General features: G+C 65.4%; 56 protein-coding genes and 1 tRNA gene (1 of these 57 cut by a window edge). 18 read left to right on the forward strand and 39 right to left on the reverse strand.

Features of this window, described 5'->3' with window-relative positions; genetic code table 11:
* Window positions 1-256: 256 nt before the first annotated feature.
* On the reverse strand, window positions 257-940 hold the full coding sequence (locus HQ354_RS20565; RefSeq protein WP_371828815.1) for a pyridoxamine 5'-phosphate oxidase family protein: 684 nt from the start codon (window positions 938-940) through the stop codon (window positions 257-259).
* Between the two features lie 96 nt (window positions 941-1,036).
* Here HQ354_RS20565 and HQ354_RS20570 point away from each other — a divergent pair, with 96 nt between their 5' ends.
* Entirely contained in the window at window positions 1,037-2,443 is a 1,407-nt protein-coding gene (locus HQ354_RS20570; protein WP_068429349.1) for a PLP-dependent aminotransferase family protein, read from the forward strand.
* Window positions 2,444-2,497: 54 nt separating this feature from the next.
* Here HQ354_RS20570 and murA read toward each other — a convergent pair whose 3' ends face one another.
* On the reverse strand, window positions 2,498-3,751 hold the full coding sequence (gene murA, locus HQ354_RS20575) for a UDP-N-acetylglucosamine 1-carboxyvinyltransferase (protein ID WP_068429353.1): 1,254 nt from the start codon (window positions 3,749-3,751) through the stop codon (window positions 2,498-2,500).
* A gap of 55 nt (window positions 3,752-3,806) precedes the next feature.
* Here murA and HQ354_RS20580 point away from each other — a divergent pair, with 55 nt between their 5' ends.
* Window positions 3,807-4,388 (forward strand): cob(I)yrinic acid a,c-diamide adenosyltransferase, encoded by a 582-nt coding sequence (locus HQ354_RS20580; protein WP_068429357.1) that lies wholly within the window; start codon window positions 3,807-3,809, stop codon window positions 4,386-4,388.
* Between the two features lie 136 nt (window positions 4,389-4,524).
* On the opposite strand, the gene HQ354_RS20585 is transcribed toward HQ354_RS20580, so the two are convergent.
* The 22 genes from HQ354_RS20585 to argS all read right to left on the reverse strand — a co-directional run bounded on the left by HQ354_RS20585 (window position 4,525) and on the right by argS (window position 27,413).
* A complete protein-coding gene (locus HQ354_RS20585; RefSeq protein ID WP_114332323.1) occupies window positions 4,525-4,962 on the reverse strand; it encodes a DUF2550 domain-containing protein in 438 nt (145 codons plus the stop codon).
* Between the two features lie 32 nt (window positions 4,963-4,994).
* On the reverse strand, window positions 4,995-5,354 hold the full coding sequence (locus tag HQ354_RS20590; RefSeq protein ID WP_068429363.1) for a F0F1 ATP synthase subunit epsilon: 360 nt from the start codon (window positions 5,352-5,354) through the stop codon (window positions 4,995-4,997).
* 30 nt (window positions 5,355-5,384) lie between these two features.
* On the reverse strand, window positions 5,385-6,833 hold the full coding sequence (gene atpD / locus HQ354_RS20595) for a F0F1 ATP synthase subunit beta (protein ID WP_068429366.1): 1,449 nt from the start codon (window positions 6,831-6,833) through the stop codon (window positions 5,385-5,387).
* Between the two features lie 3 nt (window positions 6,834-6,836).
* Window positions 6,837-7,811, reverse strand: a complete 975-nt coding sequence (locus tag HQ354_RS20600) for a F0F1 ATP synthase subunit gamma (RefSeq protein WP_068429369.1) — start codon at window positions 7,809-7,811, stop codon at window positions 6,837-6,839.
* A gap of 55 nt (window positions 7,812-7,866) precedes the next feature.
* The gene (gene atpA / locus HQ354_RS20605) at window positions 7,867-9,510 is read right to left on the reverse strand and encodes a F0F1 ATP synthase subunit alpha (protein ID WP_068429372.1); all 1,644 of its coding nucleotides are present in this window, start codon (window positions 9,508-9,510) and stop codon (window positions 7,867-7,869) included.
* 91 nt (window positions 9,511-9,601) lie between these two features.
* Window positions 9,602-10,429 carry a F0F1 ATP synthase subunit delta gene (locus tag HQ354_RS20610; RefSeq protein WP_068429447.1) on the reverse strand — a complete coding sequence of 276 codons (828 nt, stop codon included), beginning with the start codon at window positions 10,427-10,429 and terminating at the stop codon, window positions 9,602-9,604.
* Between the two features lie 7 nt (window positions 10,430-10,436).
* On the reverse strand, window positions 10,437-11,000 hold the full coding sequence (locus HQ354_RS20615; protein WP_068429375.1) for a F0F1 ATP synthase subunit B: 564 nt from the start codon (window positions 10,998-11,000) through the stop codon (window positions 10,437-10,439).
* A gap of 6 nt (window positions 11,001-11,006) precedes the next feature.
* Entirely contained in the window at window positions 11,007-11,258 is a 252-nt protein-coding gene (locus HQ354_RS20620; protein ID WP_019667280.1) for an ATP synthase F0 subunit C, read from the reverse strand.
* A 73-nt stretch (window positions 11,259-11,331) separates the two neighbouring features.
* Window positions 11,332-12,153 carry a F0F1 ATP synthase subunit A gene (gene atpB / locus HQ354_RS20625; RefSeq protein WP_174551474.1) on the reverse strand — a complete coding sequence of 274 codons (822 nt, stop codon included), beginning with the start codon at window positions 12,151-12,153 and terminating at the stop codon, window positions 11,332-11,334.
* Between the two features lie 279 nt (window positions 12,154-12,432).
* Window positions 12,433-12,885, reverse strand: coding sequence for a hypothetical protein (locus tag HQ354_RS20630; RefSeq protein WP_068429381.1), 453 nt, complete (start codon window positions 12,883-12,885; stop codon window positions 12,433-12,435).
* A 31-nt stretch (window positions 12,886-12,916) separates the two neighbouring features.
* The gene (locus tag HQ354_RS20635) at window positions 12,917-14,125 is read right to left on the reverse strand and encodes a glycosyltransferase family 4 protein (RefSeq protein ID WP_068429384.1); all 1,209 of its coding nucleotides are present in this window, start codon (window positions 14,123-14,125) and stop codon (window positions 12,917-12,919) included.
* Window positions 14,122-15,405, reverse strand: coding sequence for a serine hydroxymethyltransferase (gene glyA / locus HQ354_RS20640; protein WP_068429387.1), 1,284 nt, complete (start codon window positions 15,403-15,405; stop codon window positions 14,122-14,124). Before glyA ends, HQ354_RS20635 begins: the two co-directional genes overlap by 4 nt.
* Window positions 15,402-16,070: an L-threonylcarbamoyladenylate synthase gene (locus tag HQ354_RS20645; RefSeq protein ID WP_068429390.1), complete on the reverse strand. Its 669-nt coding sequence runs from the start codon at window positions 16,068-16,070 to the stop codon at window positions 15,402-15,404. The genes glyA and HQ354_RS20645 overlap by 4 nt, the downstream gene beginning before the upstream one ends.
* Before the next feature lie 55 nt (window positions 16,071-16,125).
* Window positions 16,126-17,025: a peptide chain release factor N(5)-glutamine methyltransferase gene (gene prmC, locus HQ354_RS20650; protein WP_068429393.1), complete on the reverse strand. Its 900-nt coding sequence runs from the start codon at window positions 17,023-17,025 to the stop codon at window positions 16,126-16,128.
* Between the two features lie 22 nt (window positions 17,026-17,047).
* Window positions 17,048-18,127: a peptide chain release factor 1 gene (prfA, locus tag HQ354_RS20655; protein ID WP_068429396.1), complete on the reverse strand. Its 1,080-nt coding sequence runs from the start codon at window positions 18,125-18,127 to the stop codon at window positions 17,048-17,050.
* 91 nt (window positions 18,128-18,218) lie between these two features.
* The gene (gene rpmE, locus HQ354_RS20660; RefSeq protein WP_068429399.1) at window positions 18,219-18,452 is read right to left on the reverse strand and encodes a 50S ribosomal protein L31; all 234 of its coding nucleotides are present in this window, start codon (window positions 18,450-18,452) and stop codon (window positions 18,219-18,221) included.
* Between the two features lie 203 nt (window positions 18,453-18,655).
* Window positions 18,656-20,722, reverse strand: a complete 2,067-nt coding sequence (gene rho / locus HQ354_RS20665) for a transcription termination factor Rho (protein ID WP_157105385.1) — start codon at window positions 20,720-20,722, stop codon at window positions 18,656-18,658.
* 308 nt (window positions 20,723-21,030) lie between these two features.
* Complete coding sequence (thrB, locus tag HQ354_RS20670; protein ID WP_068429452.1) at window positions 21,031-21,963, reverse strand: homoserine kinase; 933 nt, start codon at window positions 21,961-21,963, stop codon at window positions 21,031-21,033.
* Between the two features lie 17 nt (window positions 21,964-21,980).
* Complete coding sequence (gene thrC / locus HQ354_RS20675; protein ID WP_068429402.1) at window positions 21,981-23,048, reverse strand: threonine synthase; 1,068 nt, start codon at window positions 23,046-23,048, stop codon at window positions 21,981-21,983.
* On the reverse strand, window positions 23,045-24,346 hold the full coding sequence (locus HQ354_RS20680; RefSeq protein WP_068429404.1) for a homoserine dehydrogenase: 1,302 nt from the start codon (window positions 24,344-24,346) through the stop codon (window positions 23,045-23,047). Before HQ354_RS20680 ends, thrC begins: the two co-directional genes overlap by 4 nt.
* Window positions 24,343-25,764, reverse strand: a complete 1,422-nt coding sequence (gene lysA / locus HQ354_RS20685) for a diaminopimelate decarboxylase (RefSeq protein ID WP_068429407.1) — start codon at window positions 25,762-25,764, stop codon at window positions 24,343-24,345. Before lysA ends, HQ354_RS20680 begins: the two co-directional genes overlap by 4 nt.
* Entirely contained in the window at window positions 25,761-27,413 is a 1,653-nt protein-coding gene (gene argS, locus HQ354_RS20690; protein ID WP_068429410.1) for an arginine--tRNA ligase, read from the reverse strand. The genes lysA and argS overlap by 4 nt, the downstream gene beginning before the upstream one ends.
* A 187-nt stretch (window positions 27,414-27,600) precedes the next feature.
* On the opposite strand from argS, the gene HQ354_RS20695 reads away from it, so the two are divergent.
* Both HQ354_RS20695 and HQ354_RS20700 read left to right on the forward strand, forming a co-directional pair.
* Window positions 27,601-28,506, forward strand: coding sequence for a DUF3105 domain-containing protein (locus tag HQ354_RS20695; RefSeq protein ID WP_068429413.1), 906 nt, complete (start codon window positions 27,601-27,603; stop codon window positions 28,504-28,506).
* Window positions 28,506-29,189, forward strand: a complete 684-nt coding sequence (locus HQ354_RS20700; protein WP_068429416.1) for a DUF305 domain-containing protein — start codon at window positions 28,506-28,508, stop codon at window positions 29,187-29,189. Before HQ354_RS20695 ends, HQ354_RS20700 begins: the two co-directional genes overlap by 1 nt.
* Here the strand turns inward: HQ354_RS20700 and HQ354_RS20705 are convergent.
* A complete protein-coding gene (locus tag HQ354_RS20705; protein WP_222635491.1) occupies window positions 29,182-31,572 on the reverse strand; it encodes a phosphoketolase in 2,391 nt (796 codons plus the stop codon). The genes HQ354_RS20700 and HQ354_RS20705 overlap by 8 nt on opposite strands.
* A 98-nt stretch (window positions 31,573-31,670) precedes the next feature.
* Here HQ354_RS20705 and HQ354_RS20710 point away from each other — a divergent pair.
* Both HQ354_RS20710 and HQ354_RS20715 read left to right on the forward strand, forming a co-directional pair.
* Window positions 31,671-31,743, forward strand: a tRNA-Arg gene (locus HQ354_RS20710).
* 35 nt (window positions 31,744-31,778) lie between these two features.
* Window positions 31,779-32,672, forward strand: a complete 894-nt coding sequence (locus HQ354_RS20715) for a hypothetical protein (RefSeq protein ID WP_222635490.1) — start codon at window positions 31,779-31,781, stop codon at window positions 32,670-32,672.
* A 6-nt stretch (window positions 32,673-32,678) separates the two neighbouring features.
* Here the strand turns inward: HQ354_RS20715 and HQ354_RS20720 are convergent, their stop codons facing one another.
* The 3 genes from HQ354_RS20720 to cysD are packed head-to-tail and all read right to left on the reverse strand — an operon-like array spanning window position 32,679 to window position 36,561.
* A complete protein-coding gene (locus tag HQ354_RS20720) occupies window positions 32,679-33,761 on the reverse strand; it encodes a 3'(2'),5'-bisphosphate nucleotidase CysQ (protein WP_222635493.1) in 1,083 nt (360 codons plus the stop codon).
* 8 nt (window positions 33,762-33,769) lie between these two features.
* Complete coding sequence (gene cysC / locus HQ354_RS20725; RefSeq protein WP_222635489.1) at window positions 33,770-35,608, reverse strand: adenylyl-sulfate kinase; 1,839 nt, start codon at window positions 35,606-35,608, stop codon at window positions 33,770-33,772.
* Window positions 35,608-36,561: a sulfate adenylyltransferase subunit CysD gene (cysD, locus tag HQ354_RS20730; protein WP_222635488.1), complete on the reverse strand. Its 954-nt coding sequence runs from the start codon at window positions 36,559-36,561 to the stop codon at window positions 35,608-35,610. Before cysD ends, cysC begins: the two co-directional genes overlap by 1 nt.
* Before the next feature lie 84 nt (window positions 36,562-36,645).
* On the opposite strand from cysD, the gene HQ354_RS20735 reads away from it, so the two are divergent.
* From HQ354_RS20735 to HQ354_RS25725, 6 genes are all read left to right on the forward strand, one after another.
* A complete protein-coding gene (locus HQ354_RS20735) occupies window positions 36,646-37,806 on the forward strand; it encodes a hypothetical protein (RefSeq protein WP_167676267.1) in 1,161 nt (386 codons plus the stop codon).
* Window positions 37,803-38,585, forward strand: coding sequence for an SDR family oxidoreductase (locus HQ354_RS20740; RefSeq protein ID WP_167676269.1), 783 nt, complete (start codon window positions 37,803-37,805; stop codon window positions 38,583-38,585). The genes HQ354_RS20735 and HQ354_RS20740 overlap by 4 nt, the downstream gene beginning before the upstream one ends.
* A gap of 8 nt (window positions 38,586-38,593) precedes the next feature.
* Window positions 38,594-39,739: a sulfotransferase gene (locus HQ354_RS20745; protein ID WP_167676271.1), complete on the forward strand. Its 1,146-nt coding sequence runs from the start codon at window positions 38,594-38,596 to the stop codon at window positions 39,737-39,739.
* A gap of 23 nt (window positions 39,740-39,762) precedes the next feature.
* Window positions 39,763-40,341 carry a class I SAM-dependent methyltransferase gene (locus HQ354_RS20750; protein ID WP_167676273.1) on the forward strand — a complete coding sequence of 193 codons (579 nt, stop codon included), beginning with the start codon at window positions 39,763-39,765 and terminating at the stop codon, window positions 40,339-40,341.
* A 63-nt stretch (window positions 40,342-40,404) separates the two neighbouring features.
* Window positions 40,405-40,809 (forward strand): GvpL/GvpF family gas vesicle protein, encoded by a 405-nt coding sequence (locus HQ354_RS25720; RefSeq protein ID WP_308115254.1) that lies wholly within the window; start codon window positions 40,405-40,407, stop codon window positions 40,807-40,809.
* On the forward strand, window positions 40,784-41,122 hold the full coding sequence (locus HQ354_RS25725; protein WP_308115253.1) for a GvpL/GvpF family gas vesicle protein: 339 nt from the start codon (window positions 40,784-40,786) through the stop codon (window positions 41,120-41,122). Before HQ354_RS25720 ends, HQ354_RS25725 begins: the two co-directional genes overlap by 26 nt.
* Before the next feature lie 7 nt (window positions 41,123-41,129).
* On the opposite strand, the gene HQ354_RS20760 is transcribed toward HQ354_RS25725, so the two are convergent.
* Window positions 41,130-41,654, reverse strand: a complete 525-nt coding sequence (locus HQ354_RS20760) for a helix-turn-helix transcriptional regulator (RefSeq protein ID WP_308115252.1) — start codon at window positions 41,652-41,654, stop codon at window positions 41,130-41,132.
* A 104-nt stretch (window positions 41,655-41,758) separates the two neighbouring features.
* Between HQ354_RS20760 and HQ354_RS20765 the strand changes: the two genes are divergently transcribed.
* Window positions 41,759-42,193 carry a DUF1707 domain-containing protein gene (locus HQ354_RS20765; protein WP_167676277.1) on the forward strand — a complete coding sequence of 145 codons (435 nt, stop codon included), beginning with the start codon at window positions 41,759-41,761 and terminating at the stop codon, window positions 42,191-42,193.
* Here HQ354_RS20765 and HQ354_RS20770 read toward each other — a convergent pair.
* Window positions 42,184-42,960 (reverse strand): VOC family protein, encoded by a 777-nt coding sequence (locus HQ354_RS20770; RefSeq protein ID WP_167676279.1) that lies wholly within the window; start codon window positions 42,958-42,960, stop codon window positions 42,184-42,186. The two genes, HQ354_RS20765 and HQ354_RS20770, sit on opposite strands and share 10 nt — an antisense overlap.
* A gap of 92 nt (window positions 42,961-43,052) precedes the next feature.
* Here HQ354_RS20770 and HQ354_RS20775 point away from each other — a divergent pair, with 92 nt between their 5' ends.
* A complete protein-coding gene (locus HQ354_RS20775; RefSeq protein WP_167676281.1) occupies window positions 43,053-43,274 on the forward strand; it encodes a hypothetical protein in 222 nt (73 codons plus the stop codon).
* Window positions 43,275-43,340: 66 nt separating this feature from the next.
* On the forward strand, window positions 43,341-43,874 hold the full coding sequence (locus HQ354_RS20780; RefSeq protein WP_068427079.1) for a MarR family winged helix-turn-helix transcriptional regulator: 534 nt from the start codon (window positions 43,341-43,343) through the stop codon (window positions 43,872-43,874).
* 70 nt (window positions 43,875-43,944) lie between these two features.
* Here the strand turns inward: HQ354_RS20780 and HQ354_RS20785 are convergent, their stop codons facing one another.
* The 7 genes from HQ354_RS20785 to HQ354_RS20815 all read right to left on the reverse strand — a co-directional run bounded on the left by HQ354_RS20785 (window position 43,945) and on the right by HQ354_RS20815 (window position 53,025).
* Window positions 43,945-44,721, reverse strand: coding sequence for an enoyl-CoA hydratase (locus HQ354_RS20785; RefSeq protein ID WP_068426944.1), 777 nt, complete (start codon window positions 44,719-44,721; stop codon window positions 43,945-43,947).
* The gene (mmsB, locus tag HQ354_RS20790; protein WP_222635487.1) at window positions 44,718-45,626 is read right to left on the reverse strand and encodes a 3-hydroxyisobutyrate dehydrogenase; all 909 of its coding nucleotides are present in this window, start codon (window positions 45,624-45,626) and stop codon (window positions 44,718-44,720) included. Before mmsB ends, HQ354_RS20785 begins: the two co-directional genes overlap by 4 nt.
* Window positions 45,623-46,675 (reverse strand): enoyl-CoA hydratase/isomerase family protein, encoded by a 1,053-nt coding sequence (locus HQ354_RS20795; RefSeq protein ID WP_222635486.1) that lies wholly within the window; start codon window positions 46,673-46,675, stop codon window positions 45,623-45,625. Before HQ354_RS20795 ends, mmsB begins: the two co-directional genes overlap by 4 nt.
* Entirely contained in the window at window positions 46,672-47,811 is a 1,140-nt protein-coding gene (locus HQ354_RS20800; RefSeq protein WP_222635485.1) for an isobutyryl-CoA dehydrogenase, read from the reverse strand. Before HQ354_RS20800 ends, HQ354_RS20795 begins: the two co-directional genes overlap by 4 nt.
* Before the next feature lie 3 nt (window positions 47,812-47,814).
* Window positions 47,815-49,323, reverse strand: a complete 1,509-nt coding sequence (locus HQ354_RS20805; protein WP_068426956.1) for a CoA-acylating methylmalonate-semialdehyde dehydrogenase — start codon at window positions 49,321-49,323, stop codon at window positions 47,815-47,817.
* Between the two features lie 139 nt (window positions 49,324-49,462).
* The gene (locus HQ354_RS20810) at window positions 49,463-50,215 is read right to left on the reverse strand and encodes an SWIM zinc finger family protein (protein ID WP_222635484.1); all 753 of its coding nucleotides are present in this window, start codon (window positions 50,213-50,215) and stop codon (window positions 49,463-49,465) included.
* Entirely contained in the window at window positions 50,215-53,025 is a 2,811-nt protein-coding gene (locus tag HQ354_RS20815) for a DEAD/DEAH box helicase (protein WP_222635492.1), read from the reverse strand. The genes HQ354_RS20810 and HQ354_RS20815 overlap by 1 nt, the downstream gene beginning before the upstream one ends.
* 127 nt (window positions 53,026-53,152) lie before the next feature.
* Between HQ354_RS20815 and HQ354_RS20820 the strand changes: the two genes are divergently transcribed.
* From HQ354_RS20820 to HQ354_RS20830, 3 genes are all read left to right on the forward strand, one after another.
* Complete coding sequence (locus HQ354_RS20820; protein ID WP_167676283.1) at window positions 53,153-54,058, forward strand: NADP-dependent oxidoreductase; 906 nt, start codon at window positions 53,153-53,155, stop codon at window positions 54,056-54,058.
* A gap of 79 nt (window positions 54,059-54,137) precedes the next feature.
* A complete protein-coding gene (locus tag HQ354_RS20825; protein WP_374107351.1) occupies window positions 54,138-54,839 on the forward strand; it encodes an HNH endonuclease family protein in 702 nt (233 codons plus the stop codon).
* Between the two features lie 16 nt (window positions 54,840-54,855).
* Window positions 54,856-55,671 carry a shikimate 5-dehydrogenase gene (locus HQ354_RS20830; protein ID WP_167676285.1) on the forward strand — a complete coding sequence of 272 codons (816 nt, stop codon included), beginning with the start codon at window positions 54,856-54,858 and terminating at the stop codon, window positions 55,669-55,671.
* Window position 55,672: 1 nt separating this feature from the next.
* Here the strand turns inward: HQ354_RS20830 and HQ354_RS20835 are convergent, their stop codons facing one another.
* A complete protein-coding gene (locus HQ354_RS20835; RefSeq protein ID WP_167676287.1) occupies window positions 55,673-56,173 on the reverse strand; it encodes a ribose-5-phosphate isomerase in 501 nt (166 codons plus the stop codon).
* A protein-coding gene (locus HQ354_RS20840) for a dihydroxyacetone kinase family protein (protein ID WP_167676289.1) crosses the window boundary here: on the reverse strand, window positions 56,170-57,157 show its 3' portion. Its footprint extends 743 nt past the window's final position; the window shows 988 of its 1,731 coding nt (coding positions 744-1,731); its start codon lies beyond the right edge, outside the window; the stop codon is at window positions 56,170-56,172. Before HQ354_RS20840 ends, HQ354_RS20835 begins: the two co-directional genes overlap by 4 nt.

Here is a 57,157-nt window from a genome sequence, read left to right on the forward strand (position 1 = left end):
TCTCGGAAGCAAACTTCCGACTCTTGGGGGACACACTATGTCAGGCACTCCGTACAACCTCGTTGTCTCCGGCCTCTCGGCTCGGAGTCGGTGTCCGTGTCGCTCTGACTCGACAAAAGTTACGCGAGCAGACTGCACCACGCAAATCCCCAGGTCGCGTCGACAACTCCCCACGTTTACGCAGGTAGCGGATGCGCGAGTGGCGTTCTCCAGCCCTCACTGAAGGAAACCGTCGACTGTGACGCCGGACATACCTCTACCTTCGGCGCACTGATATCGCTCGAACATGCTCCGGCACAGCAACATTCGGCTCGACGTCCGAAGCAGTCCGCGGTGTGCCCGCCGTTTCGACCATCGGGACGACGCCGGCCCACACTCCCCCCACCTCGATGTCGGCGGCGTCGTCGACCGGATCACCGGCCCGCGACTTGACCGACGCCTCGTGCAGAGGAAGCGCCAATACCGCCGTCGCCGCCAGCTCTTTGCGTGTGTGGGGACGGAGATGGGCGCTTCTCCCCTCGACGACCTGATCGACGATCGCGTTCAATGCACGCACGCGTTCGGCGTGGTCGGTGACGACTCGCGGCGTTCCGACCACCACCGCACTCCGGTAATTCATCGAATGATGGAACGCCGACCTCGCCAGTACGAGCCCATCGAGCGCCGTCACCGTCACGCAAATTTCTCCAGCGGGTGCGTCGACCAGGCTTCTGGCCGCGACCGATCCGTGGAGATACAGGCTTCCACCACGGTCCGGGCCTTCGAGATCGACGCCGTATGCAGTGGGTAGGACGCGCACGGAGCCGTCGACGACTACCCCCATGTGACAGATGCGCGACGACGCCAGCACGTCGATCAGGTCCGCGCGATCGCTACGGGCACGGGCTCGGCCACGCTTGATCGTCGTTCTGGGCGTCGGCGACAACGGGGTCTCGTAGATGCTCACCTCGTCGATCCTTGTCGACAAGTGGCCCGATGTCATGATCCACTGAACGCGATTTTCCATAGGCCACTGTGCAGGTGTTGGGAGCATCCGATGTTGCCGTCTTCGCTCACGATCACGCTCGATCGGTCAGGTACGCGTACCTTGCCGGTCCAGATCGCCGATCGAATTCGGTCCGCGATCAGCGACGGCGAGATCCGTGGTAACACTCGATTGCCCAGCAGCAGAGCGCTTTCCGGCGAGATCGGCGTGGCTCGAGGCGTCGTCGAGCAGGCCTACGAACAATTGATCGCCGAAGGGTGGATCGAAGCGCGTCGCGGGTCCGGTACATACGTGCGCCGCATCTCCTCGTCCACCGGGACCCGAGTTGGGAGGACAGCGTCCTCTCCCCCGCCCACCGCCACCACCCACCGCCGTCGGATACGACTCGGGACGGGCACCCCGTGGATCCCGCCTCGACTCCCTACAGCGTGGAAGCGTGCATGGCGCGACGCCGGCGCTGCTCCACACCCGCAGATCTATCCCGACCCACTCGGTGAGCCGCGGTTGCGCGACGCCGTCGTCGACCTGCTGGCCAGGGCGCGCGGCCTGCACACGGACTCGAGCTCGGTCGTCGTCACCACCGGCAGCATGCACGGTCTCGGCCTCGCACTGGCCGCGCTTGCCGACCCCGGAGTCGACGACTCTCCCGTGCTCGCTCATGAGAATCCGGGTTATCGCGTCGCAACGACGACCGCTCGTCGCGCCGGGTGGTCGCTGTTCGACGTCCCCGTCGACGCCGACGGAATGGTGACCGACCACCTCGATTCCGCGCCAGGGCAGACACGCGCCGTGTATGTCACGCCGTCGCACCAACATCCCACGGGAGGACTGCTTCCGGTGGGCCGTCGACGAGCCCTCGCCGACTTCGCGCGAACGCGTGACGTCATGATCATCGAGGACGACTACGACTCCGAATTCCGTTACGACGTAGCACCTTTGCCGACGATTGCGGAGTTCGCACCGGATCGCACGATTTATCTCGGGACCGTCGCGAAGACGTTCGGCGGCGGCATCAGACTCGGGTGGCTCGTCGCACCGCCGCACATCGTCCAGACGATCGCGTCGGTGCGCGCCGACACCGGTGACTACCCCTCCGTGCCGGTTCAGAACGCGATGGCGTCGCTGCTGCGCGACGGCGAGTGGGATCGGACGGTCCGCGCGGCGCGCCGCCGCTACCGCGAGCGCGACCGCCGCGTCACCGAGGCACTCGCGCCCTACGGCGAACTGCGCGGCGTCGGCGCCGGGATGCACACGACGCTGCTGTTACCCGAACACACCGCGACCGACGTTGCCCGTATGGCGGCCGAAGAGGGCGTCGACGTCGACACGCTCGCGAGGTCGACCAGAAGCCCGTCCCCGATCACCGGTTTGCTCGTCGGCTACGGGTCCCTGTCCGACGAGGACCTCGTCTATTGCCTCGACGTGCTCACGAATGCCCTCGACTCAGTGAACCGCTGACTCGAAATACCCGGTGTCGCAGCCAGTTTCAGAGGGAGGAGCCCATAGAACGCGTCAGCTGACGCGTTCTATGTTGCCGCCCAAGGCGGTCAGGTTCTCCACGAACCGCGGGTAACCGCGGTCGATGTGATAGACGTCGTGCACCTCGGTGACGCCGTCGGCGCACAGACCCGCGAGGACGAGGCCCGCGCCTGCTCGAATATCCGACGACCACACCGGCGCGCTCGACAACTGCGGCACCCCCCGCACGACCGCATGGTGACCGTCGGTTCTCGCGTCGGCGCCGAGTCGAATCATTTCCTCGACGAACCGGAAGCGCGCTTCGAAGACGTTCTCGGTGATCATCGACGTACCGTTCGCGACGGCCGCAAGACCGATGGCCATCGGCTGTAGATCCGTCGGAAATCCGGGGAACGGCAGCGTCGCGAAATTCACGGCAGTCGGACGCTCGTGCTGGACGACGCGGAAACCGTCGGGCTCGGAGGTCACCTCGGACCCGGCCGCGCGCAGCTTGTCGAGTACCAGAGACAGATGTTTCGGGTTCACGCCGCGCACACGGACGTCGCCACGCGTCATGGACGCCGCGATACCCCACGTCGCCGCGACGATGCGGTCTCCGATGACACGGTGGGTGGTCGGCTTCAACGATTCGACACCCTTGATGGTCAGTGTCGACGTGCCCGCTCCGGTGACGTTGGCTCCCATCTCGTTGAGCATGTTGCAGACGTCGACGATGTCCGGCTCGCGCGCGGCATTGTCGATGACCGTTTCCCCCTTGGCGAGCACAGCCGCCATCAGGATGTTCTCGGTCGCGCCGACGGACGGGAAAGCCAAGCGAATGTTGGCGCCCCGCAGCTCGTCGGCCTCCGCGACGACGCAGCCGTGCTGAATTTCGCTGTGGGCGCCGAGCAACCGCAGGCCGGACTGGTGCATGTCCAGAGGCCGCGAGCCGATGGCGTCACCACCCGGAAGCGCAACCACTGCGCGCCTGCACCGCGCGACGAGCGGGCCGAGCACGCACACCGACGCCCTGAACTGCGTCACAGCCGGGAAATCCGCGTGATGTTTCGGTTCGGCAGGCGTCGTGATGCGGACGACGTCACCTTCGAGCTCGACATCGCAGCCGAGGCCGCGCAGCACCTCGGCCATCAACGGCACGTCGAGAATGTCCGGGCAGTTGGTGATGATGCTCGTGCCCTCCGCCAACAGCGCGGCCGCCATCAGTTTCAGAACGCTGTTCTTGGCGCCCCCGACCGACACCTCGCCGACGAGTCGGTTTCCTCCGGATACCAAAAAGCGTTCACTCACAATTCGACAGCGTAGCCAGGGAAGCGCGACGGCATCCGAGCGGTACCGTGACTTCATGGCTGTGCACCTCACCCGCATCTACACGCGTACCGGCGACGACGGCACCACAGGACTCAGCGACTTCTCGCGCGTCACCAAGAACGACCCACGTCTCGTCGCCTACGCCGACTGCGACGAGACCAACGCAAGCTTGGGAGTTGTTCTAGCTCTTGGTAATCCGCCGCAGCAGGTCGTCGACGTGATTCGCACTATCCAAAGCGATCTGTTCGACGCGGGTGCGGACCTGTCCACTCCGGTCGTCGAAGACCCGAAATATCCACCGCTGCGTATCGACCAGAGCTACATCGATCGCCTCGAAGCATGGTGCGACGAGTTCAACGAGAATCTCGAGCCGCTGACGTCGTTCATCCTCCCCGGTGGCACTCCGTCGGGAGCTCTCCTGCACGCCGCACGCACGGTGTGCCGTCGCGCAGAACGCGCTGCGTGGGCCGCGGTCGACGCGAGCCCCGACACGACGAACGCACTGCCGGCGAAGTATCTGAACAGATTGTCGGACCTGCTGTTCATCCTGAGCAGGTATGCGAATCCGGACGGAGACGTCCAATGGGTTCCGGGAGCGTCGCGCTCTACCGAATAACTACGCGGGCAGGAGCGGAGCCTGCAGAAGCGACCAAAGCGGGCAGGAGCGGAGCCTGCAGAAGCGACCAAAGCGGGCAGGAGCGGAGCCTGCAGAAGCGACCAAAGCGGGCAGGAGCGAAGCCTGCAGAAGCGACTTAGGCAGCCGGCCGGCCGCGCTTCGAGCGGTCCGACGGCCGGGATTCGAGCCACGACATGAACGCGGTCAACGCACCGCGGTCGAGAGCGATCTCGTAGGTCTTGCCTCGATCCGAGAGTTCGAGGATTGCGATCTCGTCGGACATGATGTCGAACTCGTTGTCGCGGGGCGTGCGCCTGGCACCCACTTCGATACCCTGACGTGCCATCCGATGGTTGGGTCCGAGCTTCAGGCTCGACAGTTTGAAGAAGACCATCGTGTTGTCGCCGTAGCGGATGACGCCGTGGCGCCAGCCACTGCCACCCGCGACCGGCGTGACGCGCATGATGGCCGCGGTACCACCGCGCCGCAGCACGTTCAGACGGTACAGAAAAGCCGCGACGAGGCCTGCGAGCAGCACTACCAGAAGGATCAGAACGATCACTCCGATGTGCATCACAGACCTCGTCGCGGCTTGCTGTCGAATACCTAGGCGCGCTCGGCAGCGCGAATTCGGCCCTTCGCGATTGCGAGAGCTTCCTTGTCGTCACCGCCTGCGTCCAATACTGCACGAGCTGCTTCGACGTCGATGTCCTGCGCGAAGTCCGCGGACTCCGCCAGAACGGTGACGGTCTTGCCCGTGACCGACAGGAAGCCACCGTGAACTGCAGCCACGATCTTCTCCCCGTCGGTCGTCGTGATGGACACCGTCCCTGCCTCGACGAGCTGGCCCAGTACGGGCTCATGGCCGGCCATGATGCCGATCTCGCCCTCGGTCGTCTGAGCGCTCACCAGGGTCGCGTTGCCGGACCACAGCTTCTGCTCGACCGCGACGAGAGCGACCTCCATGCCGTTCGTTTCCGCAGATGTCACGTCGGGCTACTTTCCGGCCATCTTCTTCGCTGCAGCCTCGACGTCGTCGAGACCACCACAGCTGTTGAAGGCCTGCTCGGGAAGGTGGTCGTACTCGCCCTTGGTGACCTTGTCGAACGCCTCGATGGTGTCCGCCAGCGAGACGACCGAGCCGGCCTCACCGGTGAACTTCTCGGCGACGATGAAGTTCTGGCCGAGGAACTTCTGGAGACGACGCGCGCGGCCGACCAGAACCTTGTCCTCTTCCTGAAGCTCGTCCATACCGAGGATGGCGATGATGTCCTGCAATTCCTTGTACTTCTGCAGGATTCGCTTGACCTCGTTGGCGACGCGGAAGTGCTCTGCACCGACAATGCCGGGCTCGAGGATTCGCGACGTCGAGCTCAGCGGGTCCACAGCGGGGTAGATACCCATCTGCGAGATCGGACGCGAGAGCTCGGTCGTGGCGTCGAGGTGGGCGAACGTCGTCGCAGGCGCCGGGTCGGTGTAGTCGTCGGCGGGGACGTAGATCGCCTGCAGCGAGGTGATCGAACGTCCACGGGTCGAGGTGATGCGCTCCTGGAGCTCACCCATCTCGTCCGCCAGCGTCGGCTGGTAACCCACGGCAGAAGGCATACGTCCCAGAAGGGTCGACACCTCGGAACCTGCCTGCGTGAAGCGGAAAATATTGTCGATGAAGAGCAGAACGTCCTGGCCCTGAACATCGCGGAAGTACTCCGCCATCGTCAGTGCGGACAGGGCGACGCGCATACGCGTGCCCGGCGGCTCGTCCATCTGGCCGAAGACGAGGGCGGTGTCCTGAAGGACGCCCATCTCTTCCATTTCCAGGTGCAGGTCGGTGCCCTCACGAGTGCGCTCACCGACGCCTGCGAACACCGAGGTGCCCGAGAACTCGCGAGCGATACGCGTGATCATTTCCTGGATCAGAACGGTCTTGCCGACGCCGGCACCACCGAACAGACCGATCTTTCCACCCTTCACGTACGGGGTCAGAAGGTCGATGACCTTGATGCCCGTCTCGAGGATCTCGGTCTTGCCTTCGAGCTGATCGAAGGCTGGTGGCTTGCGGTGGATGCCCCACTGCTCGCCGTCGCGACCCAGTCCGGGGGTGTCGAGGCAGTCACCGAGGGCGTTGAACACGTGGCCCTTGACGACGTCGCCGACGGGAACCGAGATCGGCTTGCCCGAGTCGGCCACCGAGGTGCCACGAACCAGACCGTCGGTCGGCTGCATCGAGATGGTGCGGACCAGGTTGTCGCCGAGGTGCTGCGCAACCTCGAGCGTCAGGGTCTTCGCCACCGTCGGCAGCGTGATCTCTGCGTGCAGTGCGTTGAACAGGGCGGGGATGGCGCCGCGCGGGAACTCGACGTCCACAACGGGGCCGATGACCCGAACGACACGGCCGGACTGAGTGTCCGCTCCGCTCGCGTTCTCTTGGGTTACTGCTGCGGTCATTGCTTAGTCACTTCCTGCGCTGTCAGCCAACGCGTTCGCGCCACCAACGATTTCGCTGATTTCCTGGGTGATCTGGGCTTGCCGAGCCTGGTTCGCCTGACGGCTCAGGTTCTCGACCAATTCGTTCGCGTTGTCCGTCGCGGCCTTCATGGCGGTACGACGCGCGGCCGACTCGGATGCCGCCGCATCGAGCAGCGAGGAGTAGATCCTCGTGCTGATGTACTTCGGCAGCAGAGCCGACAGGAGGGTTCCGGCCTCGGGTTCGAAGTCGTACTGCGCCTGGACTTCCGACGCGGACGGTGAGTCGGTGAGTGCGTCGGCACCCAGTTCGATCTCTTCGTCCGTGTAGGAGATCTCCAGCGGAGCCATGCGACGAACTTCGGGCTTCTGCGTCAGCATCGACACGAATCGCGTGTAGACGATGTGCAGTTCGTCGACGCCCTCGACGGTGCCTTCACCGTTGGGTGCATCGACATCCGAACCGGATCCCGCCATGAAGAGCTCGACCAGGTGCTTGCTGGCCTTCGCTGCGTCGGCGTAGCCGGGCTCCTGGGAGAAACCCGTCCAAGCGCCCTTCACGTCGCGCTCGCGGAAGGTGTAGTACGTGAGTCCCTTCGCACCGAGCACGTAGATGACCGGATCCTTGCCCTCGGAACGCAGGAGCTGGAACAGCTCCTCCGCTTCCTTGAGCACGTTGGAGTTGTAACCACCGCACATACCGCGGTCACTGGTGACGACCAGAACTGCAGCACGCTTGGGTTCGGGCCGCTCGTTCAGCAGCGGGTGGTCCAGCGAACCGGACGCACTGGCCAACGCGGAGAGCACGTTGGTGATCTCTTCCGCGTACGGCTTCGATGCAGCAACACGGGCCTGCGCCTTGGTGATTCGCGATGTCGCGATCAACTCCTGCGCCTTGGTGATCTTCTTGGTCGAGTTGACCGACTTGATCCGGGAACGCAGCTCGAGAATGCTTGCCATCAGCTGTTCACGCTCCCTTCTCTACTCGTAACGACACTGGGCATCTCTCGCAGACCTACTTGCTGACAGTCTTGCGAGTGACGTTGACCTGCTCCTGGTTGACCTCGTCCGGGTTCAGCGTGTCCGCCTCTGCCTCGTTGACGACGCGGTTGCCCTCGGAGTCCAGGAATCCTGCCTTGAACTTCTCGGTGGCCTCGACCAGTGCCTTCTGAGCGTCCTCGTCGAGAGCCTTGCCGCCGGCAATGCTGTCGTAGACGCCGGTGGCGTTGCGGTGCAGATCTTCGAGCAGCTCGCTCTCGAAGCGACGAACGTCGCCGACGGGAACCGAGTCGTACGTGCCCTGGCCGGCGAGCCAGATCGAGACGATCTGATCTTCGACGGCAACCGGTGCGTACTGGTCCTGCTTCAGCAGCTCCACGAGGCGAGCGCCACGCTCGAGCTGTGCCTTGGAGGCCGCGTCGAGGTCGGAAGCGAAAGCCGAGAAGGCTTCGAGCTCACGGAACTGAGCGAGCTCGAGACGCAGAGAACCGGAGACCTTCTTCATGCCCTTGGTCTGCGCTGCGCCACCGACTCGGGACACGGAGATACCGACGTTGATGGCGGGGCGAACACCCTTGTTGAACAGGTCCGACTCCAGGAAGACCTGGCCGTCGGTGATGGAGATGACGTTGGTCGGAATGTAGGCCGAGACGTCGTTGGCCTTGGTCTCGATGATCGGCAGAGCCGTCAGCGATCCACCGCCGAGCTCGTCGGACAGCTTCGCCGAGCGCTCCAGCAGACGGGAGTGCAAGTAGAAGACGTCACCGGGGTAAGCCTCGCGGCCCGGCGGGCGACGCAGCAGCAGCGAGATGGCACGGTATGCCTCGGCCTGCTTCGTCAGGTCGTCGAACACGATGAGGACGTGCTTGCCCTGGTACATCCAGTGCTGGCCGATGGCCGAGCCGGTGTACGGAGCGAGCCACTTGAAGCCTGCGGAGTCGGAGGCGGGAGCCGCGACGATGGTCGTGTACTCCAGTGCGCCCTGCTCTTCGAGCGCGGCCTTGACGCCTGCGATCGTGGAGCCCTTCTGGCCGATGGCGACGTAGATGCAGCGAACCTGCTTCTTCTCGTCGCCGGACTCCCAGTTGGCCTTCTGGTTCAGGATGGCGTCGATGCAGACGGCGGTCTTGCCCGTCTTGCGGTCGCCGATGACGAGCTGGCGCTGTCCGCGGCCGATCGGGGTCATGGCGTCGATGGCCTTGATACCGGTCTGCAGCGGCTCTTCGACCGGCTGACGCTCGAGCACGGTCGCTGCCTGCAGTTCGAGTGCGCGGTTCTCGGTCGACTCGATGTCGCCGAGGCCGTCGATGGGCTGGCCCAAGGGGTTGACGACGCGGCCGAGGTAGCCGTCGCCGACCGGCACGGACAGAACGTCACCCGTGCGCTTGACTTCCTGGCCTTCTTCGATGTGCTCGTAGTCACCGAGGATGACCGCACCGATCTCGGTGGCATCCAGGTTCAGCGCCACACCGAGCACGCCGCCGGGGAATTCCAGCAGCTCGTTGGACATCGCCGACGGCAGCCCGGACACGTGCGCGATTCCGTCGCTCGTGTCGGTAACCGTGCCGACCTCCTCGCGGGAAGACTCCGGTGAGTAGCTCGCGGTGAAGTTCTCGATCGCGCTACGGATCTCGTCGGAGGAGATCGTCAGCTCCGCCATATTGTTTCCTGCTCTTCCTTCGATGTTCGCGGTATCAAACGCTTCGAAACGTCGAAACGCTTTTCCTCGGACTGTGGTGTCCGTACTCGGACTACTTGAGTGTCTTTCGCAATGCAGCGAGGCGTCCTGCCCCACTACCGTCGATGACCTCGTCGCCTATCCGGACCACGAGTCCGCTGAGCAGTTCGGTATCGACCTCGACGTGCACGGTGACGGGCTTGCCGTACGTACGTGTCAGTGTCGCAGTCAGCTTTTCGAGCTGACTGTCGCTGAGCGGCGCCGCACTCCGCACATGAGCGACAGCTCGGTCACGGACCTTCGCCGCCTGCCCAGCCAGCGCGTCGAGCGCGTCGGCCGGAGCCGTCGTGCGCAGACGACTGACTGCCTGGATCGCCAGGGCCTCGGTGACCGCGGTCACCTTGCCGTAGAGAAGGCGTCCGAGCAGCTCACGCTTCGCCTGGACCGGCTTGCCGAGATCCGACAGAGCCTGCTCGAGCGACGGGTTGGCTGCGACGATGCGGCCGAGGCGGAACAGTTCGTCCTCGACCGTATCGAGCTGGTTCTGATCTGCCGCGGCGCGAAGCAGCGCTTCACGTCCCAGCTCGACCAATGAGTTCAGCAGGTCCGATGCCTTGGACCAGCTCTCCGAGACAGCGCTCTTCAGAATGCGAGCGGTGATCTCGGAGACCTGTCCGGCGAACAGCTCCTCCACGAGAGCGCTGCGACGAGTCGCCGAAACCGACGCGTCGGCCAGCGCGGTACGCAACGTGCGCTGACCGTCGAGGGACTCGACGACAGCGAAGAGCTCTGCACCGGTCTGCGCGGCAGCAGCAGTTTCCGCACCTGCCGACGCAGACCCCAGCGCATCGTTCGCAACCGAACGCGTGCGGGCAAGAGCCTCACGAGAAGTTGCGTACATGGTCATCTCACTTTCCGGCTGCAGAGTCAGCCGTGACGGAGTCGAGTTCGCTCAGGAAACGATCGATCGAGCCTGCGCGCTTCGCCTCGTCGGACAACTGCTCTCCGATGACCTTCTCGGCGAGTTCCACTGCCGTGCGTCCGAGATCGGCACGGAGTTCCGTGACGATCTGCTGACGCTGCGCGACGAGCTGGCTGTGGCCTGCGGCCACGATCCGGTCGCTCTCTTCCTGCGCCTTCGTCTTCATTTCGGCGAGAATGGCCTGTCCCTGGCTGCGTGCGTCCTCACGGATCGCCGCTGCCTCGGACCGAGCGTCGGCGAGCTGCTTCTGGTACTGCTCGAGAGCAGCCTTGGCCTCTGCCTGCGCCTCTTCGGCCTTCTTGATGCCGCCTTCGATCAGATCGCTACGTTGCGCCAGGACGGCCGAGAACTTCGGGAGGATGTACTTCCAGAAGACGAAGCCGATGACAGCGATGCAGACCAAAGACCAAACGATGTCGTATGTCGCGGGGAGGAGAGGATTGATGTCCTCGCCTTCCTCCGCGGCCAAGATCGCGATGTTGGTTGCCATGTCGAATTAACCGAACAGGAAGCCGGCGACGATACCGATCAGCGCGAGAGCTTCGGTGAACGCGATACCGAGGAACATGTTGGTACGGATGGTGCCCTGGAGCTCGGGCTGACGCGCGATGCCCTCGATGGCCTTGCCGACCACGATGCCTACACCGATGCCAGGTCCGATGGCTGCGAGGCCGTAACCGATGGCGCCGTAGCCGCCACCCGTAACGGTGGTCTCGGTGACTTCCTGTGCCAGGTACGCGAGGCTCATTTGATTTCCGTTCCCTTTCTGTTGCCCATCACCGGTCGGTGCGTGGGTCAGGTAGATCTGTCGGTCGAGCGGTCTAGTGAGAGTCGGCGTGCAGCGCGAGATCGATGTACACCGCGGTCAGCAGGGCGAACACGTACGCCTGCAGACCGATGACGAGCATCTCGAACAGCGTGAAGCCGAAGCCCGCTGCAAGCGAGAACACGCCGAAAATCTTCATTCCCGCCGCGGCCTGGAAGAAGAAGAACTGGGTCGCGCTGAAGAACAGCACGAGCATGAGGTGGCCGGCCAGCATGTTGGCCATGAGACGAACGGTCAGCGTGAACGGCCGCAGGATGAAGGTCGAGATGAACTCGATCGGGATCAGAATTATGTGCAGGGCAGGCGGAACGTTCGGAACCACGATGCTGCTCTTCACGTACTTGAAGAAGCCGTACTTCTTGATGCCCACGTAGTTGAACGTGACGTAGGCGATCGCTGCGAGGACGATCGGCATACCGATTCGCGCGTTGGGCGAGATGTTCAGGAACGGAATGATTCCGGAAAGGTTCATGAACAACACGGCGAAGAAGATCGTCATGATGATCGGCAGGAAGCGCTTTCCCTGCTCCTTGCCGAGGATCTCGTCGGCGATCTGAACCTTGACGAAGTCGAGCATGTACTCGACACCGTTCTGCAGACCCCGCGGAACGACCTTCGGGCTTCGCATCGCGAACGCGAACAACACGACCAGCACGAGGGTCATGAGAATGCGAATCAGCATCAGCCGGTCGAGTTCGAAGGGGGTGCCTTCGAACAACACAGCGGGAGGAAAGAAGTCGGTTAGTGACGGCGGGTGGAACTCCGCAGCCAAGTTGGTGACGCTCAGCGGTCTCTCCCGTGTTCGGGCCGCAGACATCTACGACTGCGGTTCGATCGGACATTGACGATCTATCAAGTCGACGATATCGGCTCGAGGTCGTCAGCAGCTGAGGCAGATTTTCAGGTCGGCCAGCGTCTGTCGGGTGTCGGCGACTCACGTCGACTCGGTAACTTCTCGTTACCTGCAAGCGCCTTCGTGCACGCGAAATGTCCCATTCGCGGCAGTCCACCACTTACTTGGTCGGAACTTTATCAACACAACTACGACGATGTGTAGGTGGGGCCGATTCTTGACCGATTACGACACATCGTCGTACTACTTCTCGTCGGACCCCGGTGTCGCAGGCGGTTCGTCCACATAGGGGGCCTTGGTGCGCACGACGCCGTACACCTCGGCACCCAGCACCAGAACCAGTGCCGCGATGACGACGCCTGCGAGTGCGCCCTTGCTGTAGAAATCCATGTCCTTCAGGACAGCGAGAACAACCACGGCCAGCAGCATCTTGACGATCCACCCGCCGAGCAGAACCGCGCCCGCCATGGTCGGTGGGAACTTCGACGTCAACGCGATGGACAACGCTGTCGTCAGGATGAAACCGCCGCCGAGAGCGGCTCCGATGAGCGCTCCCCACAACCCGGGGAGCCCCGCGACCAGCGTTGCGACGACTGCGCCGACGACGGCGAGCACCACGAGACCGATCACCCCGTAGCGAACCGCGGCGCGCATCGTGTCGGACTGATCGGGCACGGGCGTTGGAGAGAAGCTCACAGGCGCACAGACTACCCAGTGGCGCGCGACGTCACGCCCGACGCCCTCTTCGACCAGCGGCGCGCGAGCGCCGTCGCTGTCGGGCGAGATCCAATCGGACCGAGGGGACGGCCGTCACCACCAGCGCGAACACGAGGCCGGCCGCCACCAGGAGCACGACGACGCGACGGTCGATGAGCGACGACCCGACAGCTCCGAACGCCAGTACGCCCACCCACAGGTAGATCACGAGCACGACGCGTCGGTGCGAGTGACCGATCTGCAGCAACCTGTGATGCAGGTGCATCTTGTCCGGGCTGAACGGGCTGCGACCGGCGCGGGTGCGCCGAACCACGGCGAGCAGCAGGTCGAGGATCGGAATGAACATGACCGCACCGACGAGCAGAATCGGCGACAACAGACCGAGCAGGTCACGTGGGCCGTACGCGACGAGCGGGATCCGGCCGGACGCGCTCGTCGACACCGTCGCGAGCATCAGGCCGATGAGCATGGACCCGGAGTCGCCCATGAAGATGCGGGCGGGCTGGAAGTTGTGCGGGAGAAATCCCAGGCACGCGCCCGCCAACGCTGCTGCGATGACGGTCGGCGGATAGATGCCGACGTCGCCGCCCTGCTCGTGCAGCAGGCCCACCGAGAAGACACAGATGGCGATGGACGCGATCAACCCGAGTCCGGCAGCGAGCCCGTCCAGCCCGTCGACGAAGTTCATCGCGTTGACCATCACGACCGTCACCAGCACCGTGACCAGTCCGGCCTGGAGCTGATCGAGCACGACCGTCTGCACGTCGGACCACGGAACGTAGATGATGTACCAGCTCACGCCCATCACGACGAGCACACCGGCGGCGGTCACCTGGCCGACGAACTTGGTCAGAGCGTCGAGACCCCATCGATCGTCGATGATGCCGACGACGACGATGACGCACCCGGCGAGCAGCGCAGCGGGAATGTCCTGGGTGTACTCCGAGTCGAATCCTCGCGCCAACGCCGGAAGTTGCGACGCGAACAGCAGCGCGACCAGCATGCCGAGGTACATGCCGGTGCCGCCGAGCCGCGGCGTCGGGGTGACGTGCACGTCGCGTTCGCGAGGCGCTGCGACCGCTCCGAACTTGATCGCGAGGACGCGAACTCCGCCGGTGGCGAGGAACGTCACGACGGCCGCGGTCAGGAAGACCAGCAGCAACTCCCTGATCGGGACGCCTGCTCCCTGCCCCGGCTGTGCCAGTACGTCGACCGTCATGCGCGAGGGTACGCAGGCTTGCGGGTCACGAGGCTCGTGACGTCGTCCCGGATCGACGCGATCTCGCGGTCACCGGCCTCGGTACCCATCTCTGCGCGAACAGCGCGCGCGACGAGCGACGACACCGCCTGCATGTCCGACGCGTCGAACCCCTGCGTCGTCACTGCTGCCGAGCCGACACGAATTCCCGACGCGACCGCGGGCGGAGCCGGGTCGAACGGGATCGCATTCTTGTTCAGCGTGATGCCTGCCGCCTCGCATCGCGCCTCGGCCGTTCGGCCGTCGACTCCGAGGTTCTGTAGGTCGAGCAGCGCGAGGTGCGTGTCGGTTCCGCCGGAGACGGCACGCATGCCGTTCTCGACCAGACCGGACGCAAGGGCTGCCGAGTTGGACACGACGTCGGCCGCGTAACGCTTGAACGCGACGGTCGATGCCTCGGCGAACGCGACGGCCTTCGCCGCGACGGTGTGCATCGCCGGACCGCCTTGGCTGAACGGAAAGACCGCCTTGTCGATGGCGCGCGCGTGTTCCGCACGGCACATCAGCATCCCGCCTCGGGGTCCGCGCAGCACCTTGTGCGTGGTCGCCGAGACCACGTCCGCATACGGTACGGGCGATGGGATCGCTTGTCCGGCAACGAGACCGATGAAGTGAGCCGCGTCGACCCACAGGATTGCACCGACTTCGTCGGCGATCGAACGGAAGGCGGCGAAGTCGATCAGGCGCGAGTAGGCCGTAGCCCCTGCGACGATGATTCGGGGGCGGTGGACGAGGGCGAGCTCGCGGACCTCGTCGTAATCGATCAGTTCGGTGTCTCGTCGCACGTGGTACGGGATCGGCGTGAACCACCGGCCGGAGAAGCTGACCTTCGAACCGTGTGTCAGGTGTCCGCCGTGCGGCAGGCTCATCGCGAGAATCGCATCACCGGGCTGCGCGAACGCGGCGTAGACCGCGAGGTTCGCGTTGGCACCCGAATGCGGTTGCACGTTGACGTGATCGGCGCCGAACAGCGTCTTCGCCCGCTCGATCGCGAGGTTCTCGGCGCGATCGACGACCTCGCAGCCACCGTAGTAACGGTTGCCCGGATAGCCCTCGGCGTACTTGTTGCCGAGCACGCTCCCCAGTGCCGTGAGGACCGCGGGGCTCGCGAAATTCTCGCTTGCGATCAACTGCAGGCCGGAACGCACACGGCCGAGTTCACCGAGCAGGACGTCGGCGATCTCTGGATCGGCAGCCTCCAACTCGGTGAAGTCGGGGCCGAAGAAGTCGGGCGTCGTCACGTGGCAGCACTCCCCTGCCGCAGGCTGTCCGCCGTCACGCCGAGAACCTCACCGACGGCGTCGGCCGAGATGGCGCCCTCGCGCAGGATGCGCGGGTTCTCCGACGTCAGGTCGACGATGGTCGATGCGACGGCGTGCTCGGCCGGTCCACCGTCGAGGTACACCGCGGCGGAACCCCCGAGCTGATCACGAGCCTCCACGACCGTCGTCGCAGGCGGTTGACCGGAGATGTTGGCGCTCGAGACCGCCAAGGGCCCGACCTCGCGCAGCAACTCGAGCGCAACCGGGTGCAGCGGCATACGCAACATGACGGTGCCCTGTGCGTCGCCGAGATCCCAGGCCAGCGACGGTGCCTGCTGCACGACGACGCTCAGCGCGCCCGGCCAGAACGCCTTGATCAGATCGCGCGTGCGCGGACGGACGCCCTGGACGAGTCCGTCGATGGTGTTCCAGGATCCGACGAGCACCGGTACCGGCATGTCGCGACCGCGGCCTTTGGCGCGCAGAAGGTCGGTGACCGCGCTGCTGTCGAAGGCGTCGGCAGCCAGGCCGTAGAGAGTGTCCGTCGGCATGACGACGAGTCGACCGGACTTGAGGGCGCCTCGGGCAGCGGTCAGTCCGGCGGCCCGGGAATCGGCTTGCTGGCAGTCGTAGACGGTGCTCACTCCCCTATCCTGTCACTCACCTCCCGCGAGACGGCAGATGGCTCGCGGGAGTGCGTCAGTGGCCCGACACGTCCGTTTTCGACACGGCCGCTCTGGACGCGACGACGAACCGCGGCCGTCCTGCGAGATCCGGGTGTTCCTCGACCCCGGCGAAGATGCGTCGGCGCTCGAACAACTCGGCCACCTGGCGCCCGTGGGAGTCGTCGTGTTCGACGCCCGCCGCTCCCCCGACGCGCAGCAGACGTGCGATCGTCCCGATCATGGGCTCGATGACCGACAGTCCGTCCGCGCCACCGAACAGTGCACGATGCGGGTCGTGGTCCACGACTTCCGGTTCGAGTTCCGCACCGAGCGGAATGTACGGCGGATTGGACACGATGAGGTCGACGCGCCCGTCGAGGTCGGTGAGCAGCGTTCGGTCGGTGACGTCGCCGTGATGCAGCGTGATCGGCGTATCCCCTTGTTCCGCACGCAGATCCGCGTTGCGACGCGCCCACGCCAGAGCAGGTGGATCGATTTCGACGGCGTGAACTTCGGCGTCCGGCCGGGCATTCGCCACGGCGAGCGCCAAAGCGCCTGAGCCGGTGCACAAGTCGACGACGACGGGCGGCTTGGTATCGACGCGTTCGAGAAACGCCAGAGCCCAGCCGAGCAACAGCTCGGTCTCGGGGCGTGGAACGAACACTCCCGGACCGACTTCCACGTCGATGTTGCCGAGAGCCGTTGTGCCGGTGATGTATTGAAGTGGAATACGCTTCGCGCGTTGCTCGACGGTCTTCATGTACGCGTCGATGATCTCGGGCTCGACCAAGGGGACGAGCCCGAGACGGCCGCGTTCGACACCGACGATGTGCGACGCCAACAACTCGGCGTCGACGCGAGCGCTCGGGACACCTGCGGCCTCCAACTTGCCGGTGGCGTCGAGAATGGCCAGGCGCAGTGGTTTACGAGTCACGAGTACAGCGTGCCACGAAGTGTCATTCCGCCTGCATGCGAGCCTCGCGGTCGGCCTTGCCGAGCGCGTCGAGCAACGCGTCGAGTTCGCCGTCGAGGACCGCGTCGAGGTTGTGTGCCTTGAATCCGATGCGGTGATCGGTGATTCGGTTCTCGGGGAAGTTGTACGTGCGAATGCGCTCGGAGCGGTCGACGGTCCGCACCTGGCTGGCCCGCCCCGCTGCGGCTTCCTCGTCGGCAGCTTCCTCGGCCGCGGCCTGCAGGCGCGCGGCGAGCACCTGCATGGCACGTGCCTTGTTCTGGAGCTGAGATCGTTCGTTCTGGCAGGTGACGACGATTCCGGTGGGCAGGTGCGTGATGCGAACCGCGGAGTCCGTCGTGTTGACGCCCTGGCCACCCTTGCCGGACGAGCGGTATACGTCGATACGCAGATCGGTCTCGTCGATCTGGACTTCCTCGACCTCTTCGGGCTCGGGATAGACGAGAACGCCTGCCGCGGAGGTGTGCACGCGTCCCTGCGACTCGGTGACCGGCACACGCTGTACGCGGTGCACGCCGCCTTCGAACTTCAGCCGCGCCCAGACGCCGTCGAGCGAATCGCCCTTGGTCTTGATCGACAGCGTCGCATCCTTGTATCCACCGAGGTCGGAAACGTTGGCGTCGAGGATCTCGACGCGCCAGCCGCGTCGTTCCGCGTACCGGACGTACATGCGAGCCAGATCGGAGGCGAACAAAGCCGATTCCTCGCCACCCTCACCGGACTTCACCTCGAGGACGATGTCGTCGCCGTCGTGCGGATCGCGGGGAGCCAGCAGATCGGCGAGCGTCTGCTCCAGCGTCTCCACCGACTGTTCGAGGTCGGGAATCTCGGCGGCGAACGACGCGTCGTCGGCGGCCAGTTCGCGGGCGGCGGCCAGATCGTCCTGTGCCGAGACGAGTTTGCCGTGCACGGACATGATCGGCGCCAACTCTGCGAAGCGTTTACCCGCACGACGTGCAGCACTGGGGTCGTTGTGCAGCGCCGGGTCCGCCAGCTGCTGCTCGAGGCCCGAGTGTTCGGCCAGAATGTCGTCGATGGCCGAAGGCTTCGTCATCCTCGCCATGGGTGTGCTCCGCTCTCGTGAATCCTCGATAGGTATGAAAAAAGCCGACGCCCGCCCTGCAAACTGCACAGGGCGGGCGTCGGCGAAACAGCTAGCTGTCGGCTGCAGCCTTCTTGCCGGCGCGCTTTCCGTAGCGAGCCTCGAAGCGTGCAACGCGACCACCGGTGTCGAGAATCTTCTGCTTGCCCGTGTAGAACGGGTGGCACTGCGAGCAGACCTCGACGTTGATGCGCTCTTTGTCGGTGGTGCTACGCGTCTCGAAAGTATTTCCGCAACCACAGACCACGGTGGTGGTGGTGTAGTCGGGGTGGATTCCTGCCTTCATGGTGTCCCTTTCCAATGGTCGCCGGGTCGACCTCGCCGTTCGAGGACGTGAACCGGAACCGGACTCGGCCGTTCAGTATGCCAGAGAGAGCGGTTGACCTGCTAATCGCTCACTGACAGGTGCTTCAACACGGGCACTTCGACTCTTGTTCCCAGTCGTGCGTGCGAATGTACAGCGGGCTGTACATTCGCACGCACGGGTGCCTAGTCGTCGAGCGCGCCGGGCGCGGTCTTCGACACCTGGATCAGGAACTCGAGGTTGTTCTTGCTCTTCTTGAGCCGGTCGATCAACAGATCGATGGCCTGGTGCGAGTCGAGGCCCGACAGCACGCGGCGGAGCTTGTGCAGCACCGCTGCCTCGTCCGAGCTGAGCAGCAGCTCGTCCTTACGCGTACCGGACGGGTTGACGTCGACGGCCGGGAAGACGCGTCGCTCGGCGATCTTGCGATCGAGCTTGAGCTCGGCGTTACCGGTGCCCTTGAACTCCTCGAAGATGACCGTGTCACCGGTGGAACCGGTCTCGACCATCGCGGTGGCGATGATGGTGAGCGATCCGCCGTTCTCGATGTTGCGCGCAGCACCCAGGAAACGCTTGGGCGGGTACAGCGCGGTCGAGTCGACACCACCGGACAGGATGCGTCCCGATGCAGGCGAGCTGTTGTTGTACGCACGGCCGAGTCGCGTGATCGAGTCGAGCAGCACGACGACGTCCTGGCCGGCCTCGACGAGACGCTTCGCACGCTCGATGGCGAGCTCGGCCACCGACGTGTGGTCGCCCGGTGGACGGTCGAACGTCGAGGCGATGACCTCGCCGTTCACCGAACGCTGCATGTCGGTGACTTCCTCGGGACGCTCGTCGACGAGGACGACCATCAGGTAGCACTCGGGATTGTTGACCGAGATGGCGTTGGCGATGGCCTGCAGAACGCTGGTCTTACCGGCCTTCGGCGGGCTCACGATCAGCGCACGCTGGCCCTTACCGATCGGCATGACCAGGTCGATGATGCGCGTGGTCAGGATGTTCGGCGTGGTCTCGAGACGCAGACGCTGGTTCGGGTAGAGCGGCGTCAGCTTGCCGAACTCGGGACGCTTGCGCGCCGATTCGACGTCGCCGCCGTTGACGGTGTCGAGACGAACGAGCGGGTTGAACTTCTGGCGCTGGTTCGACTGTTCGCCTTCACGCGCGACTCGAACGGCACCGGTGATCGCGTCGCCGCGACGAAGTCCGTTCTTGCGCACCAGGTTCATCGAGACGTAGACGTCGTTCGGACCCGCCAGGTACCCGGACGTACGCACGAACGCGTAGTTGTCGAGAACGTCGAGGATGCCCGCTACGGGCTGGAGAACGTCGTCCTCGCGAATCTCGGGCTCGCGCTCGCGTCCCTCGCTGCCGCCGCCGTCACGGTCGCGTCCACGACGACGCTCGCGGAACCGGCGACCCCGACGACCACGACCTTCTCCGTCGTCGTCCTGGTTGTCGCGGTTGTCACGATCGGACCGCGGACCGTTGTTGCGGTCTTCACGGTTGTCGTTCCGATTGTCGTTGCGGCTGTCGCCTCGGTTCTCGCCCCGGTTGTCACCCTGGTTACGACCACGGTTCCGGTTGTTCTCACCACGACCGTCGCCACGACCGTCGGACCGGTTGCCGTCGCCGCGGCCGTTGTCGGACCCACGGCCCTCGGAACGCGTGTTGTCGCCGCGGTTTTCCGAACGGTTGCCGTCGCCGCGCGTCGCGGTGTCGTTGTCCGAAGCTTCGGTGCGAGCGCCGCCGTCGGCACGGTTTCCGCGGCCACGACGCGGACGCTCGGAGGCTGCGTTGTCGGATTGTTCCTTGTCGGCAACAGGAGCGCTGGACTCGGAAGCCGACTCGGAGGAAGCCGTGTCGTCGAGCGGAAGCTGGTCGGGTGCACCGGCACGACGACCGGAAGCCCGACGTCCCCGCGTGCGACGCGGCGCCTCGGCCGCATCGTCGGTCGCCGCAGGCGCGGCCGCCGGAGCGTCGTCGACGGGAGCCTTGTCCGCTACGGCCGCAGCGCGACGCGATGTCTTGGGTGCCGCCTCGGCCTTCGGCTGCGCTTCGATCTTCGAAGGCGCGGCACCGCCTGCCTGACGTGCAGAAATTGCGGCGATCAGGTCGCCTTTGCGCATGCCCGAGATGCTCTTGATGCCGAGTTCTCCCGCGAGACTACGCAGCTCGGTGAGCACCATTCCGGACAGGCCAGCTCCGCGGCGCGTTTTCTCGGGCGCAGAGATCAGTTCCGTATCGGTCACGGAGGTCCTTTCCTTCCCTCGCTCGCAGTCTGCGCAGTCGAGGGTTCGTTCCGCAGCTCGAATCTCGTATCGAACCCGGATGTAGCCGTTCACGATCGACACGCTTCGGACAGACGACCGATTCCGATGCCGCGTGTGTGTTGCGGATGGGAATCGAGCCAGGAACGTCAACCACCCCGGACGTGGAATCCCCCGGATGCAGCAACTTGAATGCCCTGGTGAAAACCGGCGTCTGAAGCGCACGATGTACGGACGAACCTCAGAATAGCCCTGTTCGACACAGTCGGCAAGAACCGGTTACCGGCGAGTCACCCGATTCGGACGCCGTCGGCGACCTCGAGCTCGAGAACTTTCAGTCCTTCGCTGTCTGCCTGTTCCTTCATGTCCTGCGGAAACGGTTCCGTGCACAGAGCCAGTACCGTCGGCCCGGCGCCAGACAACACCGCCGCGATGCCGCGCGCGCGCAGTGACGAGATCCACTTCGTCGCGTCCGGCAACGCACTCGAACGCTGACCTTGATGCAACAGGTCCTCGGTCGCGGCCATCAACAGATCGGGCCTCTGTGTCAGCGCGACGACCGCGAGCGCTCCCCTGCTGACATTGAACGCCGCGTCGCGATGCGGGACCAATTCCGGTAGCAGACCACGGGTATGCGACGTCGACGATCGCTCCGAGGGTACGAGCGCGACGACGCGGATGTCCGGATGCACGGCAAGACGCACGGCCGAATAGGTGCGTTGCGTGATGCTCGCGCTTGCCGGCTCGCTCCACGACACGACGGCACCGCCGAGCACACTGGCCGACGCGTTGTCCGGATGACCTTCGAATTCGGACGACAACTGCACGAGTTGCTCGTCGCTCAGCGCGAGCGACGGATCGAGTTTCGCCGCGAGACCGTTGGCGGCCGCCAGTCCTCCGACGACCGCCGACGCCGATGATCCGAGACCACGCGAATGCGGAATGACGTTGTTGCACACCACATCCAGGCCGTCGGCCCAGACGCCTGCCGCCTCCAGCCCACGCTCGATCGCCCGTACGACGAGATGCGTCGGCCCCCACGGGACGTCGTCGGCACCTTCGCCCTGAACGTGGATGCTCAGACCCGACGTGGTCGTGGTGACGGTGACCTCGTCGTACAGGCCCAGTGCGATACCGAGGGTGTCGAACCCCGGGCCGAGATTGGCACTCGACGCAGGCACACGGGCGGTCACGGTCAGACCGGTCGGCAGCGTTGTCGTCATGGTCGCGGATTCTGTCACTACGCCAGCTCGAGCGCAGACGCCACAGCGACGGGATCGACCGGGATGGGTTCGACGACAGGCATTCCCGACAGTGCGGTGTCGGGGTCCTTGAGGCCGTTGCCGGTCACGGTGCAGACGACGGTCAGTCCGCTGTCCAGCCAGCCTTCCTTACGTGCGGCGAGCAGGCCGGCGATGCTTGCCGCCGACGCAGGCTCGACGAAGACACCTTCGGTCCTGGCGACCAGGCGGTAGGCCTCGAGAATCTCGTCGTCGGTGGCCGCACGGAACGCGCCGCCCGACTCTTCCTTGGCTGCGACCGCACCGTTCCACGACGCGGGCGAACCGATGCGGATCGCGGTGGCGATGGTTTCCGGATCCTTCACCGGTGCACCGCTGACGAGAGGTGCTGCGCCCGCGGCCTGGACACCGAGCATGCGCGGCTTGACCGACGTGATGCCGTCACGGAAATACTCGGAGTATCCACGCCAGTACGCGGTGATGTTTCCGGCGTTGCCGACCGGAAGTGCATGCACGTCAGGCGCTTTGCCGAGTGCGTCGCACACCTCGAACGCGGCCGTCTTCTGTCCCTCGATACGCACGGGGTTGACGGAGTTGACGAGGCCGATCGTCGGGAACTCGGCCGTGGTCTTACGGGCGAGCTCGAGGCAGTCGTCGAAGTTGCCCTGCACCTGAATGATCTTCGCGCCGTGCATGACTGCCTGGGCGAGCTTGCCCATTGCGATCTTGCCCTGCGGCACGAGCACCGCGCAGCCCATCTTGGCCTTGGCCGCGTACGCAGCGGCGGACGCCGACGTGTTGCCCGTCGACGCGCACAGCACAGCTTCCTGGCCGCGAGCGAGCGCGTCGGTGACGGCCATCGTCATACCGCGGTCCTTGAACGACCCCGTCGGGTTGAGCCCCTCCACCTTCAGATGTACGTCGCATCCGGTGATCTCGGACAGGTGCTCCGCGTGGATCAGCGGCGTGCCACCCTCGAGCAGGGTCACGGTCTTCCAGTCCGGTCCGAGAGCGAGGCGATCGCGGTACGCCTCGATCAGCCCTGGCCACGGCGTGTGAACGGTCATTCGGTGGTGCCTTCCAATCTGAGAACGCTTGCGACTGACGTGACGACGTCGAGCTTCTCGAGCGCCGAGACGGTTTCGGAGAGTGCGGAATCCGCGGCGACGTGGGTGACGACGACGAGGCGGGCGCCGTCGCCCGCATCCTGCTGACGGACTGTCGAGATACTGACGTCACGCTTGGAGAACTCGGCCGCGACCGTCGCCAGAACGCCCGGGCGATCGGCCACCTGCATGCTCACGTAGTACCGAGTGGGGATGTCTCCTATGGGCGCAACCTTGAGTTTGGCGTACTTCGACTCCAGCGGACCGCGTCCGCCGTAGAACTTGTTGCGTGCGGCCATCACCAGGTCGCCGAGCACGGCAGACGCCGTCGGCGAACCGCCTGCACCCTGTCCGTAGAACATGAGACGTCCTGCAGCCTCGGCTTCGACGACCACGGCGTTGAACGCGCCGTTCACCGTCGCCAGCGGGTGGTTCCGCGGAACGAGCGCCGGGTAGACGCGAGCGGAGATACGCTCCTTGCCCTTCGGCGTCGTGATGCGTTCGCAGATGGCGAGCAGCTTGATGGTGCAGTCGAGCGACCGTGCCGTCTGCAGGTCCTCCCCGGTGATCTTGCTGATGCCCTCGCGGTAGACGTCGCCCGCGGTGACGCGGGTGTGGAACGCGATCGACGCGAGAATCGCAGCCTTGGACGCGGCGTCGTAACCCTCGACGTCGGCGGTGGGATCCGCTTCGGCGTACCCGAGACGTCCCGCTTCGGCGAGCGTCTCGGCGTAGTCGGCACCCGTGTCGTCCATCGCGGACAGGATGAAGTTGGTCGTGCCGTTGACGATTCCGGCGACCTTGTTGACGCGATCGCCTGCGAGCGACTGCATCAGCGGGCGCACGACCGGAATGGCGCCCGCGACGGCAGCCTCGAAATACAGGTCGGCGCGGGACTTCTCGGCCGCGTCGTTGAGCTCGCCCGCGTACTCGGCGAGCAACGCCTTGTTCGCGGTGACGACCGACTTGCCCTTCTCGAGGGCCGAGAAGATCAGCTTGCGAGGAACGTCGATGCCGCCCAGCACCTCGACGACGAGATCGACGTCCTCGCGCTCGACGAGCGACGCCGGATCGTCGGTCAGCAACGAGGCGTCGACGCCACGATCACCGTCGATGCGACGCACTGCGATGCCCCGAATCTCCAGCGGCGCACCTACTCTCGCCTCGAAGTCGGCTGCGTTCTCGGTCAGAATGCGAACGACTTCGCTTCCGACGTTTCCGAGACCGAGAACGGCCACACCCAACGGCTTCGATGTCACGGCTGCACCTCCAAGCTGAGCAGATCTTCCAATGTCTCCCGGCGCAGAACGAGGCGGGACTTTCCGTCTTTCACTGCCACGACGGCAGGTCGAGTCAACAGGTTGTACCGACTGGACATCGAGTAGCAGTACGCACCGGTCGCGGCGACGGCCAACAGGTCGCCCGGTCCGACGTCGCTCGGCATCCACGTGTTCTTGATAACGATGTCGCCGCTCTCGCAATGCTTTCCGACGACCCGAGCGAGCACCGCATCCGATTCGCTGTCACGCGAGACCAACCTGCAGTCGTACTCGGCCTGGTACAGCGACGTACGAATGTTGTCGCTCATTCCACCGTCGACGCTGATGTAGCGGCGACGAGTCTTCGCATCGACCGTCACGTCCTTGGTGGTGCCGACCTCGTACAGCGTGACCGTGCCAGGACCGGCGATGGCGCGTCCCGGCTCGACGTCGATACGAGGCACCGGCAGGCCCACGGCCGCCGATTCGCTTGCGACGATGGACTTCAACTTCGCGGCGAGGTCCTCGACCGCGGGCGGGTCGTCACTGGCCACGTACGAGATGCCCATGCCGCCACCGAGATCGATGGTCGAGATCTGCGCAGTCTTGTCGGTACCGAACTCCGACACCACGTCTCGCAGCAGGCCCAGCAACTTGTGCGCGGCGAGTTCGAAACCGTCGACCTCGAAGATCTGCGAGCCGATGTGGCTGTGCAGTCCGACGAGTCGCAGGTTGTCGGCGGCGAAGACACGGCGAACCGCGTCCAGCGCCGAGCCGTCGGCCAGCGAGAATCCGAATTTCTGATCCTCGTGCGCGGTCGCGATGAACTCGTGCGTGTGTGCCTCGACCCCGACGGTGACGCGCACCAGGACGTCCTGAACGACACCGAGTTCTCCGGCGACGGCGTCGAGTCGGTCGATCTCGATGCTCGAGTCGAGTACGACGTGTTCGACCCCGGCTCGCACGCCTGCGGTCAGCTCGTCGATCGACTTGTTGTTGCCGTGCATGGCAATTCGGTTCGCCGGGAATCCCGCGGCGAGTGCGATGCCCAGTTCACCGCCGGAGCACACGTCGAGCGAGAGTCCCTCGTCGGCGATCCAGCGCGCTATCTCTCCGCACAGGAACGCTTTGGACGCGTAGTGAACTCGTGCCGGGTCACCGAACGCCGACGCCATTTCCCGTGCCCGCGAACGGAAGTCGTCCTCGTCGATGACGAACAGCGGGGTGCCGTACTGCTCGGCCAGTTCGGTGACCGGCACTCCGGCGAGGCGGACCACGCCGTCGTCGCCGCGAGCGGCGTTGCGCGGGAAGACATGCGCGGGAAGCGTTGTCATCTCCGACGCCGAGGCGGGTCGTTCCGTCCACGACTCCTTGGTCGCGACGTCGGCGTGCTTCGGACCGGCGGGATGCGCGTTCACATCCGCTCCGGTGCGCTGACGCCGAGCAGGTCGAGGCCGTTGGCCAGCACCTGCCGGGTTGCGTTGCCCAACGCCAAACGTGCGATGTTCACGGGGCCTGGCTCCTCGTCTCCTTGGGGAAGTACACGGCATGCACCGTAGAACCGGTGGTAGGCACCGGCCAGTTCTTCGAGGTACCGCGCAATGCGGTGCGGCTCACGCAGATTCGCCGCACTGGCTACGACGCGCGGGTATTCGCCGATCGTCCGGATCAGGTCGCCCTCCTGCTCCTGCGTCAGCAGGGACAGGTCCGGGTTCTCGGCGGACAGGCCCAGTTCGGCCGCGCCCCGTGCCAGCGACGCGAGCCGCGCGTGCGCGTACTGGACGTAGTAGACCGGGTTCTCGTTGCTCGCACTGGCCCACAGTTCGAGGTCGATGTCGATGCTCGAGTCGACCGACGAGCGCACGAGCACGTAGCGGGCCGCGTCGACGCCGATGGCGTCGACCAGGTCGTCGAGCGTGATGACGGTGCCCGCGCGCTTGCTCATCTTGACCGGGGCGCCGTCGCGCACCAGGTTGACCATCTGGCCGATGAGCACCTCGACGGTGTCGGGGTCGTCGCCGTACGCTGCCGCGGCGGCCTTGAGGCGACCCACGTAACCGTGGTGGTCCGCGCCGAGCATGTAGATGCACAGGTCGAAGCCGCGCTGGCGCTTGTTCTGGAAGTACGCGATGTCACCGGCGATGTACGCGGCGTTGCCGTCGCTCTTGATGACGACGCGATCCTTGTCGTCACCGAAGTCGGTGCTGCGCAGCCACCAGGCTCCGTCCTCGTGGTAGAGGCTTCCCGAGTTCTTCAGGTAGTCGACGGCCTTCTCGACCGCACCGGATTCGAACAGCGAGTTCTCGTGGAAGTACACGTCGAAGTCGACGCCGAACTCGTGCAGATTCTTCTTGATCTGCGCGAACATCAGGTCGACGCCGATGGACCGGAAGGTCTCGGCCTGTGCTTCGGGTGCCATCGCGAGCGCCTCGGGGCTCTTCGCGAGCACAGCCTGTGCAATTTCACCGATGTAGGCGCCCGCGTAGCCGTCCTCGGGCGCCGGTTCACCCTTCGCGGCGGCGATGAGCGAGCGGCTGAAGCGGTCGATCTGCGCACCGTGATCGTTGAAGTAGTACTCGCGTACCACCTCGGCTCCCTGAGCAGTCAGGATCCGGCCCAGCGCGTCGCCGACGGCTGCCCACCGGGTGCCGCCCAGGTGGATCGGGCCGGTCGGGTTCGCGGAGACGAACTCGAGGTTCACCTTGCGGCCTGCGAGCGCAGTTCCGTGGCCGTACGACGCGGCCGCGGTGAGCGCCTGGGCGACGATCGCGCCCTGCGCGTCCGCCGCGAGGCGAATGTTGAGGAATCCGGGGCCCGCGACGTCGGCGCTGGCGATCGCGGAGTCGGCGGCGAGGGCTTCGGCGAGCCAACCGGCGAAATCGCGCGGATTGGCGCCGGCTTTCTTGGCGACCTGAAGTGCGACGTTGGTCGCGTAGTCACCGTGCTCGGGGTTGCGGGGTCGTTCGACCGTCAGCTTCTGGGGCAGCACGGACGCGTCGAGACCGCGTTCGGCAAGCACCTTCGCGGCGGTCGCGTGTAGCAGTTCGGCAAGGTCGGCTGGAGTCACAGGTAGCTATCCTATGGTCTAGGGCAGGGTCGGTCGGCAGCCAGTACCTCATGAGGGCAGGCGTCACCCCCGGACGGCCTCAAAGCATGCGCTCAGAATGAGAACGTACAGTAATGGCGCCCTGCGATCTTGCAACCAGGTGCGCGGACACGTCGCACCTCCCACAACCGAAAGAGCGACGACAGCGATGCCCACGGGTTCCGATAGCGGCGGTCAGAGCAAGAAGTCGGCCGCCAAGGCCAACAAGGCCATCAAGGCCGCCAAGAGAAAGAGCGGCGTCCCGGCGACCAAATCCGGACGTCCGGGTCGGCAGATTCCCTGGCTGACGGTCGGAGCGATCGTCGTCGTGGTCGGTCTCATCGCGATTCTCGCGATCAACCTCGTTCCCAAGTACCAGCAGCGCGCCGAGACCCAGAAGTGGGAGCCGAGCGAGAGCAATCAGGACCCGTCGTCGCAGATCGCCGACGTGGTGAAGATGGAGTACCCGGCGGCGCTGCACGTCAGCCCGACCCAGCGCGTCGCGTACGACCAGACTCCCCCGTTCGGTGGACCGCACGATGCGGTGTGGGCCACGTGCACCGGCGTCGTCTACCCCGAGGCCATCCGTACCGAGAACGCCGTGCACTCGCTCGAACACGGCGCCGTATGGATCACGTACAACCCGGACGAACTCGGCGAGGATCAGATCTCCACTCTCGCCGACAAGGTCGACGGTGAGTCCTACATGCTGATGTCGCCGTACCCCGGCCAGGACTCCGCCGTGTCGCTGCAGTCGTGGGGCCACCAGCTGAAGCTCGACAGCGTCGACGACGAGCGCATCGATCACTTCATCGCTGCGCTGCGCCTGAACCGCTACGCATACCCCGAGGTCGGTGCCAGCTGCTCGACCGTGCCCGGCTCGTTCGATCCCGACAACCCGCCGCCGTTCGACGCGTCGGCTCCCGGGGCCGACGCCGTGCCGATGGACGGCGCGGGCATCACGCCCGACGCCAGCGAGACCGGCGCTACCGGTGGTCTGCCCGATGGCATGCAGCTTCCCTCCGATCTCCAACTCCCGACCGAAGCTCCGGCAGAACCGGCGCCCGCGTCCTGATGTCGGATCAACCCCGTAAGAAGTCCCAGGTCGCCGCGCTGGCGATCCTGGGACTGATCGCGGCCGTCGCCGTCGGATTCGCCCTCGGATTCCTCGCCAGGACCACCGTGCTCGGTGGCGACGACTCCGTGCCTGCAGCGGATTCGGTCGACGTCGGCTTCGCCCAGGACATGTCGGTGCACCACAACCAGGCCATCGACATGTCCTCGATCGCACTGACCAACGCAGCCGACCAGCCCGTGCGAACGCTCGCGTTCGACATGCTGACCTCGCAGCAGAACCAGGTGGGCCAGATGCAGGGCTGGCTGGCCATCTGGGACCGCGCTCCCGTCGGATCGAACGGCTACATGGGCTGGATGAAGGACGACGAAGGCCACTCCCACACGATGTCGATGGCCTCACAGCCGACAGGATCGGTTGCGGCCATGCCGGGCATGGCGACGGCCGACGAGCTCGCAGCATTGCGCCAAGCAACCGGCCCGGCCGTCGACGTGATGTTCCTGCAGTTGATGCTGCGGCACCACGAGGGCGGCCTGTCGATGATGGAGTACGCCGTCGACCACGCCGAGACTCCCGCTCTGAAGCGGCTCGCCGAATCGATGATCTCCACGCAGGAGAGCGAGGCCACGCTCATGAAGCAGATGCTCGCCGAGCGTGGCGCCCAACCCTTGGCGCCTAGCTAGAGACCGAGAACGTCCAGTCGGCCACCTCGGGCATGTCCTCGAGGTGCTCGACGACGTACTTCTCGTGCCGCGCGAGCTGGGACGTGCAGTAGTCGATCAGCTCTCCGCCCTTCTCGGGTACGCGACGCGACCGCCGTAGCGCCTCCAGCACGAGGTGGTAGCGGCTCATCTTGTTCAGCACGACCATGTCGAACGGTGTCGTCGTCGTGCCCTGTTCGTTGAAGCCGCGGACGTGGAACCGATCGGCACCCGTGCGTCCGTGCAGAAGCTCGTGCACGGCACGCGGGTAGCCGTGAAAGGCGAAGACGACGTCTGCATCGGCGGTGAACAGATCGACGAACTTCGTCTCCGGGAAGCCGTGCGGATGCTCCTCCGGCGTCAGCAACCCCATCAGATCGACGACGTTGACGACGCGCACCCGCAGGTACGGGACCCATTCGCGCAGAATCTGCGCGGCCGCGAGAATCTCCTGCGTCGGCACGTCACCGGCCGCCGCGAGCACGATGTCCGGCTCGCTCGGCGTCCCGGCCGTGTCGGTCTCGGTGCCTGCCCATTCCCAGATCGACGCGCCGGCCGCGCAGTGCTCGTGAGCCTGCTCCAACGTCAGGTACTGCAGGTGCGGCTGCTTGTCGACGACGATCAGATTGACGTGATCGCGGCTGCGCAGACAGTGATCGGAGATCGACAACAGCGTGTTCGAGTCCGGCGGCAACCAGACACGCACGACGTCGGGTGCCAGCGGGATGACGGCGTCGATCATGCCCGGCCCCTGGTGACTGAAGCCGTTGTGATCGTTGCGCCAGCACGTGCTCGTCAGCAACACGTTGAGCGACGCCACCGGCTCACGCCACGGCAGGTCCGCGGCGTGCTGCAGCCACTTGACGTGCTGGATCATCATCGAGACGCTGACCATCGCGAACGCTTCGTAGCTGGCGAACACGCCGTGTCCGCCCGCCAGCAGATAGCCTTCCAGCCAGCCCTCGCAGAGATGTTCGCTCAGCACCTCCATGACGCGTCCGTCCGGCGAGAGGTGGTCGTCCCACTCCTCGATCGGCAGCTGCCAGCACCGGTCGGTCGCGTCGAACACCGCCGCCAGGCGATTGCTGGCCGTCTCGTCCGGGCAGAACAGCCGGAAGTCACCGCCACCGTCGTCGCGGGTGTTGTCCGCATCGATGTCGCGCATCAGCTCGCCGAGCACACGCGTCGTCTCGTGGAACCCGGCGCCGGGTGCCTCGATCGGAATCTCGTACTTCTCGAGCGGCGGAATTCGTAGCGGTCGTAGGAGTCTGCCGCCGTTCGCGTACGGCGTCGACCCCATGCGCTTGTCCCCCGACGGGGCGAGTGCCGCAAGCTCTTTCACGAGGGAACCGCCGTCGTCGAACAGGTTCTGCGGCTCGTAGGACCGCATCCAGGATTCCAACTGCGCGAGGTGGTCGGGGTTGGTACGAACCCCGGACAGCGGAACCTGATGCGCGCGAAAGGTTCCCTCGACGAGCGTGCCGTCGACGGTGTGCGGGCCGGTCCATCCCTTCGGGGTGCGCAGAACGATCGCGGGCCATCGCAAATCCGGCTTCCCGCCGGAACGGGCGTTGCTTTGGATCTTACGAATCGTGTTGTGTGACTCTCGAACAGCGCGTTCGAGTGCCGGAAACACCTGGCGCGGGTCGTCGCCGGAAACGATGACGGGGTCCCATCCCTGCCCGCGCAGGAATGCGTCGACGTCCTCGTCGCTGCTGCGGCCGAACACCGTCGGCCCCGCGATCTTGGCGCCGTTGAGATTCAGGATCGGCAGCACCGCGCCGTCCCGGCGGGGATTCAGGAACGCCGGTAGCTTCCACGATCCGGCGAGCGGGCCCGTTTCCGCCTCCCCGTCACCGATGACGCACGCGACGGTCAGATCGGGCCGATCGAACGCCGCGCCGCCCGCGTGCACGAGCGCGTACCCGAGTTCGCCGCCTTCGTGGATGCTGCCGGGGGTCTGGACGCTGACATGGCTAGGGATGCCGCCGGGCGACGAGAACTGACGGCAGAGCCGTCGAACGCCCTCGGTGTCGCGGGAAACGTGCGGATAGACCTCCGAATACGTGCCTTCCAGATAGGTCGACGCCACCAGCGCAGGCCCTCCGTGACCGGGTCCGGTCACGTACAGCCAATCCGAGTCGGTGTTCTTGATATGCCGGTTGAGCAGCGCATAGATCATCGACAGCGCCGGGCTCGTCCCCCAGTGGCCGAGGAGGCGAGGCTTGATGTGGGCCGCGGTCAGCGGCTCACCGAGGAGAGTGTTGTCCTGCAGATAGATCTGAGCGACGGTCAGATAGTTTGCCGCCGCCCACCATTTCAAGTCGAGATCCAGGTCGTCCGTCGAGTAGTCCTGTGCTGTCACCGATCATCCTTTCGGCTGGTCTTGACTGTCCCCCGTACCCACGACACTAGGTCGATTTCGGCTGCCGGGGGTGATGCGCTAGTCTTGGACCCGCCCTGGCCCCCGTAGCTCAGGGGATAGAGCGTTCGCCTCCGGAGCGAAAGGCCGCAGGTTCGAATCCTGCCGGGGGCACACCTTCTTCCATCACTCGATGCGAGTATGGCTGTGTGCCCGATCAAGTCGATTTCGACGACGTAGCCGACGAACTGTATTCGCTCGACCCCTCCGAGTTCGTCGCCGCGCGCAAGGACGCCGTCGCCCGCGCCCGCAAAGCCGGCGACCGAAAAACTGCCACCGCCATCGGAGCGCTGCGCAAACCCACCGTCGTCGCGTGGATGGTCAATCTGCTGGTCCGCGAGGAACCCGAGGACGTCGCCGAACTGTTCGACCTCGGCGACAGTCTGCGCGAGGCTCAAAGACGTTCGGCCGCCGACGAGCTCAAGGAACTGTCCGGGGCACGCCAGCAGGCGATCCGGGCGCTGACGCGTCGCGCAGTGAAGATCGCAGCCGAGCACGGCAAGCCAGGCGCCGACGACGCGGAACGTGAAATCGGTCAGACCCTGAACGCGGCTCTCGCAGATCCCGACGTCGGCGAGCGGGTCAGGGCGGGCCGCGTCGTCACGGCCGAGTCGTACAGCGGGTTCGGTCCCGCGATGCTTGCGTTGGCACCGGAGCTTCCCGACGAGGAAGAGGAGCCAGAAGACGAAGAGACCGCCGACGAAGAGCCCGATACCGTCGACCAGAAAGCCCTCGACGAGGCCAGGGAACAATTGGAGGAAGCGAAGGAGGACGAGGCGTCGGCGCGCGCCGACGCCGAATCCGCCCGCGCCGAGGCAGAATCCGCCGACGAGAACCTCGCCGAGGTCAAGGAGCGGCTCGCTCGACTGCGTAGCGAACTACACGAAGCCGAGGAGCAGGAAGCCGAAGCGCGTCGGACCGTGAAGTCGGCCGATCGTGAAGCCAGGCGCCTGAAGCGAGTGCTCACCGACGCGCAGGCGCGGACGGAGGAGGCGCAGAACGCCGTCGACTCTTTCAGGCGGGAGTGGAGCCTGCAGGAATGACCCAAATCAGGCAGGCTCGATGATGGCCGTGATGGTGGTGATATCGCCTGCCGGGATCTCGAAGTGCTCGGTCACGGATACGGTCACGCCGCCGTCCAGGTCGAGCAGATAGCGCCCGACGACGCTGGTGCCCCACTCGCGGAAGGCGAGGTCACGCACCGCGACGATGGACTTGTACTGCTGTCCCTGTTCCAGGTCATCGCGGATGAACTGGCCGGTGTCGCCGGTGCTGTTTCCGTTCTCGACGCGTCGGCACGCGTCGGCGAGTCGCAGTTTGGTGGCGTCGTGACTGACGAGAGCCTCGACGTACTCACGTGCCATCGCGACGCGTCCGGAATCGGCGTCACGGGTGGCGTGCGCGGCAATTCCGCGCAGCAGCGGCTCGGCAAGTTCGGGACGACAGATCAGCAGATCCGGTACGTACGGATGAGAGTTGTTGTACGTCAACGGTGTTCCGTCGATTCGTGAGCAGTGCAGCCCGGCCGCCAGCGCAACGCCGACGGGTGCTGCGGAATCCCATTCCCACTGCCCACCGGAGTGGACGTACGCGTCGACGTCCCCGCGCACGACGGCCATCGCCTTGGCTCCGGCGGATCCCATCGTGACGACGTCGCCGCCGACGTCGGCCGCGAGTGCGTCCATGTAGTACGGCGGGCGGCTGTCGCTGACGACGAGCTGCGGTCTGCGGTCCGACCGCGCCGGCAGGCTCACGTCCGCAGTCGAATACACGACGCCTGCAGCCGGTTGCGCGACGGCCGACGCCGTCATCCCCTTCCCTGCTTCCCACAGACCGACGTGCACGGCCCAGTCGGCGCGGTCGCTCATGCCGTATTCGCGTGATCCGTCGAGCGGATCGATGATCCAGACGCGTGAGGCGTCGAGGCGGGCGCGATCGTCGGCCGACTCCTCCGAGAGCACCGCGTCGTCCGGACGGTCGGTCTTCAGCCGCGCGAGGATCAGGTCGTTGGCCTGCGCGTCGCCGAGACGGCCCAGTTCGCGTCCCGTCACGCTCGCGCCGTCCCGAATCTCCAGCAGCAACTCTCCCGCAGCGCGCGCGACGTCGGCGGCGAAGTGGGCGTCGTCTTCCAGCGAATACGTCACGCGCTCAACAATTCCACAATTCGCAACGCTTGCGCCGCGGGATCGCCGTCCGACGGCCGCAGCACGAGGTCGGGGTGCTCGGGCGCCTCGTAGGGATCGTCGACGCCGGTGAACCCCGTGATCTCACCGGCACGCGCCTTGGCGTACATGCCCTTCGGGTCGCGCTGCGCGCAGACCTCGAGCGGCGTGTCGACGTGGACCTCGAAGAACCGCAGGCCTGCACGGTCGTGGACACGTCTCGCGTCGTCGCGGTCCGTGCGATACGGGCTGATGAGGCAAGCAATGGCGACGAGCCCCGCGTCGGCCATCAGTCCGGCGACCTCGCCGACGCGTCGCACGTTCTCGGCGCGGCTCGTGCGATCGAATCCGAGATCGGAGTTGAGTCCGTGCCGCAGATTGTCGCCGTCGAGTCGATACGCGGGCCTACCCGACGCCACCAGAATCCGCTCGAGTTCCGCCGCGATCGTCGACTTTCCCGACGCCGACAGCCCGGTCAGCCACACGGTCGCCCCTCGGGTCGCGCGACTCTCGCGTTCGACTCGCGCAGCGTGCCACACGACGTTCGATGCCGTCAGCGCAGGCCCGCCGATCATCCCCGCTGCGACGGTCGCGCCGGTGCTCTCGTTGACGAGCAGAAAGCTTCCGGTCACGCGGTTGCGGCGATACGGGTCGAAGAACAGCGGGTTCTGCGTGCGGATGCGGACGCGGCCGATGTCGTTGAGCGACAACGACTCTGCCGACCTGTCTCGATGCAGAGTGTCGACGTCCAGCCGATAGTCGAGTCGGGTGACGTGCGCGATCGTGGAGTTGCTGGTGTGCAGCATCAGATATCGATCTTCGGGCCGCAGTTCCGCGCCCTCGGCGAGCCAACACACCATCGCGTCGATGTCCGTGCCGATGTCGGGACGATTGTTCGGACGGCACAGCATGTCGCCACGGCCGACGTCGAGCGGATCGTCGAGTTCGAGACAGACTGCCGACGACGCGAATCCCTCGGTGATCTTCGCTCCGCCCGGTCCCCACACCGCCGAGATCCGCGTCCGAAAACCCGACGGAAGGACCACGATTTCGTCGCCCGGCGCGAACACACCTCCGGCGACCGTGCCCGCCAACCCCCGGAAGTCGCGATGCTCACCGTCGTCTTTCGGCCTGATCACGTATTGCACCGGGAACCGTGCGTCGATGAGGTTGCGGTCCGACGCGACGTGCACCTCCTCGAGAACGTGCATCAGAGAACCACCCGTGTACCACGGCATCGACTCGGTTCGGTGCACCACGTTGTCGCCGCCCAAGGCGCACATCGGAACGAACGTCAGATCGTGCACGTCGAGTTTGGTTGCGAACGAGGAGAAGTCGGCCTTGATCTCCTCGAATCGATCCTCGGACCAGTCGACGAGGTCCATCTTGTTGACGCACAACACCAGATGCGCGACGCCGAGCAACGACGCCAGGAACGCGTGACGCCTGGTCTGCTGGAGTACCCCGGCCCTGGCGTCGACGAGAATCAATGCGAGGTCGGCCGTCGACGCGCCCGTCACCATGTTGCGCGTGTACTGCACGTGACCCGGCGTGTCCGCGACGACGAATTTCCTTTTCGGCGTGGAGAAGTAGCGGTAGGCGACGTCGATGGTGATGCCCTGTTCACGCTCGGCGCGCAGCCCGTCGGTAAGCAGCGCGAGGTCGACGTCGTCACCGCCGCGGGCGCGCGACGTTCGTTCGACGGCATCCCACTGATCGTCGAAGATCGCCTTCGAGTCGTACAGCAACCGGCCGATGAGCGTCGACTTGCCGTCGTCGACGCTTCCTGCCGTGGCCACCCTGAGCAACTCGGACATCAGAAGTAGCCTTCCTTCTTGCGATCTTCCATGCCGGTGTCCGAGATTCGGTCGTCGGCGCGCGTTGCACCGCGTTCGGTGGTGCGTGTGGATGCGATCTCGGCGACGACGGCAGCGGGATCGTCGGCTGTCGAGCGGACGCACCCGGTGCACGTGGCGTCGCCGACGGTGCGGAAGCGGACGAGCGCGTCGAACGGCTCGTCGTCCCGTATGTCGACGAACCGTGTGGCCGCCAACAGCATTCCGTCACGCGACACGACCTGCCGCCGGTGCGCGTAGTACAGATTCGGCAGCGCGATGCCTTCGGCCGCGATGTACTGCCATATGTCGAGCTCGGTCCAGTTCGACAGAGGGAACACCCGACAGTGCTCACCGCGTCGGTGACGACCGTTGTACAGCTGCCACAGTTCCGGCCGCTGTTTGCGTGGATCCCACTGCCCGTGCTCGTCGCGAAAACTGAACACGCGTTCCTTCGCGCGCGCCTTCTCCTCGTCGCGGCGCGCTCCCCCGAACACCGCGTCGAAGTTCCTCTCCTCGATCGCACGCAGCAACGTTCTGGTCTGCAGACGATTCCGAGAGCCGCCCGGATCCGGAATCGACCGGCCCGCGTCGATGTCGTCCTGCACTCGCGCGACGATGAGCGGGATGCCGAGGCGGGCGACCGTACGATCCCGGAAGTCGATGACCTCGTCGAAGTTGTGGCCGGTGTCGACGTGCAACGCCGCGAACGGGATTCGGGCGGGCCAGAACGCCTTCGCTGCGACATGCAGCATGACGACGGAGTCCTTGCCGCCGGAGAACAGCAGCACCGGTCGTTCCGCGGTGGCCGCCACTTCCCGAAAGATGTGCACGGCCTCGGCTTCGAGCGCGCCGAGGTGCGACAGTGCGTACTCGGTCGATGCCACGGCACACTCCTTCGCAATGGAACCCGTTGCAACTGCCCTTCTGGTCATTGACCAGCAACACCATGCACCATATCCTCATATACTAGAACCTGTTCTACATTTGATCGTGACAATCGGAACGAGGAGATGCGCGTGCTCACCGAGGCATTCACCGACGCGATCGCGGCGGCCGAGAAGATCGTCGAGGAGGCGCCACACGCACGCGACGAGCGCGATCTCGCCGAGGGCCTCGACTATCTGGCCGGCAACATTCAGGCGTCGATCCAGATGGCGTGGGCATACGATCCCGACTTTCCGCACTTCGCGTCGTCCACCGGCCCGTACACCAAGATGGGCCTGGACAACCCGGACACGCTGTACTTCCACGCGAACATCCGCGACGACGAGGAGTACATCGTCTCCGGAAGGCGCGGGACCACAACCGATCTGAGCTTTCAGATACTGAAGGGCGATTATTCGCCCGTCGACGTCCCGGACAGCCTCACCGCATTCGACGATCGACAGATCGAGATCTCACCCGACGGTAGCTTCGAACTCCACTTCGGCCCGGCGTCGGACCTACCGAACCACTTCACGCTGGGCCCGGGATCGTCGATGCTGGTCGTGCGCGAGGTCTACGGCGACTGGTCCGCCGAGCGCGGCACCCTGACCATCCGTCGCGTCGGGAGCGACGGCGACGCACCACCGCCGCACTCCAAAGAGGCTGTCGCGAAACGGTATTCGACGGCAGGCAAGATGCTCGTCGGCCGGCTGCGCACATTTCTCCAGTTTCCGCAGTGGTACTACCTGAACCTCGACGTCAACACGATGACCGAGCCGCGGCTCACGCCAGGAGGACTCAGCACCCAGTACTCGTCGGCCGGACACTACGAGCTCGGCGCGGACCAGGCGATGATCATCACCGTCCCGAAATCCGATGCGCCCTATCAGGGATTCCAACTCGGCAGTCTCTGGTACATCTCGCTCGACTACATCGATCATCAGACGTCGCTGACGTCGGAGCAGGCACAGGTTGACCCCGACGGCAACATCCGACTGGTCGTGAGCGAACGAAATCCCCACGTGACCAACTGGATCGAGACCACAGGGCACTCGCGCGGGTACGCACAGTTTCGGTGGCAGCGCGTATCCCGAGCCATGACCGCAGCCGACGGACCGATCATCGAGGTGGTCGACTTCGACCAAGTGGCCTCGCGGCTGCCGTTCCACGAACTCAACAAGATTTCCGACGACGACTTCGCCCGGCGGATCGCCGCACGCCGCGATGCCGTCGCACGACGGATGCTCGGATGACCGGTCTGCTCGACGGCTCCGTCGTCGTCGTCTCCGGCATCGGCCCCTCACTCGGCAGGTCCATCGCGCTGCGGTGTGCAGCCGAAGGCGCCGATCTGGTGTTGGCCGCCCGCACCGCGAGCTACCTCGACGACGTCGCGAAGGAGGTCGCCGGTCTCGGTCGGCAGGCGGTCGCCGTGCCCACCGACATCACCGACGAGGCGTCGGCGACGAGGTTGGTCGTCAAGGCCGTCGACGCGTTCGGGCACGTCGACGCGCTGATCAACAATGCTTTCGCGATCCCGTCGATGAAGGACCTCGCGCACACCGAGCCCGCGAGCATCAGGGCAGGGCTCGAACTGTCGCTGTTCGGGACACTGCGCCTGTCGCAGCTGTTCACTTCCGCATTGACGAAGTCCCGCGGTTCGATCGTCATGATCAATTCTGCGGTCATCCGACACTCCCAGCCGAAGTACGGTGGCTACAAGATCGCCAAGGCGTCGCTGCTGGCGATGTCGCAGACCCTGGCGAGTGAACTCGGACCGCAGGGGATCCGCGTCAACACCGTTGCGCCGGGCTATATCTGGGGTTCGACGTTGAAGAGCTACTTCGAGCATCTGGCCCAGAAGTACAGCACGACGAGCGAACAGATCTATCGGCAGACCGCGTCGACCATGGATCTACGACGGCTGCCCGAACCCGACGAGATCGCCGACGCCGTCGTGTTCCTCTCGTCGTCGCGCGCACGGGCGATCACCGGCCAGTGTCTGGACGTGAACTGCGGCGAATACCACCACTAGGAGCGGCGATGACCAGCACGGAACGCACCGACGTCGGCACCGTCGCCGATCTGCACGCGTCGGCGACGAAGGCCACCGGCTTGTCCGACTTCGGCTCCGACGACTATCGCGAGGCGCTCGCCGTGCTGCTCGAATCGTATCGGCGGGACGCCGAACTGACCGCCGCCGGTTCGAAGATGCACCGCTACTTCCTGCGTGGCGCGCTGATCGCCCGATTGCTGAGCGAGCAGGCGTGGGCACAACACCCGGAGTACGCGTCGGTGCCGATCGAGCGGCCGATCTTCGTCACGGGCCTGCCTCGCACGGGAACCACTGCGCTGCATCGACTTCTGACCGTCGACCCGTCGCATCAAGGGTTGGAGATGTGGCTGACCGAGGTACCTGGGCCGCGTCCACCCCGCGAGACGTGGGACGCGAATCCCGTGTTCGCCGCACTGGAGAGAGGCTTCGCGCAGCATCACGTCGACCATCCCGAATTCATGGGTGTGCACTACATGTCGGCCGCCGAGGTCGAAGAATGCTGGCAGCTGCTGCGGCAGTCCGTGCAGTCGATCGCGTACGAGTGCCTCGCCTATCTGCCGACGTACTCGTCGTGGCTCGCCCAACAGAGCTGGCTCGGCGCGTACCGGCGGCACCGCCGCAACCTGCAGCTCATCGGACTGCACGACACCGACCGCCGATGGGTGCTGAAGAACCCGAGCCACCTGTTCGCGCTCGACGAGTTGCTGCAGGTCTACCCGGACGCGCTCGTCGTCCAGATGCACCGCGAACCGGCCACGATCATGCCGTCGATGTGCAGTCTCGCCGAACAGGCCACCGCCGGCTGGAGCGAGAAGTTCACCGGCGACGTCATCGGGCGCACACAACTCGACCTGTGGGAGCGTGGGCTCGAGGTGTTCGCGGCCGCGCGGGCCACGGCCGATCCGACGCAGTTCCACGACGTCGACTATCACGACTTCGTCGCCGACCCTCTCGGCACTGTCGAATCGCTCTATCGCCACTTCGGACTCCGCCTCACTGCGGAGGCGCGTACGCGGATGTCGACCCTGCACGCCGAAAGCCGTAGCGGCAACCGCAGACCCGCACACCGCTACGCTCTCAGCGACTTCGGCCTGGACAGACGCGAAGTGGAGCGGCGGTTGGGGGCCTGCTGAGCACACGCTCTATCGTTGCTCCCATGGCGACGCGCTGGCAGAACGAGAACACCCCGGACCACTCGCGACGCTACATCGAACGTTTCGACCGACTCGCGGCACAGGGCGTCGACCTGCACGGCGAAGCGCGAATGGTCGACGCGCTCCTGTCTCCCGCAAGTTCCGTCCTCGACGCCGGGTGCGGTACCGCACGTCTCGGCGCCGAACTCGCGCGCCGGGGTCACACCGTCACGGCCGTCGACCTCGATCCGGTGTTGGTCGAAGAAGCCCGCACACATCCGAACATCAGCGTGCACCTCGCCGACCTCACCGACTTCGACCTCGGGCAGACGTTCGACGCGGTCGTCGCAGCCGGCAACGTCATGGTGTTCATGACACCGGGAACCGAACGGACGGCACTCGAACGTGTTGTCGCACATATGAAACCGACAGGTGTGTTCGTCGCCGGTTTCGCGACGGACCGGCAGTACACCGTCGAGCAGTTCGACGACGACCTCGCCGCCGCGGGCTTACGCGTCGAACAGCGGTTTGCGACGTGGGACCTCCGTCCCTGGCACCCCGGCGCGGACTGGGCGGTCACGGTCGCCCGGTTGGGTCTTTAGCCACTTCTTCTCGTCTCCGACGCGTCCTAGCGTGGGAGGGTAGGACCTCGCATGAGGACGATCGTGACGAACACAGGCACGTGGGTGTACGCCGTCGTCGGAGACGGCCCGATCGACGCCGACCTTCCACCCGGCGTCGCGGGCGAACGCGTCCGCGTGATCGAGGCAGCCGGGTTGACTGCGGTGGTGGGGTCCGTCCCCTTCGACACGTTCGGCGACGAGGCGCTGCATCGCAATCTGGAGAAAGCCGACTGGCTCGACGACGTCGCTCGCGTACACGACGGCGTCGTCGGCGCTGTGGCACACACGGCCGACACGGTTCCGATGCGACTCGCGACCGTCTACTCGGACGACGACCACGTGCGGGCGACGCTGAGCGCACGTCGAACCGCGTTCGACACCGCCCTACGCCGAATTGCAGGCCGGGCCGAGTGGGGTGTGCGTGGCCGATACGTCGTTGCCTCGTGACAACGACGACGAGCCGTCCTCGCGCGCAGACATCGAGCTTTCCGTCGCTGCCGACGCGAACGACGTGTACGCCGCATTGCTGGAGGCAGCGGTGGCTGGTCGCCGGCGAGAGCCCGCGGCGCCCGAGCTCGCCGGCTCCCGTCCGTGGATGCCGCTCGTCAGCACATACCTCGTCGAACGGCGCCGCACGGGTGATTTCGCCGCGGCGGTGTCGTTTCTGAATCGCACCTACGCACGCCTCGAACTAGAACTGACGGGTCCGTGGCCGCCGTACTCGTTCACCGGCATCGACGAGGACCCGGGCCCGTCGTGATGCACGATCACTCGGTCACCGCGTCCGGTAGCGCGTCGAACCAGTCCAGCGTCGCCTGTTCGTAGCGGATGCCGAAATCCAGAGTGGCGGAATCGAATACGGACCGGTGATCCTTGCTCCTGGCCCACTCCTGGCGGTATCGCGCAAGCACCTCCTCGTGACGCCGGCGGTGTTCTTCGAGAATCTCGGCACGCCGGGTCGGATCGAGGTGCGCAGCGAACGCGATGGTGAGCAGCAGCGGGTGCCGAATGGTGGCTTCGCCGGGATCGCGGTCGATCCACCGAGCGAACGCAGCCCTACCCTCGTCGGTGATCGTGAACGGCTTCTGCGCCCGTGCACCCTGGGCGCCCGGAGCGACTAATCCGCGCGACGACAGACTGGTCAGCTCGCGATAGACCTGGCTACGCGTCACCGTCCAGAAGCCGCCGATGCAGGCCTCGGCCGTCGCATGCAGGTCCCATCCGGTCATCGGGCCGTCGTGCAGGAACCCGAGCAGCGACGCGGCGGTGGCGTTCAGTGGGGTGTCGGTCACGAATTCATCGTCACACACCTTGACATTCCACAGTGGTAGGTCGAAGCTTGAAACCGATGACATTCCACAGTGGAATGTCAGCTCCGAACGGTCTGGAGTCTGCGATGTCCTATCAACCGTCCACGTCCCACTCACCTGCGTCACGCGTGTCCGACGCCGAACGCGATTCGGCAGTCGAGGCCCTCACCGGCCACGTGTCGACGGGTCGGCTGTCGATCGACGACTTCGACGCCCGTGCCGCACGTGTCTACTCGGCCGTGACGCGCGCGGATCTGACGTCGGTGTTCGACGACCTGCCGCAGGCAACTGATCCTGAGGTCTCCGCGAAGCCGGTCCGGCGTGATCACGAGATCGCGGCGTGGGCAGGCGTCGGCGTGCTGTGCCTGGTCATCTGGGCTGTCACGTCGGTTGCGACGGGCGGCGTTCTGTACTTCTGGCCGATGTGGGTGATCGGGCCGTGGGGAGCAATGCTGGCGCTGCAACGCGTGACCGGCATACGGATGCCGATGGGCTGCGCGGGGCGTCGGGTCTACGACTGAACGATCGACGCGATCTGGAACCGTGCACCCAGCGGGTCCGCGATGCCCGCGATGCGTCCGAACGGGGAGTCCTTTGCGGCGTCGACGACCGTCCCTCCGAGTGCGGTCACTTTCTCGACTGCAGCATCGGTGTCGTCGACTCCGAAATAGAGCCGCCAGTGCGACGGGACGTCGGCCTGCAGGTATCTGTCGGCGTCCATGATGCCCGCCACCATGTCACCAGCGACGAAGCCCTGGGAGTACCGGAACTCGTCCGTGTCTCCCAGAACGCCGTACGTCCATCCGAACACCGACTCGTAGAACTCCAGTGCAGCGCCGTAGTGGTGCGTGAATTGCTCGTGCCAGACGGGTGTGCCGTGCTCACCCCACAGCCCGTAGCCGCGATGCCGGTCGGCCTGCCAGATGCCGGTGACCGCTCCCCCGGCGTCGACCACCAGCGCCATGGCGCCCTGATCACCGACTTGCATGGCAGGACACAGCACCTGCGCGCCCGCGTCGACGGACTTGTCGACGCTCGCCTTCGCGTCGGCGGACGCAATGTAGGTGTTCCACACGTTCGTGATCGTGGCGCCGGGCATCTGCCCGCCGAGACCCGCCACCGGCACGTCGTTCTTCAGGAACGTGGTGTACCCGCCGTACTCGGCTTCCTTGCTGACATCGGCTTCCCATCCGAACAGGCCGTTGTAGAACGACACGACGGTGCGGGGATCCGAACTGGTCAGATCGACCCAGCACGGAGCATCGACCAGGTAATCCTTGGCAGGCATGCACACAAGGTACGCGGATGGTACGACACTCACAGCACATCGGCAGGGGCAATGCATGTTTCCTCACAGCCGATCCGTGGAATGTCTCGAGCATGGCTACATACCAGTTACGCGGCGCAGACGACGCCGTACTCGCGCAGACCGAACTGCCCTCCGACACCCGCGCGATGGCGTGGATGGTCTCGGCAGCCACCGTCAACCGTCGCGCGCTCGACGGCCGACGATGGGAAGGCTTCCGGCTCGACGACTCCGGATGGGAGCACCGATTCTCGGGTGCGCACCGGGCCGCGACTGCGCCACCGGTGCGCGCTTAGTCGGACTCCGCTACAACTTTTCGCGCACGGGCGGCGTAGCCGCACATACGTGGGAAGATGGAACGCATGTCTGCATCGTCGCCTCTCCCGCTCGATCCCATCGCAGAAGCCCACCGTCAGTGGACCAAGCATGGATGGGGAGACGTGGCCGACGGGATGGCTGCCGTCACATCGCTGATGCGCGCGCAACAGATCATGCTCGCCCGCGTCGAGGAAGTGCTCAAGCCCACAGGACTTACGTTCTCGCGCTACGAATTACTGACACTGCTCACGTTCACGAAGAACGGCGCGCTGCCGATGGCGAAGGCCAGCGCCCGCCTCCAGGTTCACCCGACGAGCGTCACCAATGCCGTCGACCGACTGGAGGCTGCGGGATACGTCCAGCGCACACCGCATCCCAGCGATCGCCGCACGACACTCGTGGAGATCACCGAGTCAGGTCGCGCGCTCGCTGTGGATGCCACCGAGAAACTGAACGACCAGGTGTTCGGCAAGCCGGGACTGGCCAAGGAACGCCTGACGTCGCTGGTACGCATTCTCGCCGAACTGCGTCGTGCCGCGGGCGATTTCGACGACGCAGGCACCGGTTCTGCCTGGTAATTCGGTAGAGCGCTCATGACGAAGGGGCTGCGCTCGCGTGAACGCGCGAGAGCAGCCCCTTAGTCGTGGCTCAGCGGTGGGTGAACTTCGCCTGCCGCTTCTCGATGAACGCGGTCATGCCTTCCTTCTGATCGTCGGTGGCGAACGTCGAATGGAACAGACGACGCTCGAACCGAACACCCTCTGCGAGAGTCGATTCGAAGGACCGGTTGACCGCATCCTTCGCCATCATCGCGACCGGTAGCGACATCTCGGCGATCGTCGTCGCAGTCTCGAGTGCGTCGTCGAGCAGTTCCGCAGCGGGCACGATGCGAGACACGAGACCGGCGCGCTCGGCCTCGTCGACCTTCATGTTGCGGCCGGTCAAGACCATCTCCATCGCCTTGGCCTTGCCGACGGCACGCGTAAGGCGTTGCGATCCACCGATTCCCGGAATGACACCGAGCTTGATCTCGGGCTGACCGAACACTGCGGTATCCGACGCGATCAGCACGTCGCACATCATGGCAAGTTCGCACCCGCCACCGAGCGCGTAGCCCGACACAGCGGCAACGATGGGAGTGCGTGCGGCGCTGAGTCGATCCCAAGCACTGAAGAAGTCGTCCTGGTACACGTCCATGTACGACTTCGGCTGCATCTCTTTGATGTCGGCACCTGCCGCGAACGCCTTCTCCGAACCCGTGATCAGGATGGCACCGATGCCTTCGTCGGCGTCGAGATCCTCGACGGCTCCGACGACCTCACGCATCAGCTGGGAGTTCAACGCATTCAGGGCCTTCGGCCGATTCAGCGTGATGATGCCGACGCGACCACGACGCTCGAGCAGGATCGTCTCGAAGTCGGTCATTCGGCCGCCCCCGTCGAACGCTCGCGGATGTCGTTGATGATGCCGGAGAAGTCGACATCGGTTCCGCCGCCGGAGGTTTCCTTGAACGTGGAGTAGATCTCCGCCGCCTGCAGGCCGAGAACTCCCTCGACGCCGTTGGCGCGCAACGCGTTCGCAGCCAGACCGAGATCCTTGTCCATCAACGCAGCCGCGAAGCCCGGCTTGTAGTCGTTGTTGGCGGGGCTCGTCGGAACCGGGCCAGGGACAGGACAGTTGGTGGTCAACGCCCAGCATTGGCCCGACGCCGTCGACGACACGTCGTAGAGCGCCTGGTTACTGAGGCCCAACTTCTCGCCGAGTACGAACGCCTCGCTGATCGCGATCATGGAGACACCGAGAATCATGTTGTTGCAGATCTTCGCGGCCTGGCCGTTGCCCGCCTGACCGCAGTGCACGACCTTGCGTCCCATGACGTCGAGAACCTCTGCAGCGGAAGCGAAGTCCTCCTCGGAACCGCCGACCATGAACGTCAACGTTCCCGCCGCGGCACCACCGACGCCACCCGACACGGGCGCGTCGAGACCGCGGTGGCCCGCTGCCTCGATCAGCTTGTGTGCGGCATGGGCGTCGGCGACGTCGATGGTGGAACTGTCGATGAACAGCGTCCCAGGTGTCGCAGCAGGCAGCAGTTCCTCGTAGAGACCGAGGACGAGACGCCCGTTCGGAAGCATCGTGATGACGATGTCCGCACCCTGCACGGCCGCGACAGCCGAATCGACGACGGTCACGCCGTCCGACTTCGCCTGCGTCAAAGCAGCTTCGACGAGATCGAAGCCCTGAACCGTATATCCGGCCTCGACGAGATTCGCTGCCATCGGGCCACCCATGTGGCCGAGGCCGACGAAACCGATCGTCTTCCCACTCATGCGTTCCTCTCCAGACCTAGTTCGGTGTCACCCAACGGCGCGAAGTACCGATCGACGTCGGCGTCGGTCACGTCTGCGAGTGTTGCAGGCGACCACTTCGGATTTCTGTCCTTCTCGACCACCTGCGCACGGATGCCTTCGACGAGATCATGCGACTCGAGCGATGCGAGAGACACGCGGTACTCGTCGTTCAATACCTCTTCGAGCGACGACGCCGCGGCCGCGCGTCGCAGCGACTTCAGCGTCACTTTCAGAGACACCGGCGACTTCGACTCGATGTCCGACGCCGCCTTCTCCGCGTCGGGAATTCCACTGCCGCGCAGCCCTTCCACGATCTGCTCCACCGTGTCCGCACTGTAGTAGCGGTCGATCCACTCCTGCGACGCCTCGAGCGACGACGCCGGAGCCTCGTCGGTGAACTCCTCGAGCGCCGCCGACAACGAGCCGGTCTCGAGCGCGTCGTAGAACTTCTCGAGGTTCTCCGACGGCATGTAGTGATCGGCGAAGCCGGCGGCGATGGCGTCGCCGGCATCCATGCGAGCGGTCGTCAGACCGAGATGTGTTCCGAGCTCGCCGGGGGAACGCGAGAGCAGGTACGTGCCACCGACGTCGGGAACGAAGCCGATACCGACCTCGGGCATCGCGATCTTCGAGCGTTCGGTGACGATGCGGGTGTTGCCGTGCGCCGACAATCCGACGCCTCCACCCATGACAACGCCGTCCATGATGGCGACGTAGGGCTTGTCGAAGCGCGCGATCGCCGCGTTGAGGATGTACTCGTCGCGCCAGAAGTCCTTGGACCCGCTACCGCCGTCCTTGGCGTCGTGATAGATCGACACGATGTCGCCGCCCGCGCACAGCCCACGCTCGCCGGCGCCGACGAGAAGCACCAGTTCGACCTCGTCGTTCGATGCCCACTCGTCGAGCTTCGGCGCAATCTGTTGCACCATCGCATGATTGAGCGCGTTGATGGCTTTCGGTCGGTTCAGGGTGATCCGGCCCACGCCGCCGCGGACGTCGAACAGAACTTCCGGCTCCACTCCCGTCATGCTGCTCCTACTATCGAGCGAGCCACGACGACTCGCATGATCTCGTTGGTTCCTTCGAGGATCTGGTGCACGCGAAGATCGCGGACGATCTTCTCGACACCGTACTCGGCAAGATACCCGTAGCCACCGAGCAGTTGCAGCGCATCGTTGGCGACCTCGAAGCCCGTGTCGGTGGCGAATCGCTTTGCCATCGCGCACAGTTCGACCTTGTCCGGCGCGTTGTTCTGCAGAGCATCCGCAGCACGCCACAGCATGGTGCGTGCCGCCTCGAGCTCGGTCTTCATGTCCGCCAACTGGAACTGCAAGGCCTGCTGATCGAGCAGCCTGCTACCGAACGCCTTGCGGTCCAACAGATACGCGACAGCCTTCTCCAGCGCGCTCTGCGCGCCACCGATCGAACACGCCGCGATGTTGAGACGGCCGCCGTTGAGGCCGTTCATCGCGATGCGGAAGCCCTCGCCCTCACCGCCGAGCAGATTCGCCGCAGGCACTCGGACGTCCTCGAAGATGACCTGACGCGTCGGCTGCGCGTTCCAGCCCATCTTCTTCTCGTTCGCACCGAACGACAGCCCCGCCGAATCCTTCGGCACGATGATCGCCGAGATCCCCTTCGGACCCGCATCCCCGGTACGCACCATCACGACATAGACATCCGACGTTCCCGCACCGGAGATGAACTGCTTGACCCCGTTGAGGACGTAGTCGTCGCCGTCGCGAACAGCTTTGGTGGACAGGGCCGACGCGTCGGAACCCGCCCCCGGCTCGGTCAGGCAGTAGCTGCCGAGCTGGTCCATCGAGCACAACCCCGGCACCCACCGACGACGTTGCTCGTCGGTGCCGTAGGTGTCGATCATCCACGTCACCATGTTGTGGATCGAGATGTACGCCGCCAGCGACGGATCACCCGTCGCCAACTGCTCGAAGATCCTTGCCGCGTCCACACGCGTCAGACCCGACCCGCCGACTTCCTCGTCGACGTAGATTCCGCCCATTCCCAGACCTGCTGCCTTACGCAACACGTCCACCGGGAAGTGCTTGTTCTGATCCCACTCGACGGCATTCGGCGCCAGGAACTCGTCGGCGAAATCCCTCGCCGTGGAGTTGATGGCCTTCTCGTCCTCGGTCAATGTGAACATGGATCAGTCCATGTTGGGGATGACGAAGTGGTTCGAGGCAGCTGCCTCCTTGGTGCCGGACGGCCACCGCTGCGTGACGGTCTTGGTCTTGGTGTAGAAGCGCACCGAGTCGGGGCCGTGCTGGTTCAGATCGCCGAAGCCGGAACGCTTCCAGCCACCGAAGGTGTGGTACGCGATCGGCACCGGGATCGGAACGTTGACGCCGACCATGCCCACCTGCACACGCGTCGTGAAGTCGCGGGCGGTGTCACCGTCGCGGGTGAAGATCGAGACACCGTTGCCGTACTCGTGCTCGGTCGGCAGACGCAGCGCGTCCTCGTAGTCCTTGGCGCGCACCACGATCAGGACAGGGCCGAAGATCTCTTCCTTGTAGATGCGCATGTCCGTGGTGACCTTGTCGAACAGCGTTGCGCCGGCGAAGAATCCGTTCTCGTGGCCTTCGAGACGGAAGTCGCGGCCGTCGACGACGAGTTCGGCGCCCTCGTCGATACCGATCTGCGTGTAGTCGTTGACCCGCTTCAACGCGTCGGCTCCGACGAGCGGACCGAAGTCCGCGTCCTCGTCGTCGCTGCGACCGATCTTCAGCGTCGCGACGCGTTCCTTCAGCTTGGCGACGAGCGCGTCAGCGGTCTCCTCGCCGACGGGCACTGCCACGGAGATGGCCATGCACCGCTCGCCCGCCGAGCCGTACGCAGCCCCCAGCAGAGCGTCGGCGACCTGGTCCATGTCGGCGTCGGGCATGACGAGAGCGTGGTTCTTCGCACCGCCGAAGCACTGCGCGCGCTTGCCGTTCTTGGCGGCTTCCTCGTAGATGTACTGCGCGATCGGCGTCGAGCCGACGAAGCCGATGGCCTTGACACGGTCGTCGTTCAGCAGCACGTCGACGGCGTTCTTGCCGCCGTTGACGACATTGAAGATGCCCGGGGGCAGACCTGCCTCGAGGAACAGCTCGGCCAGCTTCAGCGGCACGGACGGGTCACGCTCGGACGGCTTGAGAATGAACGCGTTACCGCAGGCGATGGCCGGGCCTGCCTTCCACAGCGGGATCATCGCCGGGAAGTTGAACGGGGTGATACCCGCGACGACGCCGAGAGGCTGACGCATCGAGTAGACGTCGATGCCTCCGCCCGCGCCCTCGGTGAACTCGCCCTTGAGCAGGTGCGGGATACCGGTCGCGAACTCGACGACCTCGAGGCCACGCTGGATGTCGCCCTTGGCGTCGGCGATGGTCTTGCCGTGCTCGGACGACAGCAGACGTGCCAGCTCGTCCATGTCGCGGTTGATCAGCTGCAGGAACTTCATCAACACGCGGGCACGGCGCTGCGGGTTCCAGCGCGCCCACTCGACCTGCGCCTGCTCGGCGTCCGCGATGACGGCCTCGACCTCGGCATCACTGGCGAGAGGCACCCTGGCCTGAACCTCACCGGTGTTGGGGTCGTAGACATCGCCGAAGTTGCCCGACTCTCCGGGGACATGCTTGCCGCCGATGAAATGCGTGAGTTCGCGAGCCATTGAAGTCCGTCCTAACAGGTACGAGAAGGTGAAGTGTGCTCATCCTATAGTCGGACTTCCATGTATGTCGAGTGGCCTCGCTACGTGCGCGCGAATGTATAGCGGGCTATACATTCGCGCGCACGTGGGGCGAAGCCCCCTACAGCCGTCGATAGAACGCCTTCAAATCCTCGACACCCCGCGTGACCTCGTGCTCCTCCGATCCCGTCGACCGCAGGGCCCGCCTGAGCACCATCATGTCGAGGTCGTCCACGGCGGGTGCGAAGTCAGGTTTCGGCAGCGCCGGGAACTCCATCTCGTCGCCGAACCAGTCGTCCGTCCCGACCTCGACCTCCGCCTCACCGACTCCCTCGATCAACTGGTCGAGATCCACCCCGCGCAGCGTCAGGATCGTCGTCGCGGACGCGTCGATGTGCTCGGCCGCGATGTACATCAGCGCGGCCGCGTGCTTGCACGGCCACCCGTCGTCGGGGCAGGTGCAGTCGAAGTCGAGTTGCCCCTTGTCGTGCGGCAGCAACGTCGACGCCAACGCCTGCGGTATCGCGTTGGATGCGAGTTCCGCGAGCATCCCCGGATTCGACGACACTCGATCCACCAGCGCGTCGATCTGCCCCGAGGACAGTGGATCGACCATCACCGACGCCGAGAACGGCTCGAGCTGACTGCCCTGCACCTCGCCGTAGATCTGCCCGCGCTCGACGCCGAGGTTCAGCACCTGTCCCCCACGCGCGTACGTTCGGCCGCGCGCGATGCGCCCCGGGTCGGCGAGTTCTTCCATCGCCGTCACGAAATGACGGCCCCACCACGTCTGCCCGAACGCGCCTCGCTTGTTGCGAGCTTCGATGCCGCCCTTGGCTTGTCGACGTTTCCCGTACTGACTGAAGTCGGCCATCACTCACCCACCGCGTCGTCACCCAGCCGGAACAGCTCGCGCAGCTCACCGGTGTCCATCTCGGTGACCCAGTTCTCCCCCGTGCCGACGGTCATGTCGGCCAATTCCTGCTTGGACGTGAGCATTCCGACGATGCGCTCTTCGATCGTGCCGACGCACAACAACTTGTGGACCTGCACGTTCTTGCGCTGACCGATACGGAAGGCACGGTCGGTCGCCTGGTTCTCCACCGCCGGGTTCCACCATCGATCCATGTGCACGACGTGGTTGGCCTTCGTCAGGTTCAGGCCCGTACCACCGGCTTTCAGCGACAGGATCATGATCGGCGGACCGTCGTCGCGCTGGAAGTTCTCGACCATGCGGTCGCGCTTCGACTTGGTCACCGCCCCGTGCAGGAACGGAACCTCGGTACCGAACCGTTCGGCGAGGTACGGGGCGACGATGTCACCGAACTCGCGAAACTGCGTGAACAGCAACGCTTTCTCGTTGTCGCCGAGCACCGCGTCGAGAATGTCTTCGATCAATCCGACTTTCCCCGAACGATGCTGTCCGCGCCGCAGCACCGGCGACCCGTCGGACAGAAAATGCGCGGGGTGATTGCACACCTGCTTGAGTCGCGTGATTGCCGCCAGCACCGCGGCTTTGCGTTTCATGCCCTTCTTGTCGGCGATCTGCGCCATCATCTCGTCGACGACTGCCTTGTACAACGCCGCCTGCTCGGCGGTGAGATTCGACCGCACCGTCATCTCGTTCTTCTCCGGCAGATCCGAGATCACCGCCGGATCGGTCTTGACGCGTCGCAGAATGAACGGCGACGTGATCGCCCGCAGCCGCGTCACCGCACCCTCGTCGCCCTCCCGCTCGATCGGCACCGAGAAGCGGTTCCGGAAATCCGACGGTTTTCCCAGCATCCCCGGGTTGGCGAAATCGAGGATGGATCGCAGCTCGTCCAGTCGGTTCTCGACGGGTGTGCCCGTCAGCGCGAGCTTGTGTTCGGCGGGAATCGCCCGGGCGGCCCTGGCCTGGGACGTGGTCGAGTTCTTGATGTGCTGGGCTTCGTCGAGCACCATCCGGCGCCAGGTCTGCGCTGCGAGCCGCTCACGGTCCTTCGCCATCAGCGCATACGTGGTGACGACGAGATCGTGCTCGCCGACGGCCTTGTCGAATTCGTCGTCCCGCAGCCGCGTCGGCCCGTGGTGGACCATCACACGCAGGTGCGGGGTGAACTTCGCCGCCTCCCGTTGCCAGTTTCCGACGACGGACATCGGCGCGACGAGAAGCGTCGGCGACGGGCTGCTCTCGTGCGCGAGAAGGGCCAGGACCTGCAGTGTCTTACCGAGGCCCATGTCGTCGGCGAGCACGGCACCGAGGCCGAGACGACTCATGAACGCAAGCCAGGACAGGCCCCGCTCCTGGTACGGCCGCAGCACGGCGTCGACGGTCTCGGGCGTCGGAATCTGCTCCGGGGACGCGCTGGGTTCGAGCAGCGTCGCCGCCCAACCCGACGCCTGCACCTCCCCGACGGGCACCGGCGGCGGTTCCGCGATCGTCATCTCTCGCACCAATTTGCCGAACGGGGTGCCGTCGCCATGGTGTTCGGCCACGTACCTCGCGGCCCGCGCGAGCTGGCTTCCGTCGGCCATGACCCAGGTGCCCCGGAGACGAACGAGATCCCCCTTGGCCACGGCGAGCCGATTCATCTCGGCTTCGGTCAGAACCATGTCGCCGAGCTGCAGCTGCCAGTCGTACGACACGAGTTCGTCCATCCCGACGGCCCGATTGTCCGCGGCCTTGCTGACGGGCACGTCGACGCGCAACCGCATCGACGGATCGAGACGTGTCCACGCGCGCGGCAGCAGCACGGCGACGCCCGCGGACTGCAGCGCGGTCGCACCGTGCTCCACCAGGTCGATGACGACCGACGTCGGCAGCAACAGGTCGAGCGAGTTCGGGGCGTTCGGCAGATCCCGCAGGCGCGGATACGCGGCGACGGCCTCACCCACCTTGCGGACGGCCGTGCTGAGCAGGGACGCGTCGACGCGTCGGTTCATCGGAACGGGTATGGGCGCGTCGTCGCCGACACGCAGGCACACCTGGAGAGTCCAGAGAAGCTCGTCCTCGGTGTCCTCGGTGTCCTCTTCGTCGTCGGGCTCGAGCAGCCGCAGCACGAGCGACGGCTCGTCGACGGTCAGGCTGGCTCGCCAGGTGTCCAGCAGCGTGGCGGTCTGTTGAACCCCCTCGAGGTAGGGCTCGTCGTCGACGAGCGCCCGCCACATCGGATGTTCCGTATTCGGTTTGCCGAGAATCGATCTCACGATCGGGTCGGTGAGCTCGTCGACGACGCTGCCGAGTAGCTGTCTCGGTCGACCCGTGGCACGCAGCGCGGGCGGCATCGCGACGGCGAGTTCGCTGAGCCAGGCGCGCTGACGCTCCCCACCGACGAGCGTCCATCGTGGCCACCACTGGCCGTCGGCGCGCGTCAGCGTGGGGACGACGCGCCCGGCCTTCGCCCACGCTTCGATTCCGCGGGCGACGTGGCCGAGGTAGCGCAGGTCCCCGGAGATTCCGGAGTGCGACGACGGAGTGCGCAGCAGCAATTCCGCGGCATTCATGGGAGCGAGCCGTATGGCCGGAATCTGTGCGGTGTTCGGTTCACCTGAGGTCGACGGGAACGCGACGGTTGCACGAGCTCGAAAAGTCCTGGTCAGCGCGCGTGCATGTGCAGCGGGAAGTTCGGGCTCGTGTCCGGTGGAGAGCTCGTCGTTCCACAGCATCAGGCCCTCTTCCGTGGACCAGAGACCGTGCAGCATGGTGTCCATCCAATCAGGTTGGGCATGGTGTTCCAGTGGTGACCCGCGGGGTGCGGATTCCCGCTCCGAGACACGCGAAAGTGGAACACCATGCCCATCCTTTGCTTGCTTTTGGCACAGTGGATGCATGATCGCGTATGGATTCAGCGAGTACGGCGGGCCCGAAACCGAGTATTTTCTCGACATTCCGATCCCGGATCCTGGACAGGGTCAGCTCCTGATCGCGGTCCACGCCGCGGGCGTCAATCCCGCCGATTGGAAAGTCAGATCCGGCAATCGCAAGGACACCGTGCAGACGCAGTTGCCCGCGGTCCTCGGCCGCGAGGTAGCAGGAACGGTCGTTCAGGTCGGCACCCACACCGACGGCTTCTCGGTCGGCGACGAGGTGTTCGGGTCGACCGCAGCTGGACACGGCGGATACGCGCAGTACACCGTGCTCAACGCCGCGAACGCGGCCGCCAAGCCCGAATCCGTGTCGTTCGCCGTCGCCGCCACGTTGCCGGTCGCGGCAGGTACCGCGTACGACGCATTGGACCAACTCGCCCTGCACAAGAAGGACACGCTGCTCGTTCTGGGTGCGGGCGGTGGCGTCGGCTCGGCGGCGCTGCAACTGGCACGCGCCGACGGCATCTCGACCATCGGTGTCGCCAGTGCGCGCAAGAAGGACTGGGTGAACAGCCTCGGTGCGACGTTCGTGGAATCCGGTGAGAACTTCACGGACTCGCTCGACCGTGCCGTCGACGGAATCTTCGACCTGGTCGGAGGAGATACCCTGCGCGCCGCCGCAGCGCACACCACGCCCGGCGCACCGATCATCAGCGTCGCCGATCCGGTGCTCGCCGCGTCACTCGGAGGATCGGGAGTCGCGCGCGATCGCAGCGCCGCGGCATTCACCCGGCTCGCCGAACTGGTCGCGTCGGGAGTTCTTCGGCCGCACATCGAATCGACGTTCCCGCTCGAGCGTGCAGGCGAGGCACTGGCAGCCGTCGAGAGCGGACACGCGACGGGCAAGGTCGTCGTCGAGGTGAGCTGACCGTGTCGGACCCGTACGGCACACTTCTTGCCGAAGGTTCGAAATCGCCGACGATTGGGTGTGTGTGAAGAAGCTGCGTATTGCGCTGCTGTTGGTGGTCGTCACGTTGGCGATGTCGGCGTTCGGGTCGTGCGACACGTCGAACATCCCCGGTTTTTCCGCGCCCCCTCCTGCGCCCGGAAGCCCCACGCGCGCACAGATAGACGAGCTTCTCGGTCGAGTGCACGTCGTCGCGGCACGCCCCGACGCGGTCGGCTACGAGCGAGGATGCAAGAGCGGTCAGGGGTGCGTGTTCGGGCCTGCATGGACCGACGACTACGACGGCCCCGGCGGTCACGACGGCTGCGGTACCCGAGACAACGTTCTCGCCAAGGACATGACCGACCTCGTGTTCAAGCCGGGCACGCGTAACTGCGTCGTGCTCGAAGGCACTCTCGCCGATCCCTATTCGGGCACCGTCATGAAGTTCAGCAAGTCCGACGCGAGCAAGGTCCAGATCGACCACGTCTACCCGTTGTCCGCGGCGTGGGACATGGGAGCCAACGGATGGCTGCCCGAGAAGCGCGTCCAGTTCGCCAACGACATCGACTTCAATCTGTTGGCGGTCGGCGGTACCGACAACCAGTCGAAGAGCGATAGCACTCCGGCACAGTGGCTTCCGCCGAATGCGGCGTACCACTGCTTCTATGCAGGCAAATACCTGTCCGTCGCGGCCCAGTACGGGCTGTCGATCACCCAGGCCGACCAGCGAGCATTGGCGTCGATCTCCGAGAAGTGCTGAGCGTAGAGTACTGACGATGTCGCGCAGCTTCCTCAACCGTGAAACTCAGTTCTGCATGTCGTTGTCGGGACGACCGAGCAACATCGGTACGCGATTCCACAACTACCTGTACGACGAACTCGACCTGAACTTCGTCTACAAGGCATTCACGACGACCGATCTTTCCGCCGCGATCGGTGGAGTTCGCGCACTGGGCATCCGCGGGTGCGCCGTGTCGATGCCGTTCAAGGAGGACGTCATCGCACTCGTCGACGTGATGCACGATTCGGCGAGCGCCATCGACTCGGTCAACACCATCGTCAACGAGAACGGCGTACTGCACGCCTACAACACCGACTATCAGGCCGTCGCGAATCTGCTCGCGTCGTCCGGGTTCGCGACCGACTGGTCCGTCGCCGTCACCGGAAGCGGAGGAATGGCCAAGGCCGTCGTTGCCGCACTTCGTGATTCGGGCTTCACCGACGGAACCGTCGTCGCCCGCAACACCGACACCGGACGAGCCTTGGCCGACGCGTACGGATACGCCTATTCCCAGGACACCGTCGACGCAGACCTCCTCGTCAACGTCACCCCCATCGGCATGGACGGCGGCCCCGACGCCGACGCATCCCCGTTCTCGGACGATCGAATCTCCGCCGCGCAGGCCGTGTTCGACGTCGTCGCCATGCCGTCGGAGACACCGTTGATCGTCGCGGCTCGTGCGGCCGGCAAACCCGTCGTCACCGGCGCCGAGGTCATCGCGCTGCAGGCGGCCGAGCAATTCCACCTGTACACCGGGGTCCGGCCGACCGACGAGCAGGTGCGACGGGCGTCGGAATTCTCGCGACGCTAGCTCAGTCGCAGACCGCCTTGGCCTCGTCCTCGGCGGTCGCGAGTGCGCCGGACTCGTACTCGCCGATCGCCGCGACCTTCGCCGCGGACGCCGACGCCGGGTCGAACGTGTAGCCGAGCCATTCCTTGGCCAGACGTCGAGCGAGCTCGATACCGATCACGCGCTGTCCCATGCACAACACCTGGGCGTCGTTGCTGAGCACCGCGCGTTCGACCGAGAAACTGTCGTGGGCCGTCACAGCCCGAACACCGGGTACCTTGTTGGCGCTGATCGCAACTCCGAGGCCGGTACCACAGACGAGCAGCGCACGGTCGGCAGTACCGTCGGCGATCATGCGGGCTGCCGTGACCGCGACATGGGGGTACGCCGTGTGCTCGTCGTCGCCGACGCCTACATCGGCGACCGATTCGACTCTCTCGTCGTTCCGAAGATCGGCCAGCAGTGCCTGCTTGTACTGGAGACCTGCGTCGTCACAGCCGACGACGATGCGGAGTTTGTTCATGATCGGAGTCCTCGTGTCGTGAAGAGTTCGGCGACGGTGGCTACACACATCGCCAGTGAGATCGCGCCCGCGTCGGGTGTACCGACGCTTTTCTCGGCGAGCGGGCGTGCCCGTCCTACCCTCGGGCGTAGTTCGGCCGTGTCGTCGGCTGCCGTTCGCGCCACGACAACTGCATCGGTCCATGCGGTTCGCCACTCGTTTCCGCCGGCCACCGATTTCTCGATCGCGCCCACGAACGGGTCGAACGCGTCGAGCATCGTCTTGTCTCCGAGCGCCGCCCCACCGAGCGACGTCAGCGCGTCGTAGCCTGCTCGGAGCGCCTCGGCGACGGCACGGTCGTCGGGAGTTCCCTTGTTGCCGAGTCGGTTTCCGATGGCGGTCAGGGCGGCGCCCCACAAGACGCCGGATGTGCCTCCGGCTTTCGCAGCCCACGCGGATCCGGCCGCGGCCAGAACAGAACCGGCTCCACCCCGACGCGAGACAGCCTCGTCGGCCGCCTTGCTTCCCGCAGCTGTGCCCTTGACCATTCCGCGGCCATGATCGCCGTCACCGGCCACGGCGTCGATCCGTCCGAGCTCGTCCTCGGCGTCGGCCATCCGCTCGGCGAGAGCTTTCAGCGAGGCTGCGACAAATGTGCCGCAATCGCGGGAGGATTCGTCCGACTCGGGGAGGGTGTCGGCGTCGACGGCAGCAACTGCATCGCTGGACCGCCGCTGCCCCGCGTCGGCGTCGACGATTCCCTTGCGGTAGGCCGGGGTGTCGGCGGGCGAGGTCCACAACCGCTCGAGTTCGTCGTCGAGCCACATGACGGTCAGCGAGCAGCCTGCCATGTCGAGGCTCGTGACGAGTTCTCCCACCTCCGGATCCACGATCGTGTACCCGGCGTCCCGCAGGCGTGCGGCCGCCCCGGACCATACGACGAACAATTCTTCGTACTTGGTACGTCCGAGTCCGTTGAGGATGACCGCGATTCGGTCGCCACTG

Source organism: Rhodococcus sp. BP-261 (genome assembly GCF_019835205.1).
Lineage (GTDB): Bacteria > Actinomycetota > Actinomycetes > Mycobacteriales > Mycobacteriaceae > Rhodococcoides > Rhodococcoides kyotonensis_B.

What these genes read in the sequence shown, in the direction of transcription:
- HQ354_RS20695 (WP_068429413.1), top strand. Translation starts at nt 27,601, where the DNA reads ATGCCCACGGGTTCCGATAGCGGCGGTCAGAGCAAGAAGTCGGCCGCC.
- HQ354_RS20805 (WP_068426956.1), bottom strand. Translation starts at nt 49,323, where the DNA reads ATGGCTCGCGAACTCACGCATTTCATCGGCGGCAAGCATGTCCCCGGA.
- prfA (WP_068429396.1), bottom strand. Translation starts at nt 18,127, where the DNA reads ATGGCGAGGATGACGAAGCCTTCGGCCATCGACGACATTCTGGCCGAA.
- atpD (WP_068429366.1), bottom strand. Translation starts at nt 6,833, where the DNA reads ATGACCGCAGCAGTAACCCAAGAGAACGCGAGCGGAGCGGACACTCAG.
- HQ354_RS20785 (WP_068426944.1), bottom strand. Translation starts at nt 44,721, where the DNA reads ATGACCGACTTCGAGACGATCCTGCTCGAGCGTCGTGGTCGCGTCGGC.
- cysD (WP_222635488.1), bottom strand. Translation starts at nt 36,561, where the DNA reads ATGACCAGAAGGGCAGTTGCAACGGGTTCCATTGCGAAGGAGTGTGCC.
- HQ354_RS20635 (WP_068429384.1), bottom strand. Translation starts at nt 14,125, where the DNA reads ATGACGGTCGACGTACTGGCACAGCCGGGGCAGGGAGCAGGCGTCCCG.
- HQ354_RS20795 (WP_222635486.1), bottom strand. Translation starts at nt 46,675, where the DNA reads ATGACGGGAGTGGAGCCGGAAGTTCTGTTCGACGTCCGCGGCGGCGTG.
- HQ354_RS20610 (WP_068429447.1), bottom strand. Translation starts at nt 10,429, where the DNA reads ATGTACGCAACTTCTCGTGAGGCTCTTGCCCGCACGCGTTCGGTTGCG.
- mmsB (WP_222635487.1), bottom strand. Translation starts at nt 45,626, where the DNA reads ATGAGTGGGAAGACGATCGGTTTCGTCGGCCTCGGCCACATGGGTGGC.
- HQ354_RS20830 (WP_167676285.1), top strand. Translation starts at nt 54,856, where the DNA reads ATGTCGCGCAGCTTCCTCAACCGTGAAACTCAGTTCTGCATGTCGTTG.
- thrC (WP_068429402.1), bottom strand. Translation starts at nt 23,048, where the DNA reads ATGACCGTTCACACGCCGTGGCCAGGGCTGATCGAGGCGTACCGCGAT.
- rpmE (WP_068429399.1), bottom strand. Translation starts at nt 18,452, where the DNA reads ATGAAGGCAGGAATCCACCCCGACTACACCACCACCACCGTGGTCTGT.
- HQ354_RS20570 (WP_068429349.1), top strand. Translation starts at nt 1,037, where the DNA reads ATGTTGCCGTCTTCGCTCACGATCACGCTCGATCGGTCAGGTACGCGT.
- HQ354_RS20740 (WP_167676269.1), top strand. Translation starts at nt 37,803, where the DNA reads ATGACCGGTCTGCTCGACGGCTCCGTCGTCGTCGTCTCCGGCATCGGC.
- HQ354_RS20600 (WP_068429369.1), bottom strand. Translation starts at nt 7,811, where the DNA reads ATGGCAAGCATTCTCGAGCTGCGTTCCCGGATCAAGTCGGTCAACTCG.
- HQ354_RS20810 (WP_222635484.1), bottom strand. Translation starts at nt 50,215, where the DNA reads ATGGCCGACTTCAGTCAGTACGGGAAACGTCGACAAGCCAAGGGCGGC.
- HQ354_RS20765 (WP_167676277.1), top strand. Translation starts at nt 41,759, where the DNA reads ATGTCCTATCAACCGTCCACGTCCCACTCACCTGCGTCACGCGTGTCC.
- HQ354_RS20580 (WP_068429357.1), top strand. Translation starts at nt 3,807, where the DNA reads ATGGCTGTGCACCTCACCCGCATCTACACGCGTACCGGCGACGACGGC.
- thrB (WP_068429452.1), bottom strand. Translation starts at nt 21,963, where the DNA reads ATGACGACAACGCTGCCGACCGGTCTGACCGTGACCGCCCGTGTGCCT.
- HQ354_RS20835 (WP_167676287.1), bottom strand. Translation starts at nt 56,173, where the DNA reads ATGAACAAACTCCGCATCGTCGTCGGCTGTGACGACGCAGGTCTCCAG.
- HQ354_RS20590 (WP_068429363.1), bottom strand. Translation starts at nt 5,354, where the DNA reads ATGGAGGTCGCTCTCGTCGCGGTCGAGCAGAAGCTGTGGTCCGGCAAC.
- atpA (WP_068429372.1), bottom strand. Translation starts at nt 9,510, where the DNA reads ATGGCGGAGCTGACGATCTCCTCCGACGAGATCCGTAGCGCGATCGAG.
- HQ354_RS20820 (WP_167676283.1), top strand. Translation starts at nt 53,153, where the DNA reads ATGATCGCGTATGGATTCAGCGAGTACGGCGGGCCCGAAACCGAGTAT.
- HQ354_RS20800 (WP_222635485.1), bottom strand. Translation starts at nt 47,811, where the DNA reads ATGTTCACATTGACCGAGGACGAGAAGGCCATCAACTCCACGGCGAGG.
- HQ354_RS20620 (WP_019667280.1), bottom strand. Translation starts at nt 11,258, where the DNA reads ATGAGCCTCGCGTACCTGGCACAGGAAGTCACCGAGACCACCGTTACG.
- HQ354_RS20780 (WP_068427079.1), top strand. Translation starts at nt 43,341, where the DNA reads ATGTCTGCATCGTCGCCTCTCCCGCTCGATCCCATCGCAGAAGCCCAC.
- HQ354_RS20775 (WP_167676281.1), top strand. Translation starts at nt 43,053, where the DNA reads ATGGCTACATACCAGTTACGCGGCGCAGACGACGCCGTACTCGCGCAG.
- HQ354_RS20745 (WP_167676271.1), top strand. Translation starts at nt 38,594, where the DNA reads ATGACCAGCACGGAACGCACCGACGTCGGCACCGTCGCCGATCTGCAC.
- HQ354_RS20770 (WP_167676279.1), bottom strand. Translation starts at nt 42,960, where the DNA reads ATGCCTGCCAAGGATTACCTGGTCGATGCTCCGTGCTGGGTCGATCTG.
- HQ354_RS20700 (WP_068429416.1), top strand. Translation starts at nt 28,506, where the DNA reads ATGTCGGATCAACCCCGTAAGAAGTCCCAGGTCGCCGCGCTGGCGATC.
- HQ354_RS20750 (WP_167676273.1), top strand. Translation starts at nt 39,763, where the DNA reads ATGGCGACGCGCTGGCAGAACGAGAACACCCCGGACCACTCGCGACGC.
- HQ354_RS20585 (WP_114332323.1), bottom strand. Translation starts at nt 4,962, where the DNA reads ATGCACATCGGAGTGATCGTTCTGATCCTTCTGGTAGTGCTGCTCGCA.
- HQ354_RS20615 (WP_068429375.1), bottom strand. Translation starts at nt 11,000, where the DNA reads ATGGCAACCAACATCGCGATCTTGGCCGCGGAGGAAGGCGAGGACATC.
- atpB (WP_174551474.1), bottom strand. Translation starts at nt 12,153, where the DNA reads ATGTCTGCGGCCCGAACACGGGAGAGACCGCTGAGCGTCACCAACTTG.
- cysC (WP_222635489.1), bottom strand. Translation starts at nt 35,608, where the DNA reads ATGTCCGAGTTGCTCAGGGTGGCCACGGCAGGAAGCGTCGACGACGGC.
- HQ354_RS20815 (WP_222635492.1), bottom strand. Translation starts at nt 53,025, where the DNA reads ATGCTGCACGGTCTCTGGTCCACGGAAGAGGGCCTGATGCTGTGGAAC.